The sequence below is a fragment of the Veillonella intestinalis genome, assembly GCF_943193155.1.
GTDB lineage: Bacteria > Bacillota > Negativicutes > Veillonellales > Veillonellaceae > Veillonella_A > Veillonella_A intestinalis.
This window is the reverse complement of record NZ_CALPDB010000003.1, coordinates 57,672-115,342: the sequence shown is the minus strand read 5'-3', so window position 1 is coordinate 115,342 and position 57,671 is coordinate 57,672. Positions and strand designations below refer to the sequence as shown.

Below are 57,671 nucleotides of genomic sequence, written 5' to 3'. Positions count from 1 at the left end.
AAGCCACTGATAGCGAAATTGGCGTCATTGAAGGAAAAAATAGTATAACCATTGTAAATTCAAATCTCACGGGCCATGTGGATAATGGCTTTATGCTCTACCAAAGTTTTTCAGGCGATGCGAAAAGCGGTATTGCTCAACTTGATGCAAGCAACTCCAAACTGACAACTTACGCAGATGGTGCTTTTATTCATGTGAATAATACCCAAGCGACAGCAACCTTAGAAAATAATGAAATCATTATGCCAAATACAAATGTCTTAATCAAAGCGGCCGCCAACCGCTGGGGTACAAAAGGCGAAAATGGCGGACATTTAACATTTACTGCTAAAAATCAGCAATTAACCGGGCAAATCATAGCCGATTCTATTAGCACTATTAATCTGTCACTCACCAATGGCTCCATTTTAACAGGTTCTATTAACCCTGATAACCAAGCGCAGGCAATTACCTTAACACTAAGTAAAGATTCCATTTGGAATGCAACAGAAGATTCAAATGTAACTACCTTAACAAATGAAGATCCTACTAATAGTAATATCCATACTAATGGTCATATTGTAAAAATAGCAGGAACTGTACTTAAATAATGAGGTTTAAATAGGAATAAAATAAAAATAAAAATCAAAATAAAGACTTACCTTAAAATTACTAACATAAACTAAGATAGTAATAACAAGGTAAGTCTTTTTTGTTTTAAGTATATTTGAGGTGTATTTCAGACAAGCTTGTACTTATAAAAATAAAACTATAAGTTAATTATGATATAGAAAGATAATTGTTGATTTAAAAACGGCAATCATAAACATAAGACTTTCAATCATTATTTAATTCACCTTCGGTATCATACTTCAACCCGCTTTGCACTCATAAGTACAAGACGTTCATCGAGCAAATAATAGGCTTCATTTTTCTACTTCAATCCGCTTTGCGCTCATAAGCATAAGACGTACTCTAAAAGAGCGCTCCGAGAGGCGCTGTAACTTCAATCCGCTTTGCGCTCATAAGCATAAGACATGAGACGAGGTAACGGACTTGGATGTGTTTATAAACTTCAATCCGCTTTGCGCTCATAAGCACAAGACTGAATATGTTGCTTCACTAAAAAAAGATTTAGGTCACTTCAATCCGCTTTGCGCTCATAAGCACAAGACTGGTTGGTTCTTATGCAGATTTAAGTCGTATGAAAACTTCAATCCGCTTTGCGCTCATAAGCACAAGACTTTACCATTTGAAGAAATATTGGATATAGCCAAAACTTCAATCCGCTTTGCGCTCATAAGCACAAGACAAGGTTTACGAGCATTACAAATTAAAGCCATCAAACTTCAATCCGCTTTGCGCTCATAAGCACAAGACCCTCTTTTAGGGCGCGTGCGCCTAATCGAGCTTGACTTCAATCCGCTTTGCGCTCATAAGCACAAGACCCAGTTGCTGTTGCATTTATACCTTGGATAAAGAACTTCAATCCGCTTTGCGCTCATAAGCACAAGACTGCTACATATAGTAGTAAAGACTATCTATATAGCACTACTAGAATATATCATAAATAATACTTACTACTAATAATTCATTCTTACACTAAAGTTATAGAATACATTAAAATTTTAGTGCGAAACTATTTATAAATCACATTTAACTTATTATTCGCACTACCACCAATCAAGTAATTCAAATAAGACAAATCATACTATCTCATCATATGTTAAAATTACCACTTTTTCACACATGCACAAGACCATTTCAGCGAACAGACAGGGACCACACTTCAACCCACTTACACACATGTATAAGACCGCCCTTTACCAAGGCGGGGAATATTATTGCTTGAACTTCAATCCACTTACACACATGTATAAGACTTTTTTGAGGAGTTAATCAATGAATAAAAATAAAACTTCAATCCACTTACACACATGTATAAGACTTGATTGGCTCGTAGATGAGGCTGATACAGCCGAGACTTCAATCCACTTACACACATGTATAAGACATAAGTTACTGTTTCGGTATCTTTCCAAAATTTGACTTCAATCCACTTACACACATGTATAAGACATAATCTAAATGATGAGTTACAAACTCCAGTACCAACTTCAATCCACTTACACACATGTATAAGACCATAATAGCGAATCTACAAAAATTCGTGAATGGATACTTCAATCCACTTACACACATGTATAAGACGTATGGTTCCATCTAGTATGCTACAAGGATTAATACTTCAATCCACTTACACACATGTATAAGACTTGATTGGCTCGTAGATGAGGCTGATACAGCCGAGACTTCAATCCACTTACACACATGTATAAGACAAACCAGCAATATATTCTACTGGGCCTGGAGACTACTTCAATCCACTTACACACATGTATAAGACCAGTACAGCAATTAATCGAAAACGCAGAACCAGAAACTTCAATCCACTTACACACATGTATAAGACACCGAAGAAACGCCTAAAAAACGCCGTACACGCAAACTTCAATCCACTTACACACATGTATAAGACCTCGACATTGTTACGGAGTAAATAAATTGGATCTCACTTCAATCCACTTACACACATGTATAAGACGACCGAAGCCGAAAAGAGAAAGGCTAAAATCGAGACTTCAATCCACTTACACACATGTATAAGACGTATTGTAAATGTAATTTTATTTCTCGTGTTAGCACTTCAATCCACTTACACACATGTATAAGACCTTTAATGGATTTTGAAGCTGGAAAAAGTTTAGATACTTCAATCCACTTACACACATGTATAAGACACAATTGGCATGTGAGAGCTGTAAATATGGAGCTGACTTCAATCCACTTACACACATGTATAAGACAAAAGTTTACTATCAAAAAAGCCGGTAAAGCGGTTACTTCAATCCACTTACACACATGTATAAGACATGGAGCTCGAGACCTACGGCGGCAAGCTAGTCGAACTTCAATCCACTTACACACATGTATAAGACGTTTCTGTAACGCAAAACGGCAAGGTTGTAGCTGGGACTTCAATCCACTTACACACATGTATAAGACAGGTGCCAACTAATTCTAAAACTGATACAACTACACACTTCAATCCACTTACACACATGTATAAGACTCCTGCTACGATTTGTTCGTTGATTTCCTGAAAAACTTCAATCCACTTACACACATGTATAAGACATGTAATCGACATAATGGGGCAACCAACCCCATGACTTCAATCCACTTACACACATGTATAAGACCCTGTTGAGCGGACAATTAACGAGTGTGACGAGTTACTTCAATCCACTTACACACATGTATAAGACGTGTGTTATGGGTGGCTTACCAAGAGGCAAGCACCAACTTCAATCCACTTACACACATGTATAAGACACCCGTCACCACCTTGCGAAAATCGGCTGTATCTGACTTCAATCCACTTACACACATGTATAAGACTTAGGCGGTAACAGTTCCCACTGCTACCGCTACCACTTCAATCCACTTACACACATGTATAAGACACTCCGTAAATGGCCCTGAAAAACGAAGTGTTGATACTTCAATCCACTTACACACATGTATAAGACCTTAATATTTCATCAGTTTCAATCGGCTGACCATACTTCAATCCACTTACACACATGTATAAGACACAAAGTGCGTCAGACCACCACTGTTGCCCTATCTACTTCAATCCACTTACACACATGTATAAGACTGCTACATATAGTAACTAAAAAACACATATCCACTATATCTAAATCAAATTATTAATACTAATTGTTAATAAACTCTCATCCATTATAATATATTATCAACATAAAAGAAAAAGAGTGCGAACTGAATTTACTTTTATAAACAACTTACTATTCGCACTCTAACACAAACAACTATAAATCTATCTCTAGCTTAAATAATCATTGGCCCTTCTACATCATAAGAAGGATCTTTCCCCATAGTTTCAATGCTACTTTTATAATTTTTGCCTAAACGATAAAAACGCAAATTATCAATGTCTGCATCAATGATTTTTTCCAATTTATGCTTTAATAAGCAAAATTGCCCCTCATCTACACTACATTCAAAGACCGAATTTTGAACTCGTTGCCCGTAATCAAGGCATACTTTAGCCACCTGGCGCAATCGACGTCTACCAGCCGTACTTTCTGTATTAATATCATACGTCACTAATACATACACACTACCACATCCATCCTAATTACCATTGTATTACACTGTTTCATTATCTAATTAAGGCTCACCACACATTTATAGTCGCCTATATAATTTATCCAGTCTAGACTATCATTTCCACATAAAAGGTGGATATGCGTCCAAGTCGCCACGTAAGAAACGCGCATATAAAAGAGCCTGTACAAAAGGCACCAAACCCCAAGGAATCTTTTCCTCTAAAAATGGATGCACTAATGTTTCTTTTTTACGTTCCTGCCATTTAGCTACTACAGTTCGTCGAGCATCATCATTCATTAAAATCGCTCCATTGCTTTCCTCTGAAAAATCCTTACTGTTAACTACTTTACGGTTAATCAAAGACAATACAAATCGATCTACCAATGGTGAACGCAACTCTTCTAACAAATCTAAAGCAAAGGAAATCCGCCCCGGCCGATCTACATGCATAACACCGGCATAAGCATCAAGGCCTACTGACTCTAAAGCACTAGCCACATCATTAGCGAGTACGCTATACATAAAAGACAATAACGCATTAACACGATCTAATGGAGGTCTACGAGACCGTATTGTAAATTGAAACGACTCTTTTTGATTTAAAATCATATCATCAAAAACACTAAAATATTCAGATTGAGCCACCCCTTCAATACCACGCAAATGCGCCATATTGGCAGAGGAAGTGCATTGTTTAGTATAGGCTGTTAACGTGTTAGACACACTTTTCAAGCGACTCGTATCAAGGCGTTCGCTATATTGTCTAATGTAACGCTCCAATGTCCATTTTTCATTATATATTTTGGCTGTAATTACATGCTTTGCCACTGCCAGTGCTCGCTCTGTATCATCACATAATCGATATTGCTCACGGCGTAATAAAATATTACCTTGTGAACGCCCCTGCATACGACTAATTAAACGTCCATGACTAGTCATAAATGCAATACCGATACCCTGTTCCATGCAACGTTCTAATAACTTAGGACTAATCCCACTATACGCAAACGTTACGATGTCTTGAATATTATGCAAAGGATACCGACCTAACGTATCACCGTCTTTTTTCAAAACTACATTTTCACCTGCTGTCGCTAGGTAAATATCCGGAGTCATAACATATAAGGTATTTTGTAATACTTTCATTCCTCCAACCGCCTTTGCATATATTCTGTTGCCGATTTTACCTTACTCAGTTCAGGCAAACAAATATTTTGTAACGAGCAGGCCTTGCATCGTTTACTAATTTTTACTTTCGGAGTATACTGACGTGCGTAATATTGATTCATTTCAGCTACCATTTGCTTAATATAATCGCGCATAGCCTCTGTAATAGATACTACTTCACGCCGTCTTGTTTCATGATAAAACAAAGCGCCCTCTGCAATTTTAATGCCCAGCATTTCTTCTAAGCATAGTGCCTGAGCTACAACCTGCAATTGATCGCTTAAGTCTTCTTTAGATTTACCACGCTTATACTCTACGGGAATTACAGTATACTTGGCATCATATTTACTAAAATATTCGCCGGTATCTGATTCTACAAGTTCCACAGCATCACAAATTCCACGAATACCTAAGGTATGGGAGATAACTGGCAACGAACGGAGCACCCGTTTGTTGCCAATTTTTTCATCCGTTTTGCCAGTATCGACTTTCTCATGTTTAATACTGCCATCAATGGTAAAAAAGTTATCTGCCCACGCCTGTTCAATATGAATCAGCGCCCATTGCCTACGGCAAAAAGTAAAATGTTGAATACCTGCTATTTGTAAATAATCATCTTCTTGTGTCATATAATCACACTTATTCAATACTTATTCATTGCTTATTCAATGATTTCAACAGTAAGCCCATCCGCCTTATAGCTAGCTAACTTATCTTCATTAAGTGTGATTTCATAATCAGCAAAGCTACGAGGTGCCCCTTCAGCCAAATGTTTTACTTCTACTAAATTATGAATATGTGCTGTCGATGTACAGCCCAATTTATTAGGATGCGTAAACCAATATAAACGTTCTACGGCCATACTACCTTCTGGACGAGCAGAGGACATATCATTTTCAAATAAAGTTTGTAATGCTTCTTTCACAATTTCAGCATCTTCATCTGTGAAACCTGTTTTTTCAGCAAAATAACAGTTAATGCTACCACATACTTTATAAACACCATATTCAACAAAATATTTTGTCCCCATTGTATCGGAAGAACGTTTACCAACTTCAGCATTCATCCCATTCGTACTACGCGTAATTTGCATAGTAATAACATCTACTACATCAAGACTTTTACCACGGCTAATAGATACAGGCCCACGAATACCAATAGAGCGCTTTTGGAACGTCATAACTTGGCCAAAAGCACGCACATCAAGCCATGTTTCACAAGATTCTTTCACTACATCTTCGGTGCTTACTTTATCACTAAATTTATTAGTGAAACGAGCTTCTAATGAGGAAAAGCCATCATCAACTCGCTCTTGTGATTTTACAAAAATTTCATGGCCCGTATCTTGGAAACGATTACGTAATTTACGTTTAATCGCCACATCAGACACTTCTCCATAGCCATCATAATCAGAACGAGGCGTATTCCCCATCAAAGGATCACCATTAGGATTCGCCCCATTTACAGAAAAGAACAAAACAAAATCGATTTTTTTACTTAATGTACTCATAATAGTACCTCCCTAATCATTAATCATTATGACTTAGACTTGCATATATTTCTCTGTAGACCACTCGTATTCGATCACTACAGTTTTAAATTACTCTCCACTTTTAATCATTCTTAACTGTTAGCCTATTCTTCAGTTTCAAGCTTAACCTCTGTTTTATCTTTCTTAGTATAAAAACTTTGTTTTTGTGCATAATAACCAAGTATAAAGTCTTCTTTTAACACAGCTCTTGCTACAAGAGTATTTTCTTCTGTAGCTTTAATCGCCGTATACAATTCCGTTAATAGTTTATCGTAATTAACATATAGCCCCATTTTTCTCTTTTTCAAACTATTCTGATACGGCATGCTCTTACGCTGTAATAAAACAGAAATTTGCAATGGTCGGCTCTGCATAGCACTCCACAAGCGTTCCGCATTTGTTATACGGCCTTCACTTTTACTATTACTAGACATAGCATCCATTTCTAACTTTTCATAGGTCGCTAGTAAACGACCATACAAGAAACTGCGTGAATTTTCCATACGCAAAGCCCCCTTCTCATCAAACACTTGATAGCCCTTATCCGCTTTATGTTTCTTTATAATACTACAACAACGATTTAGTGCAGCATCCCAGAATTTATCGTATGATTCTCTATTTTTTAACCGATTAACCGCGGTCTGATAAAAATCAATAGGCAATGGTTTACCTGTTAAAACACAAGGCAAAAGTCGTTCTAAATTTTTGCGCACTACCTTTTTTTGTTGACAAATAATCCCTTTATCGCCTTCTTCACCGTAAGTATAGTTAATCAACTTCCGCAAACTAGGTGCTTGCATAATGCGAGTCTGATTTTCCACATCCCAATGAGGCCAAGCCAAATCGATATACCATTGCTGAGCCCGTTCTTTAATATCTGAAATAGCAAAACTTTGGAAATATTTCACAGACATACGGCCATTACTACTTTTTTCAATAATCAAAACACAGAAAAAATCGTCCGCTTCTGTCACTTCACGCTCACTAACGCCAGCAAAATAACGAGTCAACGCAGGAACAATATAACCTAATAGTACATCTTCATGCTTCATAGGTTCTGCTGAAGTATCGTCATTTTCCGTTTCATCTACTTGTGTTTCATCACTGGAGTAGCCCTCATCAGACTGTCGAACTTCTTGGTCTTCATATAAAGGGGCTTGCGCTGCTAATAAATCATAAGAAAGCCAAGATACACAATAGGAGTTTTCTCCTAAATAATGCTTATATTTATCGCTATCTAGTAAGAATTTCAACATATTATGGATTTTTTGCGACGTTTCATAGCCAATATGAATAATCTGCTCCCCATCGGTGAATCGGCCAAAGTAAGTATCCTTATGATTACTAATACTAATTAACTTCGCTTTACCCACAAGTCCACGGTGAGTACTAATGCAGTACATTTTTTTACCAGAAATATCACAATATTCTTGTTCTGGCTGTGCTTCATTCTGCGCCGTTACATACTCAATATATAACTGATGAAGCTCCTTATCTTGTGAAACAGTGATTATACCCTTATCTGCATACGCTATTTCAAAGGTAATAAATAATTTAGCTAAATCAACTTTAGTTTGCTTGCCTGCCTCTTCATATATTACCGCTGAACCATCTAAGGTATAGGCTTCCCCTTTAGTTATATTATTTGCAATATCTTCCAACAGGGTATTCCCTCTCACATAGCGATATATAGCTTGAAACGCTATATTTTGTTTATTGTGCTGTTCTAAAAAGGTTTTTATATCCTCCTGCACTTCAAAGTACAATTTATTTTTTTCAATACCTTTTTTAGTGCCATCACTAACTAAATAGCTCACTTCATCACAAATAGGATGAGGCGCTGCATTAGTCGTTCGATTAATCGACTCTTCTGTTACAGGAAAAACAATATACTCATTTTGCTCCAAATAAGACCCCTTAATCAGTCGACCTTCTTCATTTAAGGTAATCACAAAGATATCCTTGCCAGTTGCCGATTTTTTATTACTATGATACAAGGGCAATAGATTGGGCTCCTTCATATTGTCACTATTATCCACCACCCCACAACTAAGGGCTTGATCATAAGTAGTTAATAGTACCTTCAATAGATTCATTCACTGTCACCCCCTTCTGTATCATATAAAGCTAATTCCTCATCAACCGACATATATCGTATGTCTTTTAACTTAGGATATGGCCGTAATTTATGCGTAATTTCACACTCTTCTGGTCGTATAAAACTAATTACCCCATCACGCATAAAAATGGATGTAAAATTAGAATATAAATGACCATCTGTATAGGACTGTGTTACCCCTTTTTGACGTGGCTCCCGTGTATCCTGATTGGCAAACCCAGGATACACAAAGGAGTGAAACATAATTCCATAAGAAACATCACCCGTTTTAACTGGTTGTAATGCTTCATAATCACTTTCTCGTAAGCGCTGAACATAGCCTATACATTCTCTCGTACCTAAGAAAATATCCCGACGACCCCCTCTACTCATAGAGCGTAGTATAATCTGTTCATGTTTTTTCTCATCCCAATCAGCCTTCATATCAGGAAACTGCTCATTCCACTCAAAGTGAAACTTAATCGCATAGGCTACATCTTTTAAATATGTAAAATACGATAAATCTTTATTGGGAATACCTGTTTTACTATCCGACGTTCCCAAAGGTAATAAAATGCCACGTGTTTCCATCTTTACGGGATTTAACACTTTCACTTCATCGATCACATAGTAGATACTCGGCTTCCAATAAGATGCTTCCACAATACCTTTCAGCGCTTGATACGTCGGCACTTGATACGTAAACTTTTCACCGCCCCCTTTTGACATAGGATCCGTGAATAAAGCATAGTCACCATAAACCTTCATATAAAATGGCTTGGATTGAAACATAGCATCCCCTCCTCTAATAAACTAATATTTCCATATCACCCTTTATAAGCCCTTTTTTATCATCATAATCTTGCTTTTGTAAGATACAAATTTGCTTATCTAATTCCCAAGACACAGCACACTTATTAATCATGTCACGACGAATTGAAATAGTATATCGTTGTAACCGACGTAAAACTTGTCTTAATTCTTTATACATATCATCCCCAGACCAAGTAATAATTTGGTCCAGAATATTATATAGCTTATTTAGCAAAGCCGTGCACTCTTCACTATCGTACGGCACAATAACAGTTACTGTATTATCATCAATCAATCTAAAATTATCGCCAGCAGTCCGAAAACTTTGCTTCAGTATAGGATTTATTTTACTCGTTAACTTCTTGCCTCTTAATAAGCTCGCAAGATTAGCCTTTACTAATTGCCCTTGATTAGAATCAGCCTTTAATGCCATTTTTTGAGAAAATTCATCATAAATTCGCTGATTAGTACTCAATAAATCTAGCAGCGTTAGCTTAGACTTATTACCGTTAATTTTAATTTCATATTTTAAAGCTTCACTATCTTTATTTTGTAAATTTCTATACAGCTCTTGATTATAGGCCACTAATAGCTCATTAATAGAGTTCGTCATCGTGAAGCTTGAATCCTCTTTATTAGAAATCCATTTTTGCGTATCTATTTGACTCAATAAAGTCTTGGTGGCTTTCTGTGCGTTTTCAAACAAAGAAATTCGTCCTATATCATCTTTTCCATAGTTCATGATATACATGAGCCCATTTCCTTGCTTTTTACCCTCACGATTACAACGTCCAGCCGATTGAATAATGCTATCAATACCAATTAATGACCGATATACCACATCAAAATCTACATCTACGCCCGCTTCAATTAAATTTGTGCTAACACAAATCAAACGTTGTTGACTCTCTCCTTTGCGCAAAGCTTTTAATTGCGCTTTAATCGTCGAAATATAATGTAATCGATGTGCCGCACATTGATTTGTAGTTAAATTAAATAAAGAAATATCATCTTCTTGGCCATTGTCTATTAATGCCATTTCTAGGGCATCATATAAAGTACTCACTGCTTTCTTCGTGTTAACTACAACCAAAATACTTTGTTCTGACTTAATCCGCTCTAAAATATGATTCACCAACGCTTCTGTGGATAAGTTAGCCTGGTTATCTGGACCTAATAAACTTCTATATTCTACCCGTGAAAAGACTTTATTAGTGCTATTTTCTTTAGAGGTCAATTCAATCAGCGGTACTTCTGTCCCCTTAGCCAAGGTGCGATAACCATAGATACAAGGGTAACGCAATACGGCACTCTGATCATAGCCTGGTGGTGTTGCCGTACAATGGATCAGCGTAGCCCCTGCCATTTTAGTCAAAAAGTTCATCATCAAATTGTAATTATAGATAATTTCAGGCGGCAAACTTTGAATCTCGTCAATGATTATTGTAGCTTTTATTAGCTTACAAAATCTACGAATGGAGGCTGCTCGACTAGCAAACAAAGTATTACTAAGCTGTACGATCGTAGTTAGCACCACTGGGATCTCCCAGGACTCACGTAAATAGTTTACATAACTATAGTCTGCTTCTTCGGTGTATGAATTGTCTAAAGCATGTTCATCATCTAACAATTTTTCTCTATAATCATCAATCACATTAGAATGATGTTCTAAAATATGACCTTCTATGTCGGTTCTAGTTCCCTTTGCTGTTAAAACATCTCGTATTTCCTGTGCATTTTGTTCAAGGACAGATAAAAACGCCGTAGTATAGAAAATGCGTTTTTTCTTAAAATGCTTGGCATTTTCTACAGCAAAACGTAAGGCTGCATAAGTCTTACCTGAACCTACGGGCATATCTAATTTAAAATTCCCTTCACAGCATTGCGTTGCCTTTGCTAATACCTCATCCGCTAATGCTGTGCGCACACGATTTAATTCACTAGTAGGTGTGCCAAATTGATTATAAAAAGTGGTAACCTGCTGACTTAATTCACCCCAAATAGATTGCGTTTCCTCTACACTATAGCGCTTATCAATAATATCTCGACCAAAATTTGCAGAATCATAAATGTCACTATCTTTCAAGATCGATAAGATCAGCCTTGCCTGATAACCATCGTAGGTGGCTTTGGCGATAGCACGCTCATTTTTATTCGCTATCGGATCATAGGCCTCAAGTAACTCTTCCTTTAAAGCATTCCATTTTGAGAATTCTTCATACCCTTTAATAAATAGATCTTCTAAAGTTTGCTCATAATTATCTACTAGCCAATCATTTAATATAGTAAAAAATTCTTGTTCTTCTTCTTTATTTTCACCATACTCGATTTTATAGTCATTAATACGACTTATAAATTTACATGAATTGTCTTTGAATATATCAAAAAGTCCATGATGAGCTAAGATCGCATACTGCATCAGCGCGAGATATAGCTCACGTTGTTCCTGTTCTTCTTTAGTTATGTTTTCTTGTTTCACCTGCACATTTTTCCAAGCTGTTTTATTCAATTCTTTTAAATAACGAGCACCCGTATTCGAATGAATAACTTTCCCCTTTGTTTCACCACTGATATATCTCTGAAAGGCTGTTGTTGCCTTACCCGAGTCATGTAGCAATCCTACCAAGAAACACATTGACGGTATGCCAATCTCTACCCCTATTTCTTTAGAATATTCTGCACAATTTTGCAAGTGGTCAAAGATGTATTGCACTTTAATCTCTTTTAAATTAGTACCAATAACACGAACTTTAATATTTTTCACTTTAAATCCCTCCATATCTTTAATTTGTATTATACTCGCCATTTGCAAAATCTGCAAGCCCTGTTTTCACTTTTTTAATACTTGATTGACCTTATATAAAAGAGAACTGTTGTAAATAATAAATCTAGCATACTATTATTCACAACAGTTTTTAATCTCTTCTTTTTAGTACCAAAAACACTCTTCAATCCACACCGCCAACGCGGAGACGCGAGGAGTCAAGCTCCCCATTACCTTTCGGTAATTCTACATAAATTGTAACATAGAACTTTTATGCACTTCAAACACTCATTATACGTATTTTTCAATATAATTACTCAACATTGCATAGTAGCATAGTAAAAAACAGCAGGTCTATACAGACCTGCTGTCTTTATTACCATAAACCTAACATATACCACCAAGCAGAACCAATACCGAACCAAATTATTATGTTAATCACAGAAACTTGGAATCCTAACTTCCACCAAGTTTGTTGTGATACATAGCCAGCCCCAAAATAGATTGGTGCTGGTGCAGCTGCATAATGCGTTAATGACATACATAAATTAGAAGCAAATGCAAATACTAAAACAGCCAAATATACAGGTGCGCCTGCCGCTACAGCAATCGTAACAAATGCGGAATATAAAGCTGTAATATGAGCAGTTAAACTTGCAAAGCCATAATGAATATAGAAATAAATAAGCAATAAAATAGTTAAAGTTGCCAACCAAGATACACCAACTAAGGCACTACTAATATGAACTGACATCCAGTCAATGATTCCTGTCTTAGCTAGCTGACCTGCTAACCCTACCAGTGTGCCCATCCAAATCAATGTATCCCAAGCACCTTTTTCATCCAATACATCCTGCCACTCTAAAATTCTTGTGACCAACATACTAGATACCCCTAACAAAGCAACTACTGTCGCATGAATCCCAGTAATATTAGAGGTGCTCCACAATAACAAAGCGCCTATAAAAATAACAGCTACCATCTTTTCAGAATTACTCATAGGCCCCATATCTGCTAATTCTCTATGGGCTAATGCTTGTGCTTCTGGCGTCTTTTTTAATTCTGGCGGATACACTTTATACAAATAATACGGAACCACTGCTAACGCGATTAAACCTGGAACAATAGCTGCCAAGGCCCAAGTGCCCCAAGACATATTAATGCCTAAGGCTTGGCTAGCTAATAAAATGGCTAATGGATTGCCTGCCATAGAAGTCATAAACATTGCTGACGTTATTGTATTTCCTTGATATTCAGCTTGCATCAAAAAAGCGCCTACTCGACGGGGGTTCTTATTTGGTTCTGAATCAAATGCAGAGGCTAAACCTCTTACAATGGGAAATAAAATCCCCCCAGCTCTCGCTGCATTAGAAGGTGTCGCTGGACTAATAATCAAATCACTTAAAATAATCGTATACGCTAATTTTAAGGTACTCGTCCCCATTTTCTTAATTAGCCAAAAAGCGATTCGCCGCCCTAACCCCGTTTTTATAAAGCTTTTAGCAAACAAAAAGGCTGCTACAATTAACCAAATACTACTATTACCAAATCCAGCTAAAGCCTGACTCGGCTTTAAAATATTAGCCAATTGTGTAATTGTAATACTAATAAATGCAATAGCACCAATTGGCAATGGTTGCAATATAAAACCAATGATAGTTCCCAAAAATACAGCTAATAAATACCACGCTTGATTAGAAAGCCCTGCTGGTACTGGTGAAATTGCAATCCCAACACCCACTATAATAGGCACTACCCAAGACGCTATCGTTTTCCTCATATGATTCATATAATATACCTATATTTACCTAATCGTAAACTCTTATTATTGTAATTATTAATTATTACATACCCACGGGCAATATTAAGCTTTCTTATACTTTGCTACTTCTTGCTGTTGTAATACATTACCTTCTGTATCAATTCCTACAATAACGCGGAAGCGATCAAAGTATAGTTTTTTAATAGATTCTGTCCCCAATTCAGGATATAACACAATCTCTGCTGATTTTACACGAGCCGCATTAATAGCCGATGCCCCACCAACGCCTAACAACGATACACCGCCATATTGCTTACATAAATCAGCTACATAAGGGGCACGATCACCCTTGCCTAAAAAAGCGACGGCACCTAATTGAAACATCATTTCAACAAATGGATCCATACGTGCTGCTGTTGTAGGACCATTAGAATTAAATACTTGACCTGGTTGAGGTGGACATGGTCCTGCATAATATACCAATTGATTCGTCCAATCTAATGGTGATTCTTCACCAGCCTCTAATAAGTCTTTAATTCGCTTATGTGCCGCATCACGACATGTATATACATAGCCTGTTAAATATAAAACATCGCCTACTTTTAATTGTTTCACAAATTCTTTTGTTAAAGGTAATTGTACATCCCGTTCCATAATAGCCTCCTAAATCACTTCACTCGCCTGACGTGCCGCATTACATTGAAAATTAATCGCCACTGGTAATGCTGTAATATGCACCCCATGATAATCAATATGTACATCTAAGGCAGTTACAGTCCCACCCATACCAATAGGACCAATACCAGATTTATTGACAGCTTCCAAAAATTCATCTTCTAGTTCAGCATAATATGGGTTTGGATTACGGTCACCGATAGGCCGTAATAATGCTTTTTTAGCCATCCAAGCACACGTATCCATAGTACCACCTACACCGATACCAATAATATATGGAGGACAAGGATTGCCACCTACTTTAGCTACTGTATCAAGCAAAAATTGTTTAACTCCTTCTTTGCCTTCACCAGGTAATAAAACTTTAAAAGCTCCCATGTTTTCACTACCGCCACCTTTAGGCATTACTGTTACTTTTACTTGATTGCCTGGTACAATTTCAACATGTAACATAGCTGGCGTATTATCATTTGTATTTTCACGATTTAAAGGATCCGCTACTACAGACTTACGCAAATAGCCATTGGTATAACCACGTCTTACCCCTTCATTTACAGCATCTTCCAACGGCATACCTTCCCAGCATACCTCTTGACCACATTCTAACAATACAACGGCTACACCTGTATCATGACAACATGGCAACTGCTCTTTTTTAGCAAATTCACCATTTTCAACAATAATTTCTAACGATTGTTTACCAATGGGTGATTCTTCTGTTTCTAAAGCTTTGCGAAATGCATCCATTACATTATCATTTAATTCACAACAAGCCTTAATACATAACTTTTCAATGACAGGAATTAATGCTTCTGTCTGTAATACTCTCATGTTAGACCTCCTAATACGCAATACACTAACCTTTACAAACTTTTTATAACGACTTTCGTTAGCACAATCATAGCAATTGCATAACTTTTTGTGAAATATGTTATAATAATTATGCAATAAATATAATTTATCAAACTAAATATTATTTATTTCAAAGCATTTTACCGCTAGATTTATTTCACCAGACTATTTACGTTATATATAAGGAGCCCTCCATGGAGTTGAAGCAATTAGAATTCTTTATTTCAGTGGCCGAATTAGGTAATATGACTAAGGCAGCGCAACAACACTATGTATCACAGCCTAATATAACCGTTGCCATAAAAAAATTAGAAGATGAATTGGGTATAGAGTTATTTAAACGAGAATATAAAAAAATGACCTTAACAGAAAAAGGTCATATATTCTATAACTCTATAAAGCAAACACTTATGCAACTACAAAATGCCGTCGATGAAGTGAAGGATGAAAAACATAAACTCTCTGGTACTGTTACTATTGGTATTCCACCTATGATTAGTGCCTATTTATTTACCCCTTTACTTAATCACTTTCGCCAAGAATATCCCCAATGGGAACTAAATGTATTAGTAGAAGGCTCTGTAGGGGTATCTGAACGAGTATTAGCCGAAGAAGCGGACTTGGGCATTGTGATTATAGATACTATTTCACCTAAATTAGAAGCCATTCCACTATTTAAAAGTGAACATAAATTATGTATTCCTAGCCAACATCCCTTCCATTCGTACAAGAAAGTTCCCTTTGACTATTTAAAAGAAGAATCTCTCATTCTAATGAAGATTGATTCTGTACATCGCCAAAATGTCCTCGCCCACTGTGAAGCTTGTGGTTTTTTACCCAAAATCGTACTCTCTTCTAATCAAATAGAAACTAATATTGATTCAGTAGCCAAAGGCGTTGGCTTATCCTTTTTATTAGACATTGCTAATTTAAATAGAAATGATGTAGAACTAATCTCTATGGATCCACCATTAACCGTTACCATAGGCTTAGTTTGGCGAAAAAATAAATACCTTTCCTATGCAATGAAAGATTTAATCAATTTTATTAAACAAATTCCCTTCACACAGCAATAATAAGACTTACAGCATCCATTTTCTCGTGCTAACAACCACTTTTATAACGAAACTATAATAACTAAAGTCTGAGTGGTAGAAAAATAAAGAATTATAAAACACAATATGAAAGTAACACAAAAAGACGACTGTCTAAGGCTATTAGCCCTAAACAATCGTCTTTTATTCATTAAATCATAAATACATTACCATACATTTCGTAGCCATTACATTCTTTCAAATTGATCCTTCCCCACTCCACAAGTAGGACATTCCCAATCAGCTGGTAAATCAGCAAACTTTACACCTTCAGCTTCTTCATCATACACATAACCACATACTAAGCATACATATTTTTCGTTCATAGGTTTTTCCTCCTTAGGAATATAATGAGCTGTTTATAATATGTCCTTTATAATGAATCTTACTTTACTGCTTATAATTTATTACTAATTTACAGCTTTATTGTACGACTTATAACTAAAAATATCAATATAGTGAAATCGAATCAAAAGCAAGGCCCGCATTCCAAATACGAGAACTGCTCCAAATTTCACAACCCACAGGTTGCGACGTAATCGCTACAATCATAGCTTTTGCTAGGATTTCAGTAGGCATTGGCTTCTTATCCTCAAACCAACCTTTTTTATTTAAAAACCCTAATATACCTGTGCTTATCCGTTCACTCCAACGAGTGGTATGCTTACGCACTAATGCAGGTGGCTGTAAAATTGTAGTCTTAGCAAAATGTAATTCCTTAATCGCCTCTTCCAATTCACCCTTAATGCGAGTATAAAAGAACTTCGAATCTGACGATGCCATTACTGTAGAAACTAATACATAATGACTAACACCATTCATCTTTGCAGCCTTAGCAAACTCCAACTGATAATGGTAATCCACCTTCCACTGTTGTTCCTTACTACCTGCATCCTTACGCGTTGTACCTAAACAAGAAAATAAAACATCGCCCATAATAGCCGATTGCCAATGTTCCATTTGATCAAAATCCACTATATGCGTAATTAATTTTTTATGAGTAATCCCTGGATTCCGCCGCACAAAAATTTCCACTGAATCAAATAATGGATTCGCTAATACTAACTCTAAAACATCCTGCCCGGTAGCCCCAGTAGCACCTAATATAATTGCTTTCATACGCTATGCCTCCAAATTACAAATAAACTCAATCTACTTTTCCAACCTATAGATTCTTTTTTATTTCTTTTATTCTCTTATTTCTCTTATTTGCCTTATGTCTCTTCGCTCTTACTTCTCTTATCTTCTTATTTGCCTTATATTTTTATATGTCTTACCTCTATTATACCTCATCTTAGCTTATCAAAAAATTATCTGATATATTAAAATGACATCTATTATTTAGATAGCCTTTCATTCTTCATTATTATTTGATATATTTTCTCATTAAATTCATGATATAATAAACATATAAGTAAATATTTTTAAAACATATTCTATACTATAACAAGGAGAACACAATGTTATCTGAAAAGTTTTTTGAAGTTCTAAAATATGAAGGCGTTGTATCCATTACGACTTGGAGTGATAACGAAGCTCATGTAACAAATACTTGGAATTCCTATTTAAAAGTAAAAGAAAACACCCTATTAATTCCAGCTGCTGGCATGACCTCTACCGAGGCAGATATTGAGAAAAATAACCGTGTAATCGTTACTTTAGGAGCGCGCGAAGTAGAAGGCTTTAATGGCTATCAAGGAACTGGCTTCCGTCTAGAAGGCACAGCTGATTTCATTGCTAACGGTCCTATTTATGATGAAATGTACGCTGAATTCCCATTTCTAAAGCGAGTATTAGCAATCAAAGTAGAATCTGCTAAACAGCTTCTATGATCATATTTCATTCTTAATAAGATAATCTTTATAATAAAACGCTGTAATCAAACTACAAGGTATCCTAAATATATACCATCTATGATTACAGCGTTTTGATTTACTATATGCTACTATTTTAAAAAGGCCAGATTAATGACAGTCTATTAATCATAATATACAACAGAGTGTCTTATATCCACTTAACACATCAACTTATAAGTTTACTGTTTCTCCATCTTCAGGAATGGTAACTTGTCCATTTAATTTTGTACCATCCACATATTTTCTCATATCGTCACGACTAGTAGCTGTATGATTAACAGTATCCATATGAACGGTTAAAATCTTTGCATTAGGAGCTAATTTAGCAGCTTTTCCTACATCTTCAGTCCCCATAATAATACTATCTTCATACCCTAACATTTTTGCATACCCAGTATTCATAATCAATACATCAGGATTATATTTATTAATAGATTTTGTTACCTCTGGAGTCCAAATAGTGTCCCCCACTAAATATACTGTTTTTTCATTTGGCATAGAGAACACGACACCCATAGATTCTCCTAAGGCTGCCCCCAAGACTTTATTTTCATACATTTCTTCAGTACCATGTGAACCATTACGATGAGTCATAGTTACACCACCGAATGTAGTACTTTCACTAAGCACACGTACATCTGTAAAACCTTGCTTTTTAATTAACTCTTGATCCGCCTTATGCTGTACATAAATCGGCATATTTTTATCAATACTTTCTGCAGCCTTATCATCCCAATGGTCTAAATGAGTATGTGTCACTACAACTACATCAACACCTTTTAAAATCTCATCAATAGATTTTGGCAAATCAACTAATGGCATTCGTTGGGTCTCATTAAAAGTCCCTTCAAAACCAGGATGACTATTTTTACTAGCAAAAAATGGATCAATTAAAATCGTAGTGTCATTATATGTCAACTTACCGGTAGCATTACGAATGTGTTCATAGGAACTATCTGCAGAAACTGTAATTCCCCAAGTTGTTAAAACTGTAGCTGCTAATAAAGAAACACCTAATTTTTTAAATTTCATAGTATAACTCCTCTTATTACGAACTTTTTCTAATATACACTTTGTAAAAACCAACTATTCCATTGATTTTATACTTTTTATAGACTTAGTATAGCAATAATTGTTATACTTAACTCAACAAAAGTAGACAATATGTCTATTATTTTTACACTTTGTATGATTTTGTCAAAATCGGAGTAAATACTAATATAATAAATAAAACTCGTTTTTAATATTATGAGGGATTACAAATGCAACCAAAACCTATGAGTCGCAAAGAATACACACGTCACCAAATTAAAGAAGGTCTTCTCTATGCTTTAACGCAAAATTCTTTTGATAAACTAACTATTTCTAAAATTAGCCAATTGGCGGGAATTACCCGTGCTACCTTCTATCTACATTATGCTAATGTAACAGAAATTCTCTCAGAACTATTAGATGATGCTATATCAGCGGCTGGACAAACAGATACTGCTCCAAATAACTTAATGATTATTAACCAAGCATTACAAAATGCTACTACTATGGAAGACTTACATAAAGCCTATGACTCAATTTTTCATAAATTGCCATTATGTCAACGAGTATCCGCAGACCCCAAATATATACCTTTATTTAAAGATCCTAGCTTAAGCGAATATATTATTAATAACTTATACTATAAAGAGCAAACCGAACAAGTGAACAGCTTGGCCCACCAATTAGATATATCGCCCAAACTAGCAGAGTCAATATTTTTATTTTGCGTTCATGGACTATATGCCATTAATCAACAATATAACTGGCAGCGAAGTGATGATTGGCTCCTTGCACAAAAAGCACTCTTTCACTTTATGGTAAAAGGCTTAGATGGATTAAAAAATTTTACAGCTCTATAAACAAAAACAGCGCAGATCAATGACCTACGCTGTTTTCTTATGGAGCCGATAATAGGACTTGAACCTACGACCTACTCATTACGAATGACATTTGATAAACTTTATCAATAACTTTTATGAGGATTCTAAACTTTTTGATGTACCACTTAATGTACCAAAACTTACTAAAGATAATATGCTACTCTTTACTTTACAAAAAAAAAATAATGCCCCCTTTGTTATAAGGGGGCTAATAAATTAAAAAAATTATACTATATATTACCATTTTACAACATCATAAGAAACGCCTACGCCGTCCAATTTATTATGACGATTTGATAAGCCTTTATAAGCTTCAATTTGTAAGCGTTCTTTTTGATATGCTACAGTTGCATAGTAATCCTTATCTATGTAAGCGATTCCTACAGCTATTCTATTTTTCTTTTCTTGTGTAATCGAATAAAAATTATTATTAATTGGCTGATTATCAGTATTTGGGGTTGTTTCCTTGATTACATAATCAGCCTTTTCTTTTTGTACTAATGTATTAGCTTTGGTATCAGCTTCCGCTTGCGTATACGTTACGTATTGTATGTTAGCTGGCTTTTCTGATACCTTATGTATTTCTTTTGTGACTTGTACAGCGTCTTTGTCACTAATATATGTATCAGCCTTCTTTTGTGCTTCTACAACGTTTTTAGTGGTTATTTTACTTACTGGCTGGATAGGTATTTGACTATCACTTACGCGCTTGTTATAAGCAAGATAGCACAATAATATAACCACTGCTATTAGTAAAAGTGGTAATATCTTCTTAAATTTTAAGAAAAATTCACGATACATAATCTGTTACCCCTCTGGCTATTGCACGTGCGAAATCGTCCGTTTGATTCATTAGTAACTGTACGTCTGATTCATTGTCTATAAAGGCTGTTTCAACTAATACAGCCGTCATAGCCGTTCTTTTTAATACTATTAAATCTGGTCGTATCTTTAAGCCCCTATCAACCGTATCAAGGCTATTTACGATTTGATTTTGAATACAATTAGCTAATGCTTCTGCATTGCCACCAACATTATATACTAAGCATTCAGTACCTTTAGCGACGCCGTTAAACGCGTTACAGTGAATAGAGATAAATATATCAGCTTGCCAATCATTAGCAGCAGCACAAATAGGAACAGCCCTATCGCTATAGCTAGAATCGTAATATAAGTTATCTGATTGCATAGTCGTTACATCAAAGCCTACAGCACGCAAGTATTTAGCTACTAATTCGCCAATTTCATATACGATATTAGCTTCTGTTACGCCATAATTATTATTTACAGCCCCAGAATCGTATTTCCTATCGTGTCCTTGATTAATAAAAACCTTCATTACTTAGCACCTTCTTCTTTCTTTAGTGTAGTAGTTCTTGTTTTAGTCTTATTAATAGCTGTAACGGTATGTGTTAAAACGTCTTTACTGAATAAGATACCATAAGCCGTTAAAATGATACTTAAATCAAAATCAGCTTGATTAGCCCCGTTCTGATACCAGCCATACGCGAACATAGCCAGAAATAAAATAATGGTTAATACATTAATATTTAAGTTCTCTTTTATCCAGTTCATAAAATTACCCCCTTAAAAGAATAAAGAAACAATAGCGATTGCTGTAGGAATTACAAACAAGAAAAATGAAAGAATTCCAGTCGCTTTATTATCCTTATTTTCTAAGAGGGTTAGCCGTGTATTATGTTCTGTTACATCTCTTTCTAGCGTAGAAATTCTGGATTCATTTACAGCCATTTTCGTATTTAGTTCTTCTTGCGTTTTGCGTAAAGCCTTCATGTCTGATTGAATATCTTCTACTATAGATAAAATTAAAGCTTGCGTATCGTCCAATATACCAGCCCTTTCATAATAAAATATATTATTCTGCGTGTGCGTCTAACCATTCCAGAACATAAGAAACATATTCTTCTGGTACTGGCTTCTTACCTTCTTCGCCTGTTACGGTACGTTTCCCCAGCAATACTAATTTTGCGTATACACTTACCATAGATAGATTAATTTTGAATGTTGCCATAATTAGATACCCTCTACTTTCTCGTATAAATCAGCCAATAATTCTAATAAAGTCGCGTTATCTACTTCGATATTTTCGGCGGCTGCTTCCTCTACGAATACATCTTCTTCAAAAACGGGAATGTCTACATATGATTCGTATTCTTCTTCGGTTAATACTTCTGCTTTAACTACGCCTTCAATTTTTAAAATTTCTTCTTTACATTGTTCTAATGTTTCATAGTGTAAACTTTCTAAATAAGTAGCAATTCTAGCCCCGTCTTTATCTAAGCCTAAAATATAATTCATATTTTTATTCTCCTATTATATCCAGCAATCACAATGCCACCAACAACCAGTAGTCCCGTTTGTGTCCCGATTATAAAGTTTAATCTGTCTAGTGTTACCAGCGATAGTACTACCAGTTAACGGCTTAAAACCAGTTCCGACGTCATTAATTAAAACAGTACCTATTCTACTTACGCTAATTGGCAACGTAATAATTGCTTCTGATTGCCCAGAAGGGAAATTATAATAGCCCCATTGTGAAACATAGCCGTTAGGTAATTTAGTCCAACCATTATTACCGACTTTGCCGCCTGTAATGTCATCAATTCTTAGCATTTTTTTCCCGTCGTGTTTTAGTCCTTCGGCGTTGATTACAACTAGAGGCGTTTTCTTGCCAGCTTGCCAGTCTATAGACATAGCCGTTTTACTTGTCCAGAATCCCCACCAGTTATTACGAATCATCGTGCAATCAGCATTATTATTTTGTAAAAAAGACCAGTTACCGTTGACTTGAATTTCGTTATTAACTAATAGTTTACCTGTCATAGTATCACCAGATTTAGAAACAACTTCGCTAGTAATTGCTAATGTTCCTTTTTTCTTTGGTAGTGATAATACATGTAAATTATCAGAAGAATTGTCATTTCTATATGTTAATATACCGAAATTAGCGGAAGTATCGGCGGTAGACTCTAATAAAAGATGTCTTCCAGAATTATTATGTAGTCTTAATGCCGAATAATCACTGTTATTTGCATTAATGTCTAAATTTCCAGACATGGTATCGCCCGTTTTCTTTACATAGGCGTTGTCTAGTTTTTCGTTAATATCATCGGCTAATTTAGCTGCTGTAACAGCTTTATCTCTTAATTTACGCGTGGTAACGCTGGCGTCTGGGTGGTCGATTTCTGTAGCTTTTCTGTGCTTATTTACTGATTCTTCAATGTCTTTTTTAGTAGCGTAAACGATACTCATATCTAAGATTACTCTAATGTTAGCTGCATTATCGGTAACCGTATCAATATTGACTACTTTTTCTTGTATTGGATATGTTTTATCGTAAATCATTTTAGCTTTACTACCGCAAGTAGTATAAGAGTAAAGCACTTCTTCGCCTTCGTCCAATTTTGCCATTAAACCAATTTCACGAAAATAAAAACCAGTTGTTACTTTTGCGTTACTTACTCTAAACTGTAGTCTCATTTGTCCTTGATGTACCGTTTCATTTTTGGCGATTGGTAATTCAAGACGTGGACTTTTAATTTTTACTAAAGGGTCTATAGCTGTACCTGTAGCCGTACCGTCACCAATTACAATTTTAGTAAAAGATAACTTATGTCCAGCACGTGCTTGCGTAAGCATATCGCGTCCAGCATTGGTAAGGACTAATACATTCCAATCTCCGCTTTTGTTGATTGCCATAAACTAATTTTCCTTTCTGGATTTTAAATACTGTACAAAATCTAATTCTGGCTTAATACCAGCTGTAGCACCTGTTTCGATTTGATAATCTAAATCGCACGGTATATAGATTTCTTCTACTTCTGATACAATACCGCCGTAATACGTTTCTTCTCCTAAATCAGTATGAGTAATAAAATAAAAGCCTAAATGTGCTGGCTTCCATTGCTGGATTGCTTCTAGTAAGTCTTTCCAGCTGGTAATACTACCGTCTTGAATATAGTATTCAAGCTTGTACTGGTCGTAAATTTCATTAATTGAACCGTCTTTGGTAGTAGTGTACTTATTAAGTAAATCAGTCATAAATTGTAATGTAGATGTCTGTTTACTTTGCAGCTTATTCCAGATTCTTTGACGTCTTGTTTCGTAGCTTTCGCTTTCGTCTGTATCTAAATCCAATTCAGATTCCCATAATACAAGTCCCCATGTCGCCGTAGAAACAAAGCATTGTCTAAATAAATCTTCTAATTTATCACGCTGTAATTGATGTTCTTTTGAATGTGCGTCCGCAACTTCTTTGAACGTATCAGACGACTGTAGAAAATCTGGCAAGTAACGAAGAATGTTAATTTCTTCTTGTCGCATAAAATCAGTACCGATTTTGTTATTGAAGTTATCCATTAATAACCACCGTCCCAATTTTCGGTAGTTTACCGTTAAGGATTACAGAATTGTTTCTACCGTTTAACGTAATAGAATCATAATCGGTATAACCAGCATTAAATAGCTGTTTGGCAATCGTCGCAGAAGATACCTTTTCAAGCCTAAATCCGAATTTACGGAAGTAATCAGAAAGAACAGTTTTAAACGCGTCTGTTGTGCCAGCACCAACAACGCCATTTACTACAATGTTGATAGTCTGAATATCTGGTGTTGTTACTGTTACTTTAGCCCCTACTGGTCGTACTGTCTCGATGTAAGCTTTTACTTTATCGATTAAGTCTTGACTAGCTTTGTCGCCGTTACTATCTATAATCGCAATGCCTACAGTCCCAGCCCCATATTGTTCTTCTACTACTTTACAGCCACCAACGCCAGATACTGATGTAGTCCAATTATTGTAATGGAATACGTTTCCGCTGGTAGCTGGTAAGCGAATATATTCATAGTAGCGATTATATAATGCTTCGTCTGTTTCGCGGTCGAATCCGTCTATGGTAGGCTTTTCATTCGTAACAGTACTTACGCCACCAATAGACATAGGAATCAACGTTATTTGGTTTTCCTCTAAGTTATAATCAACGCCTTCAAATTCAGCTTCAATAGGTATAACAGCGTAGCCGTCGTCGTTAATATAACTTTCTTCTGTAGTGTAAAACTTTAAACCGCTTTTAGATTGGAATAGGCTTCGTTCTGGAATCCACGCCATAGCTTGCCCTGTTACCTTGACTTCGCCATGTGATTTTACAGCTACTTTTCTATCAACGCCAAAGTCGCTACAGCGTTCAGTAAGATAGTCGCCCCATGACGTTTTAGCGAATACAGCGTCACGGATTAAATCCATCTCCCAGTATGTATTCTTGTATTCTTCTGAATTAGCGTTGATTAAATCACGCTTAAAAGTACCTTCGATAACCGATTCTTCGTTACCATGTTCTTTTATGTAATTAACTAATCGCGATTGAATCGTATTGACGTCTTGCGACTTAAAAATATCTGCCATGTATGCCCCTTTCTAAACTATAAACGTTGCTGTTAAGTTTGAATAAACTGTAGTTAACGTAATAGTAAGTTCTACTAAGTCGTTTTCTTGCTTGGTTGTTTCGATTTTATCTATTGAAATAATGTAAGGATTTATCAATAAGCCTTCTATAATATCGGCTTTCATAGCGTCTGCTGTAGCCTTTATATTTGGTTGTCCGATATACTTTTCTAACTCAATGCCATAGGCACTATGATAAGCAACATAACGCCACCGTTCAGTTTTTAGCGTCTTGTAAATCCATACCTTCAATGCTTCATTACCTGTTACTATAACGTGTTGTCCGTTATCGTCTTTTATAAACCTATCGGTTTTGAAATCAAATGCATATTCAATAAAAAGTGGCAATTCAGAAGATACGATTGTAGTAGTATCGTCGCTTGTACTTGTAATAAATGGATTAGCCATTGAATCACCTTTCTATAAATGAACTATTTTATCTAAAATAATGTATTGCTGGCTTGTCCCTTCCGTCTGTTGTAAGGGCTGTATTGATACGTAGTCACCAGCTTTTAACGTATCCGTGTATATAATGTTATCCGTGTATGGATTGTCTATAGCGTGTGTATGACTTTCGAAGGCTGCATAACCACCGCCACCGCCACGCGGCTGCGTTTCTGATGTAATTACGCCTTTTGCTGTTCTTTCATATCCAATTAGTAAATACTCACTTATCCATACATCGTTTTTATCTAAAATAAAGTCTTTATATGCTACTTGAATCTCTGGCGGTGGGGCTATGATTTTACCTATTGCCATTAGTGGCGATTGGTTATTTTGCGATACACCATTCATAATAGTAAGCAGCTTAGAATAAGGATTTTCTTTCATTTATTAGTGCCTTTCTAAAAATAATTTTAAAATATTCTTTAAATTTAAGAATATTTTATATTGACATAGAATGAAATTCGCACTATAATTACATCATAGTTAAGGAAACGCGAATAAAAAGAAAGGGGTTTTAACTATGAAACAGTATTTAATAAGTTATCGCGACGGATTAGAAATTAAATCAAAGGTAGCTAAAACGTTTGAAGAAGCAAAAGGTATTTGTACAATACTGATGAATCAATCAGACGATATAGTAGCTAACGTTTACGAAATCACTCAACCAGTTATTTCTTATGCTAAGAAAGGGGCTTAATTATGAAAATCGGTTCTAAATGGATTTTAGTTTTAACTTCTGGCGAAATTATCCCATGCAATAGTAAAAAGGAAGCAAAAGATATGCTTCACGATTATAAAATACTTGCTGGTAATAGTATCTCTGGTTGGATTTTTAAAAACAGTAAACACTTTGTCTTATAGGGGGTCAACACATGTTACAGAAACAATTATTAGCTAAATACATTGAAATGTTAGAGAATGAAGGTATTGTAATACATCGCCAGACTTTGAAGAATCAAGCAATGCAATATCTACAAGACGAATATTACGTCGCCGTATTAGATATTGTAGACGCTTTAGAAGATGTAACCGTAGATTATTTCGTAGCTGGTGACGATAAATACATCGGCTTTGACGCCGAAGAAGTTCTCTTTTTAAACAACGCTTTAATCGAAGGGGGTCATTCTGAATACGTACTATCAACCGAATTAATGTAATGAATTAAGACGCTGTAAAAGGCGTCTTTTTCTTCATATTTAAGAATATTTTTTCTTGACATAGTGCGAAAATCATACTACAATACAAAGTAAGAAATGAGGTGTCAATAATGACATTGGAACAAGTACAAAAAATATTGTCTAAGCAAAAGAAATACAGTTTAAAATGTCTTAAAAACGGTACGTATAGCATTTACCATTATAATAATCGTGTATTTAATGTACCTTCATTAGATGATGAATACTTAGTAAGGTTTTTAAATCGCATACAAGGTATTCAGCAGCCATTAGCTAATGACGAATACGTCGTCAAAATCGGTAAGCGTGCTATTAAATTAAAAAAGAATACGCCAGAAAATGCACTTCAAAAAATCAAAGATAGAAGCGAAGGATTACGCGTTTTAATCAATGAAGAATTCGGACTAAGTACAATACTGTTTAAATTAGCCGACGAATTATATATCGCTGCTAATACAGAAGATATAGACAACATTAGTCATAGATTGTCATTATTAGAATCCGCACTTTCAGACGTTCACATTAGCCCAGACATAGTAACATTAATGGAAGTTCTGAATAAAACCTGTAACGAAATTCATAAATTTTTATATATAGTAAGGACTGGTGAAAATGATAGAAGCTAAAAATTTGCGAAATGGTTTTAGGCTAACATTACCAATTGTTTCTGCTGAATTAGAAATACCACGTTCAACATTGATTGACTGGGAAAAGCCAGACAAAGAATTAAATGTTTACTTATGGAAAATGTATAAACATTGGTTAATCAGCATGATGTATACCGCTTTTATTAAAGAAATTGAATCAGAATTAGCGGACAATACAATAGAACGTGAATCAACTATCCAGCTTGAAAAGAAAGACGGTATAATCGTCGAATGGTATTTTAGTCGTGATACAATGACTAAGTACGCATATCGTGATATTTTGAAAGCGTCTTTTGTCCGCCAGTACAAAAAGGTACAAGACGAACTTACATCAATAACTGTAGATGATTTCTTGAATGAAATCCACGCTAGTAATATCGAAGTTGATAATGTACTAGAATTTAGAAAGGTAAATCGCTATGGAACGAAAGTTTAAAGGAATCAGAAAACTGTTACAAACAATTCGTAGTCGTGGTTTAAATGGTTATGAAGTATATAGCATATACGATTTAGAAACAGATATAATCGAAGTAGTGTACTTCAATCCAGAACGATATAATCAGAACCATGAAAGCGATGTAGCTAACTTATATAGTCGTCAAACAGATACTAACATTATTCATAAGTGGCGTAACGTAACAACTGATACGAACGCAATCCGTCATCAACTAAATTCTTTAATAGAAAAGTATAGCCTAAATAATTAAATTTTTAGGTGTCTGAAAAGCCTTGCTATGACTGGCTTTTTGAAAGCCTTATAAATGATAATATATGAGAATAGCCCCTTGGAGGGGCTTTTTCTTTTTTTAGGTATAAAGTGTTAAGGGCGTTATTTAAAATCGCTTACAGCTAATGTAATGACGTAAAATCTAGGGACAATCTCATTGTATGTTGTCCGTAACTAAAACTATGTGAATCGGATTTGATGAAGAACTTTCCTTTTAGGTTTTCTTCTTGAATCGTTACCGATTTACCAGCTACACAGAAGATATTACCAATAGCTTCTAAACTTGATTCATAGTCTACTGAATGTAGTAATGCACGTGAAGCCGTCGCTGTATCTACTTTCTTATCTGGCTTATAGATTTGTGTTACTTTCCCGTAATGCTGTAAGCCATAATCGGATTGGACTACATTAGAAGCTGTTGTATTGCCGTTATTATCTGCAATGTAAACCATAGATACAAGGTTTTCTAGCGATTCGGAATGTGACGAACTGAAAACGTTTGTAGTATCTGTAAGACTAAAGTTTTCTACTTCTTTACCGCCATTATAGCCAATTACGATATTGTTGTTTTCATCTAGTGCCATAATACAGTACTTTTTATTGTCTTTAGCTGATTGTATGTCTAATGCCTTCTTGAAGATTTCAGTACCAGACATATTATCTGCTATAAAGTCGCCTTTTGCGTCTAGCGTGATACCTTCATCAAGAAGGATATTCATACCGAACTCATTCGCAACCTGTTTTAATACGTCATATACAGTAGCGTTTTGAAATTTCTTGTTTAGCTTTGATTTTGCTAAAAAGATAATATTGTCATACGCTGTAAATGATTTATCATAGCCAGGAGTATTACGACTTGTTAACCAGACTTGCCCTTTAAACAGTATAAATTCTTCTGGTGTCATAGAATCGGAATTAAGAATATACTTAACCGTAATTTTATCACCAGCTATAATATAAGGATTTGTAAATGTACTATCCTTAGTAACATTATTGAATGCTACAGTGAATTCTAACTTACGTCCAGCTTGTGAATTATCGCCACTCCATGAAAACGAAATAATGTAGTTAGTTATATCTTTGTCATTGACTAAGAATTTGAAGCTGCCCATAACTAACTATCCTTTCCTATCCGAATTAAAAACTTGCTTATCTTCTTTTAGTGCTAATTCTTTATTATTTACTACCGCAGATAATGTATTGTTTTTATTACGCTTGAAATTTATTGTATCGCCAATGTTAAATGATACGCCTGTACCACTAGCGGACTTTACTAGCGATTTACCATAGCTTAAATATTTGGCTTGGTTTTCGTCTAAACCTTTTGCATTGGTTTTAGATAATGCACGATTTAAGAATGTTAACGGTGTATCATGCTTACGATACTGTAAATTAGTAGCTACTTTTTTTAGTGCGGTCGTATTACGTTGATTCAGTCCAGTTTTTTCATCAACTACTGATTTGTCTACTTCGTTTATTTTCTTATATTCAGAAAATGAAAGGGCGATAGTGATGTCGCCACCGCCCCCAGATTCAGAATAAGTAAATGAATCTATCGTAACGTCAAAATCTACTGTAGTACCACCAATAAGTAAATGACATGGTGATGTAGCTGTACGTAATGATTCTATGTTTTTAATGTATTCTGCTGTATCTACAGCATTCGCGAATGTATAGTCTTGATTTGGTAAAAATGTCGTGAATGATATTGTCCGAAGCCCTGTTTTACCTAACATATTTAATTCGCCTAATGACTGGATATTTACTTTTTGATGTAGTGAAGAAACGGCTACTTCATAGGATTCTGGCGGAACGGGTAGTTTCACCGTTCCAGATACGCCAGAAATGACTACTTCGCCGTCTTCTGCCCCTACTGTACCGTCGCTATTGCCCAGAAGGTACTGTAAGGCTTTATTTATCATTGTTTCTTTTGTTGAACTAGAAAAAATACTCATTATACAGCCCCTTCTACAGCATTAATAGCATACGATTCTAATGTTTCTGTTAACTTAGTCATTAATTTATCTAAATCAGCGTCTTCTCTAATTACGATTGAATCAGCGACTTTAGCTATAGCGATTGATATACCAGAACGTTTAGCGTTGAGTAATTGCCCTTCTGAACGTCCTAAATCGCGTGCTTCTTTGATTGACTTATCATGTGGAATTACTCTTGTACCTTGCGGTAAATCTACAATTTCGCCGCCTTGGTCGTGAATCTTAGCTAGTCCGCCTTTCCAGTTTTCAGCACCAGTAAAGAGTAACGGAATATTCAAGCTAAAGTTTTGTCCACCGAATGACGGTACCCAATCGGGAACAGTGAAGCTGACGCCATTTAAAACTGAAATAATCTGATTGATTAAGCCTTTTACAGTGTCAACTACTCCAGAAACAGTAGATACCATGCCGTTCCAGATTCCATTAAAGAAGTCGCTTACGGCTTGCCATGCCCCCATAAAACCAGACATAAACGCACCGCCAATATAAGCTAGTAAGTCGCCTAAGTAATTAATAAAGGACATAACGCCATTTACGATATAGTTAAACGCGTTTACTGTTGTGTTTTTCAAGAATTGGAATTCATTACTAAGCCACTTAATACCGATGTCCACGTATTTTACTACAGTGTCCCAGTTGGTATAGAGTAAGTAAATAATGCCAATAATTACAGTAATCGCAAGTCCGATAGGGTTAGCCATGAAAGCACGCCCTAATAACGTTATACCACGAATCAAAAACATAAATACTTTACCGCCAACGGACATAAAGGACATTAAGCCACGGGCAATAGTTAAGCCGATTCGTGCGAAGTCCATACCGAATAATTTAAAGATTACGCCTACATTTTTAATTAATGAACCAAAGGTTCTAAATACTAAACTTACACGTCCGAAAATCATAGGAACAATGCCACCAGCTTTAGCACAAGCAGAAGCGAACGATAATACGCCACCAGACGCAGCGGACAAACCAGTTAAGGCTAAGCCGATACCCTTAGTAACGGCGAATGTACCAATAACTAATTTACCTAATGTAATTGCTAAGTCGATAGTACCGTCGTTATTATCTAAGATTTTTTCAGTAAATTTAGAAAATTCTTCCACCAATACTTTTATTGTTGGGGCTAGTTTTTCGCCGATTTTATACAGAATCGCCATAGCATTATTTTTAGCGATTTCAAGGCTTCCGCCTAATGACTGTTTCATTTCATCATACGCTTTGTTGGCTGCCCCTTGTGAATCCTGTACCGCTGCTAAATTCTTCTTATAAGCGTCTAAGTTATTAGCTAAAAGAAGGAACGCACGCGAACCTTGGTCGCCGAATGCTTCTAATGCTAATGATTGTTTTTGAACGCCACTCATACCAGCTGTAACACGGTTAAATTCTTCTGCAACGTCTGTTAATTGTCGCATGTTTCCCGAAGTGTCGAATAACTGAATTCCCATGTCTGTAAGTACAGCAGAAAACTTAGGATTCGCCATACGTTCAAAAATGTTAGATAAGCCAGTACCAGCCATAGAACCTTTTAAGCCGTTGTTCGCTAAAGTAGCTAATGAAGCTAGTGTAGTATCTAATGTTTGATTCATACTATTTGCTGATGTAGATGTCATTTTTAGGGCTTCCGCTAAGTCGTCAACATTAGCCGATGATAAGTTAGAAGCCTGTGTAATACCGTCTAGCATGTGCGGAACATCTTTTACAGATAAGCCGAAGCTATTCATAGTATTTGTAAACATTAAAGCTGCTACGTCTGCTTGTGTATCAGTAGCCACCGCGAAACGTGATACAGATTCTGTAAGTTCGTTTATTTCCTTGCCGTTTAAGCCGTCGATTGCACCGCCTATTTGGTCTGCAACGCCAATTAATGTTTCAAGTGGTACAGCTACTTTCGTCCCCATTTTGTAAAAGGCGTCTTGGCTAATTTCCGTATGTTTTTTAGTATCATCGGATAATTTATTTAAAAAGGCGTGATACTTAGTATCAAAGCTGGCGTAAGCTGTAATCGCTGTACCAGCTACGGCAACGGCTGCAAGGGCGAACGGTTGCATAGCAGAAGCAGCACTATTGAAGCCTTTACCCATTGAAGCAACGCTTCTATTTACACGCTTAGCCATGCTTTCAGTTTGTTTTAAGTTGTTATTTATCCGCTTTAATTTGGCTGACATGTCGTCTTGTAGCTTGATAATAGCGTCAATTACAGTTGCCAATAAATCACCTCTTAATTCTTAATAGAATCAGCTTCTTCTCTTAACTGATTCAATTCATAAGAAACGAACGCAGATACGATTAATCTTTCACCGATAGGCAACGAATAATATTCGTGCGGTAATAGCCCATGTAACCTATATAAATAATAGGCTGTTTGTGTATTCCTATCGGTTTCAATTAGTTTTTTATTTCTTCGTCTACGTCGATGTCGTCGTCAACATCTACTACTTGCCCCGAAAGTACATTGATACGTTTAGCGATTTCGTTTGTTTCGCCAGCATTGAATAACTTTGTCATTATTTCTTCTGGTGTACCTACATTAAAATGTTCGGCAAGTTTCATACTGTGAAAGTCTGGTTTTTTAATGCCTTCAAGAAGGATTTTCGCACTAAATTTAGATTCGTTTAATTCTTCTTTACCCTTCTTATTTTTAGCAGTACATTGATTGCGAATCTTCATAAACATATCTGTATTAAGTCCTTGCAATGTAAGTACAAACTTTTTACCTGTTTTACGCGTTAACGATTTTACTTCGTATTCTTCGGTTTCTTGCTGTAGTAATGTTGCTGCGTCTTGCTGTAACAAGACATCAATTAAATTTAATTCAGTAGCCATTTTTTATATTCCCTTTCTTCTTAAAATTCAAGAAAAAAAGAGGGGCTAAAAAGCCCCCCTATTATTCACCTGTTGCGGTGTCTAAAATGTCCCATTCAGAAAACGTAAAGTTATAGCTTTCTTCTAAGATTTTATCTACTGACCAATCAGCCAATACTAATTCATCGAAAGTAGCGTCGCGAACTACTACGCGTTCTTCGCCTACGGCGTCTGGGTCGCTAATCTTAGATACGATAGTAAAGATAGGTTGTTTCCCTTCCTTAATTTTATCGTTCATTTTGCGTAAGAAGTAGCTATCTACTTTATGGAATTTGATACTACCTTTAGCCGTATAGCCTGTTACTTTATAAGATTTTGCTTGATGTTTGATAAGCTTAACTTCTGCTTTATCAAGTGTTACAGTAGCTTTAAATTCCATGATTTCGCCTAAATAGTGGTCGTCTACCCATACTTCGCCATGACGACCAGCCATGACTTTATTACCTGTTACATTTTGCATGTATTAATTAGTCCTTTCTTCTTAAAACTTAAGAAAAATCACTTAAATATTGATTGGTAAATCAATGTTTTCGATAGCGTCTAGCATAGATAATGAAGCTGTTAAGAACACATTGTCGCCAATGTTTTCGTACTTAAGTTGAATTTCAGACATTTTAGCCAATTCTTCTTTTGTACGACGTCCGTTTTTCATCAAATAAATCTTAGTATTTTCTAAGTTGATAGAAGCTTCATTCTGGTTCTTTTCTAACAAACCGTCACGTTCTAATTCTAAGAAGTAGCCGTTGATTGCGGTAATCAATAAAGAACGATTGTCGTAGCTATTCGCGTATTTGCCTAAGTAATTATCTTCGGCTGTTTTTTTGATGTCGTCATGAATCATGTCCATTAATTCTACAAGCTTAATCTTTTTGAAGGACTTTCCTTTACCTTCAATAGTAGTAATAAAGCTATTAACGCCACGTGCAACTTTAATTTTTTCGCCGTCATCAAATACAACGAATTCGCCTTTGTCGATACGGGAATCAAGAGTTTCTTTATCCACGAATTCAACTTCTGTTACTTCTGGTAGTGGGGCGTAAGTACAGCTAATTTTTGCTGGTGTTCCGCAGATTAAGCCAGCAATACGGGAACAATATTCAGCCCCTGTATACTGTTTACTACCAACTTTAAACCAGCTATTCGTAACATTGATTACGCCTTCATTGTCCGCTGCTTGTTTGTATAAAACAGCTTTTAACTGGTTATCCTTTTGCGTACGTTGTGCTTTAATCCATGTCGCAATAGTAGCCGCTGCGTCTTCGTCTGCTTCTGGATATACTAAGTAAGTAAACTTAATAGATTCTGCCACCTTTAACATGTCATTAATGCTTGTACTTTCGGCAAAAACTAACGGAATAATTTTATAAGGTGTTGTTTGATAGCCGATTAAAGCTAGTTCAATTTGTTTCTTATTTTCTTCGGATAATTCAGCTGGAATGTCGTCATTATCGAAAACCGTATGTTTTACATATGCATTCGCTGAACCGCTTGGTACTGTATCATGTAACAATAATAAAATAATGCCACGTTTAGCACGTTCAATAGCGGTAATACCGCGTTCGCGATATGAAATAGAAATACTAGGTAAGCCCATTCTCTAAATCCTTTCTGTTAAATAAAGATTGTTCATTAGTTCTTCTGGTTCTGGTTTGGCGATACCGTCGTAATAATTCAAATCAAATGAAAAAAAGACGATGTCGCTGTCATCGCCTTGAATCTCATAAGATAAATTTTCTGGTTGTAATGCCCTGTTTTTTATGAACAGAACCTTAAAGAACATGTCGTTTAAATCGTCTTGAATCTGATATAGTTGTTCAGCTGGCGTACTTCCCTTTTCCGAAAAGAATGTAATATAAATCGTGATTCGATTATGATTCAGATACTTTGTATAAGGTGAAGTCGTTTTCAAGGCTTTAAGAAAAAAACAAGGGCTTTCAAAGCCTTCTTTAACTTCGTCTAAATAGACTGGAAGTTTATAGGATTCTTGAAGCCTATCGCGTACAGATTCAAGAATTGAAATCTGTTGTAACATTGTCTAGCCCTCTATTTTCTTTTTCAAACGTTTTAAATACTTTTCTAATTCAGCTGGTAGTACGTCGTTACCAACATCTTTTGATGTCTTATCAATAAAATGTTTACCTTGGACATAGCCTACTGTATTGCCGTTTTTAGTAACAATTTTATGTCCTCTGTCTACAAGCCCTACATGTGGGGCTGTACTCCATACTTGGGCTTCTAAATTACTAAGGCTATCGCCTACAACTTTCTTGTGCCAGCTTTTAGCTAATGAACGTTTATGTTCTCGTCCAGAAGCGTATTTTTTCGATTCTTTAGTTAGTTCTTTTTTTAATTCAAGCCCTACTTTATTAAGCGTCTTTTCTGCTTCTTTGGGGTGTTCGCTAATAGCCTTTTTGATGTTATCTTGTAATTCATCAATTTTTAAAAGTTTGAATTCTGCCATTTAGTCGTACCCCCTATCGTTTTGTTATTTGATTCTTTACCCCGTGATTTTTTATCGGCTAATATTTCAAGCGATTCATTGTCTCCAAAGGGGTTTATAATCGCTGTGATTTGATACGGTGAACCGTTGTAATAGATAGTCATGTTAGAATCAAGATTCTTACGATACCGAATAACGAATTTTACTGTTTCCGTATTCTGTAACGTTTCATTGTCTAAGATTTCAGACGCACGAATCGGCTGTACAGAAGCCCAGCAAGAAAAAAGCTTTTCTTCTTTGATTGAGGAAAAGCCCTTGTCTGTTGTACCCTGTTTTTTAACGTGAATCTCGATTCGCTTATTTAATCTGCCAGCATTTGTAATCATGATTCCACCGCCTTATAACTGGTGTTATATTTTATGGTATGAATCAATGAAGTAATCGTATGTGGAAATTCCAATATTGCCGTAGATTTATTAGCCATGTTTCTATTACTGTACCAATGACTAACAAGAAGTAGTAAAAGCGTATCCATAATTTCGGAATCCTCTACATACTTCTTGCCTGTCGTTGATTCGATATATCCTATCGCAGCGTTAATTAATAGTTCTACTTGTTTATCTTCGTCTACTAAGTCGTAGTCGATTCGTAAGTAGTTTTTTACTTCCGATAGGCTAATCATAGTTTAGTACCTTATTTCGCAGCTGCTTTGTTTACGAATACTAAGCCGTTAGCGTCTACGACTTTACCGTCAACAAGTGCTACAGAATCATAAACTTTTGCACGTGTTTCATTGTCGATGTAAGTACGTAAATCTACATCATACGCTGTATTAAGCATGTAACGGCTTAAATCAAAGCCTAAAATTACAGTGTCGCCAGCAGCCGCAGCGTCGATGTCTGGTAATTCATCAGTTAATACAATTTGTTTACCGAATACTTTATATTGAGGTTTTCCGCTTAAATCGGTAGCTACAGAACCAATCGCACGATTAGCGTTATCTGTTGCACTGATTAGAGATAAAGCTGTACCTTCGTTCATGATAAGTACAGAACTTGCTTTATACGCGGAAGGAATCGCTTTTACAATTTTTACAATATCTGCTACTTTGAATTCGCTACCAACTGTAACAGTGGCTACTGGTGTAGCTTTCAAAATACCTGTAGGTTGTCCAACGCCAGAACCAGCTACGATAGCTTTTTCTAGGGCTTTCCCCATAGCGTCGCTAACATTTTTAATTAAAGTTGCTTCAAACGCGGATAAAGAACGTACGTCCATTTGGAAGGAAACGCCAGCGGAACAGCGAAGTTGATACGCGTTGAATGTAATAGCACCTGTAACGGCTTTATCGCCTTCTGCTTTAGCATTTTCGTTTTGCCATTTAGCCGTAAATACGGTAGCCATTTCTGGGACTACTACGCCAGCTGGAAACGCTACACGACGTACACGCGGTAAAATATCGCCGAATGCTTCTAGTTTAGTAACGATTTCGTTTAATACAGCTGTTGGCAATACAGCCCCGTTATCAGCTGTAATAGCTGGATTTAATGCACGGAATTCGCTAGGAATTTCAGTTCCTTTAGTAACATATTCCATAAATGCTTTACGGTATTCCATAGATTCAAAATTCATGTTTCGTTGTTCTCCTTTTGCTAATAAATCAGTGCCTAAAGTGTCGTCGTTCTTTAGTTCGTTTAAGATAGCTTCACGACTACGAAGTTCAGCTTCTTCTTTGTTAAGTGCTTCTAACTCCTCTTTAAATGCTTGTAATGCTTCGGAATCAGCATTTTCAATAGTTTTTCGAATCTCTAATTTACGATTCATAATTTCATTAAGTCGATTCATTAAGTGAATGTCCTTTCTTCTTAAAATCCAAGAAAAAACCAATAAAAAAACATACTAAAATATCTTCAATATATAAGTCTATTTAGTACGTCAAAAGTTCTACTTGATTACGTAGATGTTTAGTTTTTGCTTCTTCGATTTCTGCTTGTTTGATGTTTTCAAAGCTTCTGCAAATCGCTTCAATACAAGTATTGCTATAAGCTGGAAAATCAACAATGCTTAGTTCAAAAACACGGTTTAACGCTGTAATATAACGCGTATTACCTTCGAATTTTTCAGCGTCTACATAGAAGCCGAAAGACATTTTAGACAAGTCGCCACGCTTAATTAATTCGTAAATATCGCGTCCAGCTTGAGTATTAGCTAATACAGCTTCAAAATGCAATCCTACATCATCAATAGCAAGCTTCAATGTGCCATTGCTAGTACGGGCTAATAATGTAGCGTTGTCGTTATGGTTGTAACGCAAAATGACATCGGATAGATTACAGTTTAGTAAAGCGTCTTTTGTAATGACTTCATAATATTTATTTCCGACTTCATCTTCAAAAAGTAGCGTAGGCGAATCAAAAACGATTGCATAACCAGCGACTAACATTTCGTCATTTTCAAGTGAAGCAATCGAAGAAGAGTGTAAACTTCGATACTCTAAATCGTTCATGTGTAAACCTTCCTTTCTACTAGTCCATATTAAGAAATTTTCTTAAGATTTAAGAAAAAGTTAGTCTTTTAGTTGGTACTCGTCCGCTTTATCGGCGTTCACGTAGTTAAGTGATACTAAGCGTTTTTCGCCATTTTCTACTGGCGGTAAGTCGAAGATTTCACGCGATTCATTTATTGTTAATAATCCTAATGCACCTAACTCTTTAACCATAGCGACTTTATTAGTGGTCGAAGCATACGATAAACGATTCGAATTAAAGTCGATGTAATTACCGTTCTTATATTCTGTATCGTTAAAAATTTTAGCTGTAAATTCTTGTGATAAAAGAATCTTAATAGGGTCTATTACAGATTCGTAAAATGCTTGCCACTCCTGTTCCGTATAGTTGCCAGATATAATATTTTCTGTTAATCCAAAGTAAGAATATACTTCGTTTTGTAGGAATTTTAATTGTGAATCTTCTACGGATTCTACTTTTAGGTCGATAGGCTGAAATTCTACAGACGAATCAATAGCAGCGATACCACCAGTTTCAGAAGAATAGTTTTTAAACTTCTTAGCCCATGATAAGGCGTTTTCGTACCAGTCAGCGGCTTTCTGGTTGCCAGCTAATTTTAAGATACCTGTAATGTTACCGCTGTTTTGTACCTTATTAGCGATTGACTGTCTAGCCTTATATAGATTCTCTAATGTAGGTTTTAAGCTATTGTTCGCTTGTTGTCCTAAGATGTCGTCGTTTATGTAGTTGTGCCGTAAATGAATGATTTCATCGTAAGAAATTACTTCCGTTTGTCCTGTGTGAAATTGGAATTTCAAGCACAACTCACCTTTGTATTCTTTTAATTCGCAATTACTGAATGTCAAAGGATAGAAGCCAGTAATAAAACCAGCTTTATTTTTCTTTATCCAGACAAACGCGTTGCCGTAAAGAAGAAGCTGGCTAGTAATCTTATACAAAAATTCAGTTGATGTCATAAATTCATTTGGTCGATGTGTTAGTAGCGTATTAATGTTGCTATTTTGCACTGTACGCCCGTTTTCGTCGCTTAGGATATGAACGGGTCTTAACTTGCTTACATGCCTTGCTATGGTCGAAATACACGCATTAACGGTCAAATCGTCATAGATTAATTCGTTGTATTGCGTAATTTGATTCTGATACGAATTTAATAACTTCACCGAATCCAGATTCGCCGTATTAGGAATCGTATTTATTGCATTCTTAAAAATCGTTTCGATACCTCTAAATTCAAACATTAATTAGTCCTTTCTGATTTTACGTTTTAATTGTTGCCAGTAATACGGAAGAATCGCCGTAAAGAATACCCATAGAAAAACGCTTACATACATAATGATAGGCAAGGCAATATAAAAAAATAAGGCTATTACAATAGCCCAGACTAATAAGCCGAAGATTACAGATTCAAACATGTTGTACCCCCTTTAATTCATATAACTATAATTTTCTTCATCATTTAAAAAGACGGTATACGCGTCTAACATTGCTGCGAATCCGTCGATTCTGATACCGTCTTTATTTCGATTTTTTGACGGTTGTATATTTCCGTTTATATCTACATCTGCTTCTACACAAGCCAGATTCCATATTGTGATTGGATTGTTATTATAGTTGATGTTCTTATCTTCAATTTCATTTTTGATACGTTGCATAGGTACGCTTAATGTCTTTTTACCTTGCGGTACGACTTCCAGAATGTTTTTACCGAATTGCATTTGTAATTGTTCTGCTAGTTGTCCGCTGCCCCAGTTGTCATAACCGAACTTATAAGGGAATACATTATATTCGTTCATCATGTCGATATACCAGTCGAATATATCCATTGGATTTATGTTTTTGCCTTTAGATAATCGCACTAAGCCACGATTTACCCATGCCGAATACGGCTTATTATCTCTTTCTTCGTACTCTTTTAGGCGTTCTTCTGGAATGAAATACATTGATTTAACATATATAGTAGGTTCATTAGGCTTTTTAAATAGCATACAAGCCGATGTTAAGTCTACTTGTTGCGATAAGTCCCAGCCCCCTATGTAGTAACAATTTCTAAGGCTTTCCATATCAAACGTAGCGTCGTTAATAATCTTGTCCATATCAAAGAATGCCATATTGCCATTTACTGGAATATTGAAGTCTTTACATAGTGTATTCGGTAGATTCCTTCTATCCGCTTTCGCTTTCTTTACCGATGATTCTAAAAAACTAAGTTGTTTTGAAATACCTAAGTTCGGATTCGCTTTATACCACTTTGTAGGGTCGTCTATTTCATCGCGTGAATCCAATTCATAAATGATTGGTAATACGCCTTCGTCTTTGTAGCTACCGTCTGAATAGCCATTAATGATACGCGTACATTCATCGTATTTTAAATCGTAAATATTGTCGCGAACCATACCAGCCGTAGACGTGATAATAGACAATGGTTGTAATCGTGCTGACATACCGTCAATGATTACGTCGTATAAATTCCTATCTTTAATCGCATGTAATTCGTCAATTAAGGAACAATGGACATTAAGCCCGTCTAATGTATTAGAATCAGAGGATAAAGGTTTGTAGATACCGTCATTCAGCGTACATTTTATTTCGTTGATGTACAATTTAGCGTGCTTCTTCAAAAGCTGGCTTTTGTTAATCATCTTCTTTGATGATTCCCATATTATTTTAGCTTGGTCTTTTTTCGTGGCTGCTGAATAGATTTGAGAACCAGCTTCCCCGTCCGCATACAGCATATACAATGCAATAGCAGAAGCTAATGCTGATTTCCCGTTCTTACGGGCTATTATTAAAATGACTTCTCTATACTTCCGTAATCCTGTTTCTTTATTTAGGAATCCGAATACAGCAGAAATCATAGCCTTTTGCCAAAGTTCTAATAGAAAAGGCTTGCCAGCGATTTTACCTTCTCCATGCTTACAGAATGTTTCAATGAAATTAATTACGTGTAAGGCTTTATTATTGTCGTAAATGTATTCGCTATCATCGTCTAATAAATCGACTAAGTGTTTATAAGTAGCAGCGACTTTTTTACTTACAACAATATCGCCAGATTCAATAGCTGCGTAATATTGTTTTATGTAATTGTCGCCCATAACTTAACCTTTCCCCAGACTTAAAAACTTCTCTAATTCGTCTGATGTGTCTTTCTTTCTATCATCTGGTAAATACGAAATTAAATTCTTAACTGTAGTATTGTAATTCTTAATCATTGCATTATATACGCGGATTGATGTAGATTCTTTTATTCCGTGTTGGTTAGCCCCGTTCTGGTACTGTTCAGTACAGCCATTAATAGCAATGTCTTGCTGTAGTTCCTTTAGCGTTACAGACATAAACGCAGCGTTTAGGATAAGCGATTCTACAATATCGTATGTATCATCGTCTAATAGCGGTTTGAATACAGCTTTTAGCTTATTCGCTTCTTTCGTTATTTGTGACTTATTCGATGTTGCCATATTGCCCCTTTCATAAATTAAATATACGTAGGCTATCTGGTACGACGATATTTTCGTAAATCAGTTGCAATGAGTTCTCATATTCGCAATCGCAAAAACCAACGACTTCAAACAAAAGTGTTTGTTGGTTATTAGGCACGAAAGATACTGTAGCCCGTTCGTGTCTATCTATGTAATCAGCTACTTTAGTCATGTCTGAAAAGCTATCAAACTTAACTGTTACGATATGGTCGCAATGTATTAATACGCTAAGTACGTCGTATGTATTGCCGTCTATATTTATATAAAACGGTTCTATTCTCTCTATTCCCATGTGTTACCTTCCTAATTGATAATTCATCGATAATAACTTGTAATAACCATGACTACACCAGATACAAAAATCAGATTTTATATGAAAAAGAGTGCCGCACGGTCTTCTGTTTTAAATTCATTTTTCACTTAATAGGGGGGATATGCTTAGTAATTAAAGTCCTTGTCCTTACTATCAGATAAGGCGACTACATTCCCGTTACTATCAAATGTGACTACCCTATCAGATACAGCTGATGTACTGGCTTTGAATCGGTTGTGTTGCTTGTTGTGACATTCTTTACATAGTAGTATTAGGTTATCTTCATTAAGTGTTATATTCGGGTCTGATACGTTGTCTATTGTTATCTCTCTTATATGATGTACTTCATTACTGTTTGGTTTATTACATAGAGAACATATATAATTTTTCTTTTCCCGAAATTGATTCGCCGTCTTTTTCCACGCTTTGGAATTGTAGAAAAATTTTAATTTAGGATTAGCCATTTTATACCTTTAATCTTAAAATTTAAGAATATTTTTAATAAAAAGAATCCGCCCCTATTCGGAGGAAAATAGGAACGGATACGTCTTTTATTCGAAGATAACCGCGACTTTACCTTCTCATAATATAAGTATATTTACGCGATTAAAGTTCTATATAGATTAAAATAAAAATCCTTAAAAAGAAGAAAAAAGTTAGTACGCGTAACGTGCGTTTACATTCAATAAAGATTCTTAAAGATTAAGAATATTTTAGATTAAATTAGTTCGTTCGAAGCGAATGCTTCTCTCCCCCTTTTAAGGTGTTTTTTTTACTTAAAAAGAAAGAGGTGCATTTTAGTTTTTAAAAATAAGATTTGTTACAAATACACTTATATTATATTAAAGTGAAATTGTAAGTTTTTTTGTAAAGAATCCAGTAACTACAAGGGTTTATCGCACTTTTAGAGGTGCTAAAAAAAAGCACTTTTTACCCCGAAAAGTGTCAAAAAAAAGCACTTTTTATTTTCTGGTTAGAAAGTATCGTCGCTCAGTTTTAAACCAACACGGACAAAAATAGGCTGATTCTACGGATATAGTAGAGATACAGAATAGGTATTTATAAAAATAAGTTGTAACAGTTATCGAAAAGTTGAGGGTTAAAAATTGCTCAGTTAGTTGAGCAATTCAACCAAAAATAGCCCCGTTTTTCGGATATAGTAGAAAGGTGTTTTATTTGTGTCAATTTGTCCCAAAGAATATTCTTTATACCGTGATTTTGTAGTTATAGTAGACGGTCAAAAAAGATTAGCCCGTATACGGTCTAATACTCCCAAAAAATCAGTCAATTTACGGATATAGTGAAGGACTAAACAATATTGGCAATTATACTTGCCATTTCTCCCAAAAAAGTGCCTATTTTACGGATATAGTAGAAGGGGGAATTACAAAGTCATATACAACTGAATAATTTAAGTTTTTAGAAGCATTTATATATGTATGTGTATAGCAATAGTACACAAGTAATACATATGTAGAAGCTTCTTTTTTTATTACAGAATAGGGGGTTTTTAATTGAATTTAATGTTGCGTAATTTTGATGAATGTTTAGTTATTGGCGATGTAGGGGAAGCATGGACTAAGGAATACTACAAGCTGGTTGCTGGTGAAGATTTATATAAGGCAGATACAGAAGCGTACAGAAGTATTGACGTTGATTTTGTAAATGATGAGTATTGTGCAGCCTTTGATAATGTAGATGATATTTTAAATTCTAATGTAATCAAAATTGAAGTAAAGACTGATAGTTATAAAAGTGGAAATCAATGCATAGAAGTATTAGCTAACTCAAATAAAAATAGCTTAGGCTGGTCGCTTTATACGGAAGCTGATTTCGTTGTATCTGTATTTACTAGCCTTGATAGGGTTTACATTTACGACGGCAAAAAATTAAAAGAATTTGCTACCAGAATCCAGCATGACAACCGATTTAAGTATGTAAGAACTAAAACTAAGGGAACATATTCAGACGGCGTCTTATACGAATCTGCTGTAAGGCTTGTTCCGCGAAAAGTGTTATACGAAGAAGGAATTATAAAAGCCGTGGTTCGTATGTCTGATTTTGAAGAAATTTCGTCATTTGAAGAATTTGGTGTTATGTATAGCTAGTTTTAAGGGGGTAATAATTATTATGAAGAATGATTTTTCAAAAGCTAAACGCGTATTGGATAGTTATATTTATTTGAAAGAACGTGCTTATAGTCATGTAGGGCTTGTAGCAACGCTGGCGGATATAAACGCAGCACTGGATAAGTTAAACGCACGTCATCGCTATATTTTAAAAATGATACATTTTCAAGGCTACAGACAATATGAAGTAGGCGATAAGTTAGGAATCAAAAAGAACACGATTTATTCTGTATATCAAACAGCGTTAAAACATTTTGACAATGCTTTCTTTGGGGGTAGCGATGAAGTTTAATTACGGGAATTTAGAAGATATTAATAACGTCAAATCGTACGAAGATTACGAAGAATCAGAAATCGTAGCTATGGTTGAATACGCTACAAATAATATGTCTGAATATGAATACGATTGCTTAATTGATTCATTGTATTTAAAGCAGCGTACGACTAATCGGCTAGATAGTAAGAATACACGCGAATATTCTTACCATACAGCACAATCACTTGCGAAAAAAGAGAAACGCGAATCAAGCTTAGAAGCATTACAAGAATTTGAGTACGTACAATTTGGCAATAAATAGACTTATATATTGAAGGCTATTTAATCTTAAATTTCAAGAAGTTTCGGAGGATTTTTATATGACTAACTCATTATATACACATGCTGACAATAACAGTAAATATTTTCAATCCAGACAAACACTTGTAACGAAAGAAGGTCGCTTACAGTCTGGCAGATTTTACAGCGATAAAGTGTCAATCAGCTTTGGCTATGACGCGATTAGTAGAGGATTAACACAAAAGGACATTTACTACTTCGCTATGATTATCAGCCAGCATTTGAAAAGTGATAGCATTTTATACTGCTATGACAAACAGTCACGACGTCAAAAACCTATGACGCGTAAGGATTTACAAGCAATTCTTGAATTGTCTGATAGTGCATTTAAGCACTTCTTTTCACGCTGTAAAAAAGCCAATGTTTTAAAAATCCATAAATGGATTAGTAATAACGATATGACGCGTAACGTTATCTATGTCAATCCAGCATTTATACAGCCGTCTTATTCGATTACAGTTGTTGCGTATTGGTTGTTTAAAGAAGATTTAGATAAACGCTTAGACGATACTACTGTAGCTATGTTCACAGATGAATATTATAGACAATACGGCACATTCAACCATAATAAAGCAGATGAATTTTTTCTTAAAGATGAAGAAGAAATCGAAGAAAGTTCTACTTCTGAAAAAGAAAGTTTTGAATCTATTTTTAAAGAGTACGTATTAAACAATAAAGAAGCTGATGTATATAGCTTTGACGGATTTAATCAATTCTTTTTAGCTAATGAATCAAGCGAATATGGTAAGCGTTCAGCTGGCAATATTGTAACTTACAGAAACATGTTTATTGATATTGACGCTGGTAAAGACAAAAACGGGAAGTACTTCAATCTTGAAGAAGTCGCTAAACGTAAAGTAGATATGTTAGCTGTAATCCATTCCTTTGGATTAGTGCCAACCATGATTACAGAAACAAGAAACGGCTTTCATTGTATTTGGTCGATAGAAGAAACAAGTAGCGATGAATGGTTAGCCTTAGAATCTAAATTGGTTGATACATTCGCGATTGCTGATAAGGCTGTATGTGATTCTAGCCGTGTATTGCGTATGCCTTATACTACGTGGCGTAAAGGGAACGAATATAGCGACTATGAAGTAATGATTTATGACGCTAACGCTGTACGCTACAGCATAAAAGACTTTGAATCTGGTTTAACCGATTTTGAAGGCTATGTTAAGGCTGCATGTGAAGAATACTTAACTAAATACCCAGAAGTAAAGCCAGAATCCAGAATCCAGAAATCACATAACCATAAGCCAGCTACTATTTCTGATACGCGTATCTTAGCAATCAGTAAATTACAAGCTGTAAGCGTTGATACGCAAGACGTACGTACAATGACTATCAATGAATTCAAATCATACGCTAAGACGATTAATTTAGCCGATTTTTTAGGCTTACCAGAATGCCAACTATTTCGTTGTATCTTACACGATGATAATATCGCTAGTGCGAATATCATAGGTAACGAAGTAGACGGCTACCGCTATTATTGCTTTAGTCCTAATTGTGCTGGACATGGTAATAAAAAAGGTGCGGACATTTTCAATGTACTACAAGAATTATCTGGAATGCCTTTTTCAGTAGTATTAGATTATTTAGCTAAGTTATTTAACGTAAGTATTCGAAAGGTGGCTTAATATGGATTATATTCGCGATTTGGTACGTGGCTTCTTACACTTATTAATCGCTTGTAGTATCTTCTGGGGCGTTGTTGGTCGCGTCCCTTTAGATACAGAAGTTATTTTATTAGGTTTCTTGGTTGGTGCGTTTAGAGGTGAAAAGTAATGATGATAAAAAACTTAGAAAACATACTCATGTGTTTATCTGAATTACGCTGCATGATAGAAGAAGAATTACTAAGCGGTCAATGGAGTTCAGAAGGAATAGAAGACCTCTTACGCCTAAGAGAGTTGATTGATGATACATCAAATATATATAACGTTGAATATATGTATTCTAATTTAATGACTATCTATTATAATTTGGCTTACTTACGCGGACATAAACCAGAACCGCCAGTAATTGAAATGAGGGTAGAATATGACGAAGATTAATTTAGAGGTTGTTTCTGGAAACAAACAACATAAGAATCAGATTACAGAATCTGAATTACAAGAATGTATTGTAAAAGGATTAAGAAAAGGCTTACCAGAAGAAGACGTTCAAAAAATTAGGGAAGCATTACAAGAAGCGAATAAAAAATAATGGAACGTAACAAGGGTATCTATAAAAAATTATGTTCTTATATACCTAATATCGAATAAAATAGATATAGCAGATTGTACATAAGTACTACAGAAGCCACGGAGTTCCATTCCGTGTTTTTTTATTTGACTTTAAAGTACTTTAAATTAGTTTAAATCTATGCTATAATAAATACACAAGAAGCGATTCATTGTAATTGTACAAAAACGAAACCCCCAGAAATTGCGGTTCTGGGGGTTTCTTGCATTATACGTTAATGCCAGACGGTGGCTATAAAGTTAGTTGCCACGGATTACGATATTAAGCCACTGTATAAAGTAATAAGCTAATATAGAAGCTATTACACTTTTTACAATATCGTAGAAGAAGCGTTTCCTATTCCGATTCATTGTAATTGTACCCCCTTTCTGTTACCAGATTTTACGGGGTGGCAACGATACTATTATATCGTATTTATCTTAATAATAAAAATAAGGCTGTAGCAATCGCTACAGCCCTTTTTATTGTATGCTTATTTTATGGTTAGCTTTATTAATTCCCTTATGTCTTTTATGTCCAACCTGTTCATCTCCTTCCTACAATCATATTATAGTACGGATTTCACACTTCGCCAATATATCTTCTTTAAAACTAAGAATATATATTGAATTCTAAACAAAAGAAGAACGAAATACAATCGCAATAAAAAGCGAAAATATTTCGTATCAATGGAAAAGTTCTATTTATTTTTGTAATAAAATTTTATAAATTTTTCAGAACTAATTTTTTTAAATTTTGGGTCTTCTAAAATTATAAGCCATGCATTTTGATTCACAAATAGATTTACTGCAAGGCTTAAGGTATGAACCCGCGACCATTTTTCAAATTCTTCTATTTCTAGCAATTTATCGTATAATTTAATATCTACAAACATACTTACTTTTACTTGATTAATTTCATCGTCATGTAATATTTTATTATATAATTCGTTAATTTGTTTTATATCTTCTCTATATGTTTTAATAAAATTTTCCATTAAAAAATTAATTGTGTCCGTTTTAGATTTGCGTAATGTATATGCTAAGTCATAGAAATTCTTATAATCTTTATAAAACATTAAGTTATTTACAGTTTTCTTTTTATTTTCCTTATTTTCTTCTTTATTCTCAATATTTGTATCCAAAAATTCTGATAGCAACATTATATCACCTACTTTATACATCTTTAATAATTTTTTATTAATGTTCATATCTATTATAGCATAGAAAATAATTCTTTAATATAAAGACATTTATTTTGATTTCATAAATCTTATCTAGTATACTATAACTAAGTAAAGTAAAGAGTAGCCTAAAAGAAGGGAGTTAAAAATACAATGGCTATTCAAAAATTTAAAAATGGAAAAATTTATAAACCAAAAGGAAAAGATTATTACTACATTAGAGGTTTAACTTTAGGCTTTACACCAGATGGCCAAGAAATAATGTACCAAAATAACTTTTCTTTTGATACTTTAAAAGAAGCCCAACACTACAGAGAGAAAATAATAAAAGATAGGGAAAAGGGGTTTTTCTTACAACAAATTATTGAAGAATCAACAGCTATTCAAAAAAAAGAATTAACTTTACAAGAAGAATCTTTTATTCTCTATGCCGAAAGATTTTTAAATAGTAAAAAATTAGCCTATAAAACCTATTGCGATTATCAAAATATTTTAAAATTATTTATAAAACCCTTTTTTAAAGATTTAAAAATAAAAGATATAACAGGTCTAAAAATAAGGCAATTTACCAAAACATTGCAAGGCAATGGCAATATTCCTCGTACCAGAATATTTCTAAATCAAGTACTTGACGATTTATTAGCTAATGAATTAATTACGTATAGTGGCTATAAGAACATCAAATACCCTGTCTATAAGGTAAAGGTAGCAAGCCCAAAGAAAGCCTCACTGAAGACGAATTAGCTAAATTTTTAGATTATTTTAGAGGACATTGGCTAGAACATATAATACATTTACTATTTAATACGGGGATGCGTCCTCAAGAAGTACAGGCTTTATACTGGAATGATATAGAAATACAACCAGATAATTCTATTTACGTTACAGTTAATAAAGCGTGGGGACTTACCGAAATAGGCTACGGAATTAAAGAAACAAAAAACTTTTCTAGTAATCGAAGAATTTACATTCCGCCTAATTTATATCTTGTTAATTTACTGCGTAAGGCTTTTAAAAACGCTAATGGTTGTAAATATGTTGCCTATAACTCATGGCGTACTGCCCCTATCTCTACAACTAATTTAACTAATCGTTACTTTAAGGTTGCTGGTAAAATAACGCTTAAAAAGAATGTCACAGCACATGTAGCAAGACATACTTATATCTCAATATGTTTAGCTAAAGGAATTTCACCGTATGATATTATTAAGCAGACAGGTCATGCAACAATAGAGATGATTGTTAAAACTTACGGTCATGCAATAAAGAAAACAGAAGATGTATTCAAAAATATTTATATAGTTTCACAGTAATATGAAAAACATTCTAACTATTTCTTCTAGTCCAACATTTGGTACATCAAAAAATACCTGTTCGCCCTTGATTTTACTGGATTTCTGACAAAAAAGACGAGAAAAATGGTACATCAAAAAGTTGATGTACCAAAATAATTTTTATATAACATTATTTTTCAAGATAAAATACAGCAAAAATAAAGTATTTATAAGGGTTCATTTGATTTAAATTACACTTTTCAAAACAAATTTAAAAATTTGTAAAAAAATACGTAGCAAAAGTCACAAAAACCCTTGCTACGCCTACGTTTTCAGTGGAGCCGATAATAGGACTTGAACCTACGACCTACTCATTACGAATGAGCCGCTCTACCAACTGAGCTATACCGGCATGTCTACTTTGTTATTTTAGCGGATTTCAAACTAAACGTCAAGAAAAAGCGCTTACTTATAAACTAATAAGTAAGCGCTTTTTTGCCTATATTTTAACATTTAATAATGGATTACCAGCCACGGCCAGCACCGCCTCCGCCGCCAGAACCGCCACCGAAGCCACCACCTCGGCCACCACCTGATCCACCACCAAAGCCGCCGCCTCCGCCACGACCACCGATGGAGATATGAGCCAATATAAATCGAGTAATAGCGCCTCCAAAAAAGAAGAAATCAAGAATGAGGAAGATAAGAATTCCGCCGCCAATATACATCACTTGTTCATCAGACAACTCATCTGATTCCCCTTGCCGACGATTTCCTTCTTTTACAAGGCCTTGCATCTCTTTACTAATATCAGGATGTACAATTTGCACGGCTTGCCAAACAGTATTTACAATACCACTACCATAGCGGCCTTCCTTAAAATATGGCAATGCATATGTATCTAGCAGCTGACCAACTTTAGCGTCATTTAAATCACCTTCAAGACCATATCCCACGGATAAGTACACCCGCTTATCCGCTATTGCCACCGCCAACACGAAACCATCATTTTTACTGCCGTGACCAACACCCCAGCCACGCAATACAGCAAGGGCATATTCTTCAGGCGCTTGATCACCAAAAGTAGGCACTACTACAACGGCCAATTGACCTTTGCCTGATTTATCGAATTGTGTCCCAATTGCATTTAGAGTTTGTAACTCCTGTTGCGATAATACCTTAGCCTGATCCACCACATACTGCCCTGCTGGGGGCTTAGCAGGTATATTGGCTAATCCTACATTAATCAATAAAACGGCAAATAGTAAAACAAGCCCAAAGATTCGTGGCATACATTTCAGCATTGGATCCCTATTTGACCTACTAGACTTATTTATGCTACGAGTCATGCTAGCCTCCTAACTATATGAAACGCCTAAGTAAAACTATTCGCTTTTACTACCTCATTAAAAGGATACTTTAGGCGCTGCTTGCGCACTTTCATCAGCTTGGAAATATGCTTTTTGTTGGAACCCAAGCATGCCTGCATAAATGGATGTTGGGAATGTGCGAACCTTTGCATTATAGCCACGCACAACATCATTATAATCCTTACGAGCAACAGCAATCCGGTTTTCAGTACCAGCTAATTCATCTTGTAACGCTCTGAAATTCTGATCCGCTTTAAGATTTGGATAATTTTCCGTAATCATAAGCAAACGACTTAATGCACTGGATAATTCTCCATCTGCTTTTGACATATCTTCTACTGTGCGAGCACCACCTAGTTTAGCACGCGCATCAGAAACTGCATTAATAGCTTCTTGTTCATGAGCTGCATACCCCTTAACGGTACTTACTAAATTTGGAATCAAGTCATTACGACGTTGCAATTGCGTTTGTACTTGGGCTAACTGATTATTTACGGTTTCATCCATTTGTACTAAACCATTATATCCACTTACTAACCACACTGCGACTACCGCAATAACAGCAATAACAATGAGCCATGTCTTTTTCATATTGTTCCTCCCAAAACGTAACAGTCTTATCTAATACATACTTATAACTAAAAAACAATATATCGAAATATATCGTATATTTCTTATTATACTATATAATCCATACTTTTTAATAATAAAAAATCTACGCTTTAATACTCTATTAAAGCGTAGATGCTCTATAACTATTTACTATGTACTATAAGAAATCATTTTTCCAAAGCAAAATGCCTGCTACAAAGGTAGCAATCAAAGCAATGCCAATAACAAAGGAAAAGCCATCACCAAAGCCCTCAAACGGCACTGGTACATTAATGCCCCACAAGCTAAAGATTAATGTTGGTACCGCCAAAATAATCGTTACCGCCGCCAATAATTTCATAACCATGTTTAGATTATTAGAAATAATAGAGGTGAATGCATTCATCATGTTCATTAGAATATTTGAGTACATTTCAACCATTTCAATAGCCTGCTTATTTTCAATAATAACGTCTTCTAGCAAATCCTCGTCTTCTTCGTACATTTTAAGCAAATGACGCACATCTTCATGACTGCGAATACGCAAAATTCGCTCCATTACAGTACCATTCGTTTTTAATGCCGATGTAAAATAGGTCATGGACTTCTGTAATTCTAACAATTGGAAAAAGTCTTTATTTTTAGTGGTATGACGCAATTGGATTTCAATATCATCGGTACGACGATTAATTTGTTGCAAGTATCGTAAGAACAATGTAGCTGTACGATACATAATTTGAAATAAAAATCGCGTTTTCTTAAATGTATAAAATGTAGCTACCTGATTATTTAAGAAGGGATACATTACTTCTGACTCTTCTAAACAAACGGTAATAAAGAAATCAGGTGTTAAAAAGATACCTAACGGAACTGTATCGTAACTGTCGCTCCCCCGCAAAGCAGGAATGTTAATAACGACAAAAATATAGTTTTCTTCTATTTCCACGTGCGAACGTTCTTCCATATCCAACGCTGTTTTCAAAACGTCCGTAGGGATTTCCGTCATAATATTGACAAGCGCCAGCTCATCGGGGTCAGGATTCACCAAGTTAATCCACGAGCCCTTTGTTGCATCAGCTACGGTTGTATCTGATATAAGCTCGCCGTCTTCATGTTTGTATACCGTGAGCATACGCCACCTCCCATTCATTAGCTTATACTTCATCATATCCAACCAACATAGCATTCGTCAAGTATAGAATCAGTGAAACGGCCATAAAAAATCGCTCTTAGGTGCTTTAACAGACATTATCTTTTCCTAAGAGCGATTTAATCGCATGAACGAAACAATAAGTAAAAATCTTACCCTATATTAACGTCCAAGCTAGTGTTTACTTTTTATACAAAATTCGAACGGAGTTTAAAATACAAAGTATGGAAACACCAGTGTCAGCAAATACTGCTACCCACATATTAGCATAGCCAAAAAGCCCAAGAATCATAACGAGCACCTTGATACCTAAGGCAACTGCTACATTCTGCCAGGCAATGGAAATTGTATTCTTAGCAATTCTAAAAGATTCTACTACTGAACTAATGCTAGGACGCATATACACAACATCAGCCGCTTCAATCGCTGCATCGGCGCCACTTCCCATAGCACCGCCCACATCAGCTCCAGCTAGTACAGGCGCATCATTAATGCCATCGCCTACAAACATAGTAGATCCATATTCTTGACGAAGCTCTTGCATAACACTTAATTTATCCACTGGCAACAACTCAGCTCGCACGGCACTAATACCTGCTTCTTTAGCCATATAATCAGCACCAGCTTTAGTATCCCCAGTCAACATAATCGTTTTTAGACCACGTTTGGTTAATTCTAAAATAGCCTCTTTTGTATCTGCTTTTAATTTATCTGAAATTAAAATAGCTCCTGCATATTGGCCATTAATTGCGATTAGTACTTCACTGCCATAGGTAGTAGACTCAGTTGGATATCCTGAAATATTAAGTTCATCCATTAAACGACGATTGCCCACAGCTACAGTGTCACCTTTGACAATCCCTGTCATACCACGACCGGATAATTCAGCTAACTCATCCACACTGGCAATAAACATATTACGTTTTTTGGCTTCATTGGCAATACTTACAGCTACGGGATGTGTCGAACGCACTTCCAAAGCAGCTGCATGACTTAACACCGACAATTCATCGAATCCATCAGCACTATGAACAGCCTGAACAGCAAATTCACCGGTAGTAATCGTACCCGTTTTATCCATTGCTACCGCTTTTACCTTAGCAATTGCTTCCATGGACAAACCACCTTTAAACAAGATGCCTACACGGGAGCCACGACCAATACCAGAGAAAAAAGCTAAAGGAACACTCAATACGAGAGCACATGGACAACTAATTACCAAAAAGGTAAGAGCCGTATATATCCAGTACGACCAATTCCCTGTAATTAACGATGGTACTACAGCAACTAATATAGCTAAAACTACCACAATAGGCGTATACACACGGGCAAAGCGTGTAATGAAACGATCTAATCGAGGCTTTGTAGCCGCCGCATTCTCTACAGCATCTAAAATCCGTGTTACCATAGAATCTTTTAATTCTTTATCAACACGCATCAAAATACGACCGCTCTGATTAATACAGCCTGATAAAATTTCTGTACCAGGGCCTGCTTGTACAGGAACTGGTTCACCAGTTACCGGCGCTGTATCAATACGCGTTGCCCCTTCTATGATAGTGCCATCTAAAGGAATGCGCTCACCCGCTAATACTTCAATAGTCTGCCCAATCTGTACATCTTCTGGACTGACTAAGCCGGTATGACCGTGTGGATCAACTACACGAACTTGTTCAGGACGCATATCAATAGCTTCCATTATGGCAGAGCGGCTTCGTTCTGTCGCTTTTTCCTCAAAATAAGTGCCAATACGATAAAATAGCATAACCCCAACGGCTTCTGGGGTCTCCCCAATAATCAATGCCCCCAAAGTAGCCACACTCATTAAGAAATTCTCATCAAAAATTTGACCAGAGCCAATATTTTTAATAGCATTCCACAAAACGCCCCAACCTAATAATAAATAGGTAGCTAATAGCATAGCTAATTCAATATTTTTAGGAATACCTTCTACAAACACATCTACTAACATCACTATAATACCCACAATAATGGCTATAAGGCCACCGCCATGAGCATGGTCATGATCGTGATCATGAGCGCCTTTAGCTTTTCGTTGATATACTTGTACTTCTACACCTTCTTCAATGGCATCACAAATCGTTTGGATTTCTGAGATTAAAGCCGATGTATCTGGTATCGTAGAAGTAATTCGCAATTGCTGCGTACCAATAGAAAAAGAGGCGTCACTAACTGTTTCTAATCCCTTAATACGGTCCTCGATTTTAGCGGCACAGTTCGCACATGTTAAATTCTTAAGTAATAAGATTCGTTCCATCGTTGACTCCTTGTGTGTCTGCAGATACTAAAATGATGTAATACATACATTATAAATAACCTATACTTGCGAGTTTAAAATTTATATATTCGTATCTATCGCAATAACATATGAACAATTATTCATATGTTTCTATATATTCATTATATATGTCCCGAGAACTATTGTCAATATAGGGGTATCGATTATGATATTTTGTTATAACTAGCTATTTTAAAGCATAAAAGTGTTGACTCTATATAAGCGCAGCGCCTTTGACTATATTATGTATTATATATAACAAAAACACGGCTTATATAAGCCGTGTTTTACGTTTGTTTGGTATAACTAGCATTTGTTGGAATGCCTTAGTGTTTCTAAATGACGTCTATATCAAGACCAACTACTGTTGCCCATACAAATAGTTAGGGTTGATATGTTAGACATAATTAGTCTTCTTGACGATATGGTTCTTGACCAAGTTTGTAGAAGTCATTACCTTCGCTATCGATTACTACGATGCAAGGGAAGTCTTCAACTGTTAATTCTGCTAATGCTTCTGGACCTAAATCACCATAAGCGATAACTTCATAATTTTTAATAGATTTTGCGATTAAGGAAGCAGCACCACCAACAGCAGCAAAGTAAGTTACGCCGTTTTTCTTCATGGAATCAACTACTTCTTTAGAGCGAGACCCTTTACCAATCATACCTTTGATACCTTGATTAAGCATAGTTGGTGTGTAAGCATCCATACGACCAGATGTTGTAGGACCTGCCGCACCGATTGGATCACCAGGTTTTGCTGGGGATGGTCCAAGATAATATACAATTTTATCATGCCAATCAATTGGCAATTCTTCGCCGCGAGCTAATGCTTCTGTCATTACTTTATGAGCAGCATCACGAGCGCTATAAATTTTACCAGTAATCAATACGCTGTCGCCAGCTTTAAGAGTTCTGGATACTTCTTCTGTTAAAGGTGTGGTGATACGTTTAGTTTCAGCCATTTCAATCTTCCTCCTTATTAAATAATTTCTTCAGCATGACGGCTTGCATGGCAGCAAATTGTCACGGCTACAGGAAGACCAGCAATATGAGTAGCAGCCCATTCGATATTAACTGCTAACGCTGTAGTGGTACCACCAAGCTGAGGTCCAATGCCAGTTTTGTTAACCATTTCTAATAGTTCTTCTTCTAATTTAGCGTATTCTGGCATATCATTACGTTTTTTAGTGGAACGAAGTAATGCTTTTTTGGAAAGCAATGCTGCATAGTCCATAGTACCGCCGATACCAACACCAAGTACCATTGGAGGGCAAGGGTTAGGACCTGCTTTTTTAACAATTTCCATAACAGCATTTTTAACGCCTTCAACACCATCAGCTGGTACAAGCATTTTTACGCCAGATTTATTTTCAGAACCGAAACCTTTAAGTTCCATGTCAATTTTAACTTTATCGCCAGGAACAATACGAGTATAAATGATACAAGGAGTATTGTTACCAGTGTTTTTACGGTTGAATAAAGGTTCTGCAACTACAGATTTACGTAAGTAACCTTCTACATAGCCTTTAGCTACCCCTTCTTGAATAGCATCTTCTAAATTGCCACCTTCGAAGTGTACATCTTGACCAACTTCTAAGAATACGATAGTGTAACCAGTATCTTGGCAAATTGGACGATCTTCTTCACGAGCAATTTCAGCATTTTTAATGATTTGGTCTAATACAACACAACCTACTGGAGATTTTTCTGTTTCACGACCTGCTTTTAAGCCTTCATATACATCTTGTGGTAAATAGTAAGCCGCATTTTTACACATTTGGGCTACTGTTTCCGTCACTTTTGCTACATCGATAGTACGCAAAGTAATCCCTCCTCAACTTAAAACGAGTTTTCTGATGACTTAATCATAGCACACATGACAAGGCCTTTCAAACAAGTCCTATGCAGTTTAATCAAGTATTTATGTCTAATGAGAATTTTTCGCAAAATCAAAAGATTGATGACAATATCTATACCTCTAGCGCACATACGCTAGTTAAAAGCCACCTTTTTCATCCATTTTATGCATTAATATTCAGCAAATATA

General features: G+C 35.6%; 67 protein-coding genes, 1 tRNA gene, 1 pseudogene and 1 CRISPR repeat array (1 of these 70 only partly in view). Of the genes and pseudogenes, 20 read left to right on the top strand and 49 right to left on the bottom strand.

Going from position 1 to position 57,671, the window contains the following annotated elements; translation table 11 throughout:
- Together NFR44_RS04470 and NFR44_RS09495 are read left to right on the top strand one after the other, a co-directional pair.
- Positions 1–590 carry the 3' portion of a hypothetical protein gene (locus tag NFR44_RS04470; protein ID WP_251441479.1) on the top strand. Its footprint begins 769 nt before the window's first position, so only the last 590 of its 1,359 coding nucleotides appear in the window; its start codon lies beyond the left edge, outside the window; it ends in the stop codon at positions 588–590.
- 445 nt (positions 591–1,035) lie between these two features.
- The gene (locus NFR44_RS09495; RefSeq protein ID WP_443098518.1) at positions 1,036–1,350 is read left to right on the top strand and encodes a hypothetical protein; all 315 of its coding nucleotides are present in this window, start codon (positions 1,036–1,038) and stop codon (positions 1,348–1,350) included.
- Between the two features lie 415 nt (positions 1,351–1,765).
- A CRISPR array of direct repeats spans positions 1,766–3,703; the repeat unit is 31 nt; unit sequence ACTTCAATCCACTTACACACATGTATAAGAC.
- Positions 3,704–3,894: 191 nt separating this feature from the next.
- Here the strand turns inward: NFR44_RS09495 and cas2 are convergent.
- The 10 genes from cas2 to NFR44_RS04420 all read right to left on the bottom strand — a co-directional run bounded on the left by cas2 (position 3,895) and on the right by NFR44_RS04420 (position 15,817).
- A complete protein-coding gene (gene cas2 / locus NFR44_RS04465; protein WP_251441478.1) occupies positions 3,895–4,185 on the bottom strand; it encodes a CRISPR-associated endonuclease Cas2 in 291 nt (96 codons plus the stop codon).
- Between the two features lie 105 nt (positions 4,186–4,290).
- Positions 4,291–5,322, bottom strand: a complete 1,032-nt coding sequence (gene cas1c, locus NFR44_RS04460; protein WP_251441477.1) for a type I-C CRISPR-associated endonuclease Cas1c — start codon at positions 5,320–5,322, stop codon at positions 4,291–4,293.
- Positions 5,319–5,972: a CRISPR-associated protein Cas4 gene (cas4, locus tag NFR44_RS04455; protein WP_251441476.1), complete on the bottom strand. Its 654-nt coding sequence runs from the start codon at positions 5,970–5,972 to the stop codon at positions 5,319–5,321. The genes cas1c and cas4 overlap by 4 nt, the downstream gene beginning before the upstream one ends.
- A gap of 32 nt (positions 5,973–6,004) precedes the next feature.
- On the bottom strand, positions 6,005–6,853 hold the full coding sequence (cas7c, locus tag NFR44_RS04450; RefSeq protein WP_251441475.1) for a type I-C CRISPR-associated protein Cas7/Csd2: 849 nt from the start codon (positions 6,851–6,853) through the stop codon (positions 6,005–6,007).
- Positions 6,854–6,978: 125 nt separating this feature from the next.
- Positions 6,979–8,970: a type I-C CRISPR-associated protein Cas8c/Csd1 gene (gene cas8c / locus NFR44_RS04445; RefSeq protein ID WP_251441474.1), complete on the bottom strand. Its 1,992-nt coding sequence runs from the start codon at positions 8,968–8,970 to the stop codon at positions 6,979–6,981.
- Complete coding sequence (gene cas5c / locus NFR44_RS04440; protein ID WP_251441473.1) at positions 8,967–9,764, bottom strand: type I-C CRISPR-associated protein Cas5c; 798 nt, start codon at positions 9,762–9,764, stop codon at positions 8,967–8,969. The genes cas8c and cas5c overlap by 4 nt, the downstream gene beginning before the upstream one ends.
- A 13-nt stretch (positions 9,765–9,777) precedes the next feature.
- Entirely contained in the window at positions 9,778–12,549 is a 2,772-nt protein-coding gene (locus NFR44_RS04435; protein ID WP_251441472.1) for a CRISPR-associated endonuclease Cas3'', read from the bottom strand.
- A gap of 376 nt (positions 12,550–12,925) precedes the next feature.
- The gene (locus tag NFR44_RS04430; RefSeq protein WP_251441471.1) at positions 12,926–14,329 is read right to left on the bottom strand and encodes an anion permease; all 1,404 of its coding nucleotides are present in this window, start codon (positions 14,327–14,329) and stop codon (positions 12,926–12,928) included.
- An 84-nt stretch (positions 14,330–14,413) separates the two neighbouring features.
- Positions 14,414–14,965, bottom strand: coding sequence for a FumA C-terminus/TtdB family hydratase beta subunit (locus NFR44_RS04425; protein ID WP_251441470.1), 552 nt, complete (start codon positions 14,963–14,965; stop codon positions 14,414–14,416).
- Positions 14,966–14,974: 9 nt separating this feature from the next.
- Positions 14,975–15,817: a fumarate hydratase gene (locus NFR44_RS04420; protein WP_251441469.1), complete on the bottom strand. Its 843-nt coding sequence runs from the start codon at positions 15,815–15,817 to the stop codon at positions 14,975–14,977.
- Between the two features lie 215 nt (positions 15,818–16,032).
- Between NFR44_RS04420 and NFR44_RS04415 the strand changes: the two genes are divergently transcribed.
- Positions 16,033–16,914 carry a LysR family transcriptional regulator gene (locus tag NFR44_RS04415; protein ID WP_251441468.1) on the top strand — a complete coding sequence of 294 codons (882 nt, stop codon included), beginning with the start codon at positions 16,033–16,035 and terminating at the stop codon, positions 16,912–16,914.
- A gap of 206 nt (positions 16,915–17,120) precedes the next feature.
- Here the strand turns inward: NFR44_RS04415 and NFR44_RS04410 are convergent, their stop codons facing one another.
- On the bottom strand, positions 17,121–17,258 hold the full coding sequence (locus NFR44_RS04410) for a rubredoxin (protein WP_251441467.1): 138 nt from the start codon (positions 17,256–17,258) through the stop codon (positions 17,121–17,123).
- A gap of 124 nt (positions 17,259–17,382) precedes the next feature.
- Positions 17,383–18,051 (bottom strand): NAD(P)H-binding protein, encoded by a 669-nt coding sequence (locus NFR44_RS04405; protein WP_251441466.1) that lies wholly within the window; start codon positions 18,049–18,051, stop codon positions 17,383–17,385.
- A gap of 341 nt (positions 18,052–18,392) precedes the next feature.
- Between NFR44_RS04405 and NFR44_RS04400 the strand changes: the two genes are divergently transcribed.
- Entirely contained in the window at positions 18,393–18,764 is a 372-nt protein-coding gene (locus tag NFR44_RS04400) for a pyridoxamine 5'-phosphate oxidase family protein (protein WP_251441465.1), read from the top strand.
- 195 nt (positions 18,765–18,959) lie between these two features.
- Here the strand turns inward: NFR44_RS04400 and NFR44_RS04395 are convergent, their stop codons facing one another.
- A complete protein-coding gene (locus NFR44_RS04395; protein ID WP_251441464.1) occupies positions 18,960–19,820 on the bottom strand; it encodes an MBL fold metallo-hydrolase in 861 nt (286 codons plus the stop codon).
- A gap of 230 nt (positions 19,821–20,050) precedes the next feature.
- Here NFR44_RS04395 and NFR44_RS04390 point away from each other — a divergent pair, with 230 nt between their 5' ends.
- Positions 20,051–20,680, top strand: a complete 630-nt coding sequence (locus NFR44_RS04390; protein ID WP_251441463.1) for a TetR/AcrR family transcriptional regulator — start codon at positions 20,051–20,053, stop codon at positions 20,678–20,680.
- 258 nt (positions 20,681–20,938) lie between these two features.
- Here NFR44_RS04390 and NFR44_RS04385 read toward each other — a convergent pair whose 3' ends face one another.
- The 11 genes from NFR44_RS04385 to NFR44_RS04335 are packed head-to-tail and all read right to left on the bottom strand — an operon-like array spanning position 20,939 to position 26,993.
- Entirely contained in the window at positions 20,939–21,502 is a 564-nt protein-coding gene (locus tag NFR44_RS04385) for a hypothetical protein (RefSeq protein ID WP_251441462.1), read from the bottom strand.
- Positions 21,492–22,040: an N-acetylmuramoyl-L-alanine amidase family protein gene (locus NFR44_RS04380; RefSeq protein ID WP_251441461.1), complete on the bottom strand. Its 549-nt coding sequence runs from the start codon at positions 22,038–22,040 to the stop codon at positions 21,492–21,494. Before NFR44_RS04380 ends, NFR44_RS04385 begins: the two co-directional genes overlap by 11 nt.
- A complete protein-coding gene (locus NFR44_RS04375; RefSeq protein ID WP_251441460.1) occupies positions 22,040–22,276 on the bottom strand; it encodes a hypothetical protein in 237 nt (78 codons plus the stop codon). The genes NFR44_RS04380 and NFR44_RS04375 overlap by 1 nt, the downstream gene beginning before the upstream one ends.
- A 12-nt stretch (positions 22,277–22,288) precedes the next feature.
- A complete protein-coding gene (locus tag NFR44_RS04370) occupies positions 22,289–22,549 on the bottom strand; it encodes a hypothetical protein (RefSeq protein ID WP_251441459.1) in 261 nt (86 codons plus the stop codon).
- 28 nt (positions 22,550–22,577) lie between these two features.
- Complete coding sequence (locus NFR44_RS04365) at positions 22,578–22,733, bottom strand: CD1375 family protein (protein WP_251441458.1); 156 nt, start codon at positions 22,731–22,733, stop codon at positions 22,578–22,580.
- Between the two features lie 2 nt (positions 22,734–22,735).
- On the bottom strand, positions 22,736–23,020 hold the full coding sequence (locus NFR44_RS04360; RefSeq protein WP_251441457.1) for a hypothetical protein: 285 nt from the start codon (positions 23,018–23,020) through the stop codon (positions 22,736–22,738).
- A 15-nt stretch (positions 23,021–23,035) separates the two neighbouring features.
- Positions 23,036–24,421, bottom strand: coding sequence for a phage tail-collar fiber domain-containing protein (locus NFR44_RS04355; RefSeq protein WP_251441456.1), 1,386 nt, complete (start codon positions 24,419–24,421; stop codon positions 23,036–23,038).
- A gap of 3 nt (positions 24,422–24,424) precedes the next feature.
- Positions 24,425–25,081, bottom strand: a complete 657-nt coding sequence (locus NFR44_RS04350) for a putative phage tail protein (protein WP_251441455.1) — start codon at positions 25,079–25,081, stop codon at positions 24,425–24,427.
- Entirely contained in the window at positions 25,074–26,123 is a 1,050-nt protein-coding gene (locus NFR44_RS04345) for a baseplate J/gp47 family protein (protein ID WP_251441454.1), read from the bottom strand. The genes NFR44_RS04350 and NFR44_RS04345 overlap by 8 nt, the downstream gene beginning before the upstream one ends.
- A 12-nt stretch (positions 26,124–26,135) precedes the next feature.
- Positions 26,136–26,570: a DUF2634 domain-containing protein gene (locus NFR44_RS04340; RefSeq protein ID WP_251441453.1), complete on the bottom strand. Its 435-nt coding sequence runs from the start codon at positions 26,568–26,570 to the stop codon at positions 26,136–26,138.
- 12 nt (positions 26,571–26,582) lie between these two features.
- Positions 26,583–26,993: a DUF2577 family protein gene (locus NFR44_RS04335; RefSeq protein ID WP_251441452.1), complete on the bottom strand. Its 411-nt coding sequence runs from the start codon at positions 26,991–26,993 to the stop codon at positions 26,583–26,585.
- A gap of 136 nt (positions 26,994–27,129) precedes the next feature.
- Here NFR44_RS04335 and NFR44_RS04330 point away from each other — a divergent pair, with 136 nt between their 5' ends.
- From NFR44_RS04330 to NFR44_RS04305, 6 genes are all read left to right on the top strand, one after another.
- A complete protein-coding gene (locus tag NFR44_RS04330) occupies positions 27,130–27,306 on the top strand; it encodes a hypothetical protein (protein ID WP_251441451.1) in 177 nt (58 codons plus the stop codon).
- Between the two features lie 2 nt (positions 27,307–27,308).
- A complete protein-coding gene (locus NFR44_RS04325) occupies positions 27,309–27,470 on the top strand; it encodes a hypothetical protein (RefSeq protein WP_251441450.1) in 162 nt (53 codons plus the stop codon).
- An 11-nt stretch (positions 27,471–27,481) separates the two neighbouring features.
- Positions 27,482–27,766, top strand: coding sequence for a hypothetical protein (locus NFR44_RS04320; protein WP_251441449.1), 285 nt, complete (start codon positions 27,482–27,484; stop codon positions 27,764–27,766).
- 110 nt (positions 27,767–27,876) lie between these two features.
- Entirely contained in the window at positions 27,877–28,410 is a 534-nt protein-coding gene (locus NFR44_RS04315) for a hypothetical protein (RefSeq protein WP_251441448.1), read from the top strand.
- Between the two features lie 121 nt (positions 28,411–28,531).
- Positions 28,532–28,867 (top strand): hypothetical protein, encoded by a 336-nt coding sequence (locus NFR44_RS04310; protein ID WP_251441447.1) that lies wholly within the window; start codon positions 28,532–28,534, stop codon positions 28,865–28,867.
- Positions 28,851–29,138: a hypothetical protein gene (locus NFR44_RS04305; protein WP_251441446.1), complete on the top strand. Its 288-nt coding sequence runs from the start codon at positions 28,851–28,853 to the stop codon at positions 29,136–29,138. Before NFR44_RS04310 ends, NFR44_RS04305 begins: the two co-directional genes overlap by 17 nt.
- A 142-nt stretch (positions 29,139–29,280) precedes the next feature.
- Here the strand turns inward: NFR44_RS04305 and NFR44_RS04300 are convergent, their stop codons facing one another.
- The 17 genes from NFR44_RS04300 to NFR44_RS09485 form a co-directional block, all read right to left on the bottom strand.
- Positions 29,281–30,270 (bottom strand): XkdQ/YqbQ family protein, encoded by a 990-nt coding sequence (locus NFR44_RS04300; RefSeq protein ID WP_251441445.1) that lies wholly within the window; start codon positions 30,268–30,270, stop codon positions 29,281–29,283.
- Between the two features lie 6 nt (positions 30,271–30,276).
- Positions 30,277–31,113, bottom strand: coding sequence for a hypothetical protein (locus NFR44_RS04295; RefSeq protein WP_251441444.1), 837 nt, complete (start codon positions 31,111–31,113; stop codon positions 30,277–30,279).
- Positions 31,113–33,365 (bottom strand): phage tail tape measure protein, encoded by a 2,253-nt coding sequence (locus tag NFR44_RS04290; protein WP_251441443.1) that lies wholly within the window; start codon positions 33,363–33,365, stop codon positions 31,113–31,115. The genes NFR44_RS04295 and NFR44_RS04290 overlap by 1 nt, the downstream gene beginning before the upstream one ends.
- 178 nt (positions 33,366–33,543) lie before the next feature.
- Complete coding sequence (locus NFR44_RS04285) at positions 33,544–33,951, bottom strand: phage tail assembly chaperone (protein WP_251441442.1); 408 nt, start codon at positions 33,949–33,951, stop codon at positions 33,544–33,546.
- A gap of 91 nt (positions 33,952–34,042) precedes the next feature.
- Positions 34,043–34,480 carry a phage tail tube protein gene (locus NFR44_RS04280; protein ID WP_251441441.1) on the bottom strand — a complete coding sequence of 146 codons (438 nt, stop codon included), beginning with the start codon at positions 34,478–34,480 and terminating at the stop codon, positions 34,043–34,045.
- Between the two features lie 42 nt (positions 34,481–34,522).
- Positions 34,523–35,614 carry a phage tail sheath C-terminal domain-containing protein gene (locus tag NFR44_RS04275; protein WP_251441440.1) on the bottom strand — a complete coding sequence of 364 codons (1,092 nt, stop codon included), beginning with the start codon at positions 35,612–35,614 and terminating at the stop codon, positions 34,523–34,525.
- Between the two features lie 3 nt (positions 35,615–35,617).
- Positions 35,618–36,052, bottom strand: coding sequence for a phage tail terminator family protein (locus NFR44_RS04270; RefSeq protein ID WP_251441439.1), 435 nt, complete (start codon positions 36,050–36,052; stop codon positions 35,618–35,620).
- Positions 36,053–36,055: 3 nt separating this feature from the next.
- Complete coding sequence (locus NFR44_RS04265) at positions 36,056–36,481, bottom strand: HK97 gp10 family phage protein (protein ID WP_251441438.1); 426 nt, start codon at positions 36,479–36,481, stop codon at positions 36,056–36,058.
- Positions 36,460–36,846 carry a phage head closure protein gene (locus tag NFR44_RS04260; protein ID WP_251441437.1) on the bottom strand — a complete coding sequence of 129 codons (387 nt, stop codon included), beginning with the start codon at positions 36,844–36,846 and terminating at the stop codon, positions 36,460–36,462. Before NFR44_RS04260 ends, NFR44_RS04265 begins: the two co-directional genes overlap by 22 nt.
- A complete protein-coding gene (locus NFR44_RS04255) occupies positions 36,843–37,142 on the bottom strand; it encodes a head-tail connector protein (protein ID WP_251441436.1) in 300 nt (99 codons plus the stop codon). Before NFR44_RS04255 ends, NFR44_RS04260 begins: the two co-directional genes overlap by 4 nt.
- A gap of 11 nt (positions 37,143–37,153) precedes the next feature.
- On the bottom strand, positions 37,154–38,305 hold the full coding sequence (locus NFR44_RS04250) for a phage major capsid protein (protein ID WP_251441435.1): 1,152 nt from the start codon (positions 38,303–38,305) through the stop codon (positions 37,154–37,156).
- Positions 38,306–38,387: 82 nt separating this feature from the next.
- Entirely contained in the window at positions 38,388–38,966 is a 579-nt protein-coding gene (locus NFR44_RS04245; protein ID WP_251441434.1) for an HK97 family phage prohead protease, read from the bottom strand.
- A 60-nt stretch (positions 38,967–39,026) separates the two neighbouring features.
- Positions 39,027–40,226 carry a phage portal protein gene (locus NFR44_RS04240; protein WP_251441433.1) on the bottom strand — a complete coding sequence of 400 codons (1,200 nt, stop codon included), beginning with the start codon at positions 40,224–40,226 and terminating at the stop codon, positions 39,027–39,029.
- Positions 40,227–40,229: 3 nt separating this feature from the next.
- Entirely contained in the window at positions 40,230–40,400 is a 171-nt protein-coding gene (locus NFR44_RS04235; protein WP_251441432.1) for a hypothetical protein, read from the bottom strand.
- A 12-nt stretch (positions 40,401–40,412) separates the two neighbouring features.
- Entirely contained in the window at positions 40,413–42,080 is a 1,668-nt protein-coding gene (locus NFR44_RS04230) for a terminase large subunit (protein WP_251441431.1), read from the bottom strand.
- A gap of 3 nt (positions 42,081–42,083) precedes the next feature.
- Complete coding sequence (locus tag NFR44_RS04225; protein ID WP_251441430.1) at positions 42,084–42,443, bottom strand: hypothetical protein; 360 nt, start codon at positions 42,441–42,443, stop codon at positions 42,084–42,086.
- A gap of 459 nt (positions 42,444–42,902) precedes the next feature.
- Positions 42,903–43,241, bottom strand: coding sequence for an HNH endonuclease (locus NFR44_RS09485; RefSeq protein WP_371875179.1), 339 nt, complete (start codon positions 43,239–43,241; stop codon positions 42,903–42,905).
- A gap of 1,050 nt (positions 43,242–44,291) precedes the next feature.
- Between NFR44_RS09485 and NFR44_RS04220 the strand changes: the two genes are divergently transcribed.
- The 7 genes from NFR44_RS04220 (at position 44,292) to NFR44_RS04190 (ending at position 47,733) form a co-directional block, all read left to right on the top strand.
- Positions 44,292–44,885 carry a hypothetical protein gene (locus NFR44_RS04220; protein WP_251441429.1) on the top strand — a complete coding sequence of 198 codons (594 nt, stop codon included), beginning with the start codon at positions 44,292–44,294 and terminating at the stop codon, positions 44,883–44,885.
- A 22-nt stretch (positions 44,886–44,907) separates the two neighbouring features.
- Positions 44,908–45,198 (top strand): sigma factor-like helix-turn-helix DNA-binding protein, encoded by a 291-nt coding sequence (locus NFR44_RS04215; protein WP_251441428.1) that lies wholly within the window; start codon positions 44,908–44,910, stop codon positions 45,196–45,198.
- Positions 45,188–45,484, top strand: coding sequence for a hypothetical protein (locus NFR44_RS04210; protein ID WP_251441427.1), 297 nt, complete (start codon positions 45,188–45,190; stop codon positions 45,482–45,484). The genes NFR44_RS04215 and NFR44_RS04210 overlap by 11 nt, the downstream gene beginning before the upstream one ends.
- A gap of 316 nt (positions 45,485–45,800) precedes the next feature.
- Positions 45,801–47,165 (top strand): hypothetical protein, encoded by a 1,365-nt coding sequence (locus tag NFR44_RS04205; RefSeq protein WP_251441426.1) that lies wholly within the window; start codon positions 45,801–45,803, stop codon positions 47,163–47,165.
- A gap of 1 nt (position 47,166) precedes the next feature.
- Positions 47,167–47,313, top strand: a complete 147-nt coding sequence (locus NFR44_RS04200; protein ID WP_251441425.1) for a hypothetical protein — start codon at positions 47,167–47,169, stop codon at positions 47,311–47,313.
- Positions 47,314–47,366: 53 nt separating this feature from the next.
- Entirely contained in the window at positions 47,367–47,582 is a 216-nt protein-coding gene (locus NFR44_RS04195) for a hypothetical protein (RefSeq protein ID WP_251441424.1), read from the top strand.
- Positions 47,569–47,733 carry a hypothetical protein gene (locus tag NFR44_RS04190; protein WP_251441423.1) on the top strand — a complete coding sequence of 55 codons (165 nt, stop codon included), beginning with the start codon at positions 47,569–47,571 and terminating at the stop codon, positions 47,731–47,733. Before NFR44_RS04195 ends, NFR44_RS04190 begins: the two co-directional genes overlap by 14 nt.
- 718 nt (positions 47,734–48,451) lie before the next feature.
- Here NFR44_RS04190 and NFR44_RS04185 read toward each other — a convergent pair.
- Positions 48,452–48,961 (bottom strand): hypothetical protein, encoded by a 510-nt coding sequence (locus tag NFR44_RS04185; RefSeq protein WP_251441422.1) that lies wholly within the window; start codon positions 48,959–48,961, stop codon positions 48,452–48,454.
- A gap of 126 nt (positions 48,962–49,087) precedes the next feature.
- On the opposite strand from NFR44_RS04185, the gene NFR44_RS04180 reads away from it, so the two are divergent.
- Positions 49,088–49,678: a tyrosine-type recombinase/integrase gene (locus NFR44_RS04180; protein ID WP_251441421.1), complete on the top strand. Its 591-nt coding sequence runs from the start codon at positions 49,088–49,090 to the stop codon at positions 49,676–49,678.
- 38 nt (positions 49,679–49,716) lie between these two features.
- Positions 49,717–50,247 (top strand): annotated as a pseudogene (locus NFR44_RS04175) (site-specific integrase); the annotation flags it as partial.
- A gap of 297 nt (positions 50,248–50,544) precedes the next feature.
- Here NFR44_RS04175 and NFR44_RS04170 read toward each other — a convergent pair.
- The 7 genes from NFR44_RS04170 to NFR44_RS04140 form a co-directional block, all read right to left on the bottom strand.
- Positions 50,545–50,620 (bottom strand) — tRNA-Thr (locus NFR44_RS04170).
- Between the two features lie 112 nt (positions 50,621–50,732).
- Positions 50,733–51,557, bottom strand: coding sequence for a TPM domain-containing protein (locus NFR44_RS04165; protein WP_251441419.1), 825 nt, complete (start codon positions 51,555–51,557; stop codon positions 50,733–50,735).
- A gap of 57 nt (positions 51,558–51,614) precedes the next feature.
- Positions 51,615–52,169, bottom strand: a complete 555-nt coding sequence (locus NFR44_RS04160; protein WP_251441418.1) for a LemA family protein — start codon at positions 52,167–52,169, stop codon at positions 51,615–51,617.
- A gap of 178 nt (positions 52,170–52,347) precedes the next feature.
- Positions 52,348–53,301, bottom strand: coding sequence for a magnesium transporter CorA family protein (locus NFR44_RS04155; protein ID WP_251441417.1), 954 nt, complete (start codon positions 53,299–53,301; stop codon positions 52,348–52,350).
- 199 nt (positions 53,302–53,500) lie between these two features.
- Positions 53,501–55,597 (bottom strand): heavy metal translocating P-type ATPase, encoded by a 2,097-nt coding sequence (locus NFR44_RS04150; protein ID WP_251441416.1) that lies wholly within the window; start codon positions 55,595–55,597, stop codon positions 53,501–53,503.
- A 428-nt stretch (positions 55,598–56,025) separates the two neighbouring features.
- Positions 56,026–56,586, bottom strand: coding sequence for a Fe-S-containing hydro-lyase (locus NFR44_RS04145; RefSeq protein WP_251441415.1), 561 nt, complete (start codon positions 56,584–56,586; stop codon positions 56,026–56,028).
- 17 nt (positions 56,587–56,603) lie between these two features.
- Positions 56,604–57,446 carry a fumarate hydratase gene (locus NFR44_RS04140; protein ID WP_251441414.1) on the bottom strand — a complete coding sequence of 281 codons (843 nt, stop codon included), beginning with the start codon at positions 57,444–57,446 and terminating at the stop codon, positions 56,604–56,606.
- Positions 57,447–57,671: the final 225 nt, after the last annotated feature.

What these genes read in the sequence shown, in the direction of transcription:
- NFR44_RS04200 (WP_251441425.1), top strand. Translation starts at nt 47,167, where the DNA reads ATGGATTATATTCGCGATTTGGTACGTGGCTTCTTACACTTATTAATC.
- NFR44_RS04180 (WP_251441421.1), top strand. Translation starts at nt 49,088, where the DNA reads ATGGCTATTCAAAAATTTAAAAATGGAAAAATTTATAAACCAAAAGGA.
- NFR44_RS04340 (WP_251441453.1), bottom strand. Translation starts at nt 26,570, where the DNA reads ATGGCTAATCCATTTATTACAAGTACAAGCGACGATACTACTACAATC.
- NFR44_RS04215 (WP_251441428.1), top strand. Translation starts at nt 44,908, where the DNA reads ATGAAGAATGATTTTTCAAAAGCTAAACGCGTATTGGATAGTTATATT.
- NFR44_RS04320 (WP_251441449.1), top strand. Translation starts at nt 27,482, where the DNA reads ATGTTACAGAAACAATTATTAGCTAAATACATTGAAATGTTAGAGAAT.
- NFR44_RS04205 (WP_251441426.1), top strand. Translation starts at nt 45,801, where the DNA reads ATGACGCGTAAGGATTTACAAGCAATTCTTGAATTGTCTGATAGTGCA.
- NFR44_RS04255 (WP_251441436.1), bottom strand. Translation starts at nt 37,142, where the DNA reads ATGATTAGCCTATCGGAAGTAAAAAACTACTTACGAATCGACTACGAC.
- NFR44_RS04195 (WP_251441424.1), top strand. Translation starts at nt 47,367, where the DNA reads ATGATAGAAGAAGAATTACTAAGCGGTCAATGGAGTTCAGAAGGAATA.
- NFR44_RS04210 (WP_251441427.1), top strand. Translation starts at nt 45,188, where the DNA reads ATGAAGTTTAATTACGGGAATTTAGAAGATATTAATAACGTCAAATCG.
- cas7c (WP_251441475.1), bottom strand. Translation starts at nt 6,853, where the DNA reads ATGAGTACATTAAGTAAAAAAATCGATTTTGTTTTGTTCTTTTCTGTA.
- NFR44_RS04315 (WP_251441448.1), top strand. Translation starts at nt 27,877, where the DNA reads ATGACATTGGAACAAGTACAAAAAATATTGTCTAAGCAAAAGAAATAC.
- NFR44_RS04365 (WP_251441458.1), bottom strand. Translation starts at nt 22,733, where the DNA reads ATGGCAACATTCAAAATTAATCTATCTATGGTAAGTGTATACGCAAAA.
- NFR44_RS04430 (WP_251441471.1), bottom strand. Translation starts at nt 14,329, where the DNA reads ATGAGGAAAACGATAGCGTCTTGGGTAGTGCCTATTATAGTGGGTGTT.
- NFR44_RS04295 (WP_251441444.1), bottom strand. Translation starts at nt 31,113, where the DNA reads ATGAGTATTTTTTCTAGTTCAACAAAAGAAACAATGATAAATAAAGCC.
- NFR44_RS04160 (WP_251441418.1), bottom strand. Translation starts at nt 52,169, where the DNA reads ATGAAAAAGACATGGCTCATTGTTATTGCTGTTATTGCGGTAGTCGCA.
- NFR44_RS04150 (WP_251441416.1), bottom strand. Translation starts at nt 55,597, where the DNA reads ATGGAACGAATCTTATTACTTAAGAATTTAACATGTGCGAACTGTGCC.
- NFR44_RS04325 (WP_251441450.1), top strand. Translation starts at nt 27,309, where the DNA reads ATGAAAATCGGTTCTAAATGGATTTTAGTTTTAACTTCTGGCGAAATT.
- cas4 (WP_251441476.1), bottom strand. Translation starts at nt 5,972, where the DNA reads ATGACACAAGAAGATGATTATTTACAAATAGCAGGTATTCAACATTTT.
- NFR44_RS04300 (WP_251441445.1), bottom strand. Translation starts at nt 30,270, where the DNA reads ATGGGCAGCTTCAAATTCTTAGTCAATGACAAAGATATAACTAACTAC.
- NFR44_RS04275 (WP_251441440.1), bottom strand. Translation starts at nt 35,614, where the DNA reads ATGGGCTTACCTAGTATTTCTATTTCATATCGCGAACGCGGTATTACC.
- NFR44_RS04425 (WP_251441470.1), bottom strand. Translation starts at nt 14,965, where the DNA reads ATGGAACGGGATGTACAATTACCTTTAACAAAAGAATTTGTGAAACAA.
- NFR44_RS04345 (WP_251441454.1), bottom strand. Translation starts at nt 26,123, where the DNA reads ATGGCAGATATTTTTAAGTCGCAAGACGTCAATACGATTCAATCGCGA.
- NFR44_RS04165 (WP_251441419.1), bottom strand. Translation starts at nt 51,557, where the DNA reads ATGACTCGTAGCATAAATAAGTCTAGTAGGTCAAATAGGGATCCAATG.
- NFR44_RS04415 (WP_251441468.1), top strand. Translation starts at nt 16,033, where the DNA reads ATGGAGTTGAAGCAATTAGAATTCTTTATTTCAGTGGCCGAATTAGGT.
- NFR44_RS04375 (WP_251441460.1), bottom strand. Translation starts at nt 22,276, where the DNA reads ATGAACTGGATAAAAGAGAACTTAAATATTAATGTATTAACCATTATT.
- NFR44_RS04330 (WP_251441451.1), top strand. Translation starts at nt 27,130, where the DNA reads ATGAAACAGTATTTAATAAGTTATCGCGACGGATTAGAAATTAAATCA.
- NFR44_RS04385 (WP_251441462.1), bottom strand. Translation starts at nt 21,502, where the DNA reads ATGTATCGTGAATTTTTCTTAAAATTTAAGAAGATATTACCACTTTTA.
- NFR44_RS04260 (WP_251441437.1), bottom strand. Translation starts at nt 36,846, where the DNA reads ATGATTACAAATGCTGGCAGATTAAATAAGCGAATCGAGATTCACGTT.
- NFR44_RS04280 (WP_251441441.1), bottom strand. Translation starts at nt 34,480, where the DNA reads ATGCAAAATGTAACAGGTAATAAAGTCATGGCTGGTCGTCATGGCGAA.
- NFR44_RS04185 (WP_251441422.1), bottom strand. Translation starts at nt 48,961, where the DNA reads ATGAACATTAATAAAAAATTATTAAAGATGTATAAAGTAGGTGATATA.
- NFR44_RS04395 (WP_251441464.1), bottom strand. Translation starts at nt 19,820, where the DNA reads ATGAAATTTAAAAAATTAGGTGTTTCTTTATTAGCAGCTACAGTTTTA.
- NFR44_RS04230 (WP_251441431.1), bottom strand. Translation starts at nt 42,080, where the DNA reads ATGGGCGACAATTACATAAAACAATATTACGCAGCTATTGAATCTGGC.
- NFR44_RS04400 (WP_251441465.1), top strand. Translation starts at nt 18,393, where the DNA reads ATGTTATCTGAAAAGTTTTTTGAAGTTCTAAAATATGAAGGCGTTGTA.
- cas8c (WP_251441474.1), bottom strand. Translation starts at nt 8,970, where the DNA reads ATGAATCTATTGAAGGTACTATTAACTACTTATGATCAAGCCCTTAGT.
- NFR44_RS04350 (WP_251441455.1), bottom strand. Translation starts at nt 25,081, where the DNA reads ATGGATAACTTCAATAACAAAATCGGTACTGATTTTATGCGACAAGAA.
- cas5c (WP_251441473.1), bottom strand. Translation starts at nt 9,764, where the DNA reads ATGTTTCAATCCAAGCCATTTTATATGAAGGTTTATGGTGACTATGCT.
- NFR44_RS04240 (WP_251441433.1), bottom strand. Translation starts at nt 40,226, where the DNA reads ATGTTTGAATTTAGAGGTATCGAAACGATTTTTAAGAATGCAATAAAT.
- NFR44_RS04380 (WP_251441461.1), bottom strand. Translation starts at nt 22,040, where the DNA reads ATGAAGGTTTTTATTAATCAAGGACACGATAGGAAATACGATTCTGGG.
- NFR44_RS04410 (WP_251441467.1), bottom strand. Translation starts at nt 17,258, where the DNA reads ATGAACGAAAAATATGTATGCTTAGTATGTGGTTATGTGTATGATGAA.
- NFR44_RS04335 (WP_251441452.1), bottom strand. Translation starts at nt 26,993, where the DNA reads ATGAAAGAAAATCCTTATTCTAAGCTGCTTACTATTATGAATGGTGTA.
- NFR44_RS04250 (WP_251441435.1), bottom strand. Translation starts at nt 38,305, where the DNA reads ATGAATCGACTTAATGAAATTATGAATCGTAAATTAGAGATTCGAAAA.
- NFR44_RS04360 (WP_251441457.1), bottom strand. Translation starts at nt 23,020, where the DNA reads ATGAATTATATTTTAGGCTTAGATAAAGACGGGGCTAGAATTGCTACT.
- NFR44_RS04270 (WP_251441439.1), bottom strand. Translation starts at nt 36,052, where the DNA reads ATGTTACAACAGATTTCAATTCTTGAATCTGTACGCGATAGGCTTCAA.
- NFR44_RS04390 (WP_251441463.1), top strand. Translation starts at nt 20,051, where the DNA reads ATGCAACCAAAACCTATGAGTCGCAAAGAATACACACGTCACCAAATT.
- NFR44_RS04145 (WP_251441415.1), bottom strand. Translation starts at nt 56,586, where the DNA reads ATGGCTGAAACTAAACGTATCACCACACCTTTAACAGAAGAAGTATCC.
- NFR44_RS04355 (WP_251441456.1), bottom strand. Translation starts at nt 24,421, where the DNA reads ATGGCAATCAACAAAAGCGGAGATTGGAATGTATTAGTCCTTACCAAT.
- NFR44_RS04190 (WP_251441423.1), top strand. Translation starts at nt 47,569, where the DNA reads ATGACGAAGATTAATTTAGAGGTTGTTTCTGGAAACAAACAACATAAG.
- NFR44_RS04310 (WP_251441447.1), top strand. Translation starts at nt 28,532, where the DNA reads ATGTATAAACATTGGTTAATCAGCATGATGTATACCGCTTTTATTAAA.
- NFR44_RS04265 (WP_251441438.1), bottom strand. Translation starts at nt 36,481, where the DNA reads ATGGCAGAATTCAAACTTTTAAAAATTGATGAATTACAAGATAACATC.
- NFR44_RS04155 (WP_251441417.1), bottom strand. Translation starts at nt 53,301, where the DNA reads ATGCTCACGGTATACAAACATGAAGACGGCGAGCTTATATCAGATACA.
- NFR44_RS04305 (WP_251441446.1), top strand. Translation starts at nt 28,851, where the DNA reads ATGGAACGAAAGTTTAAAGGAATCAGAAAACTGTTACAAACAATTCGT.
- NFR44_RS04245 (WP_251441434.1), bottom strand. Translation starts at nt 38,966, where the DNA reads ATGAACGATTTAGAGTATCGAAGTTTACACTCTTCTTCGATTGCTTCA.
- NFR44_RS04420 (WP_251441469.1), bottom strand. Translation starts at nt 15,817, where the DNA reads ATGAGAGTATTACAGACAGAAGCATTAATTCCTGTCATTGAAAAGTTA.
- NFR44_RS09485 (WP_371875179.1), bottom strand. Translation starts at nt 43,241, where the DNA reads ATGGCTAATCCTAAATTAAAATTTTTCTACAATTCCAAAGCGTGGAAA.
- NFR44_RS04225 (WP_251441430.1), bottom strand. Translation starts at nt 42,443, where the DNA reads ATGGCAACATCGAATAAGTCACAAATAACGAAAGAAGCGAATAAGCTA.
- cas1c (WP_251441477.1), bottom strand. Translation starts at nt 5,322, where the DNA reads ATGAAAGTATTACAAAATACCTTATATGTTATGACTCCGGATATTTAC.
- NFR44_RS04235 (WP_251441432.1), bottom strand. Translation starts at nt 40,400, where the DNA reads ATGTTTGAATCTGTAATCTTCGGCTTATTAGTCTGGGCTATTGTAATA.
- NFR44_RS04405 (WP_251441466.1), bottom strand. Translation starts at nt 18,051, where the DNA reads ATGAAAGCAATTATATTAGGTGCTACTGGGGCTACCGGGCAGGATGTT.